Here is a 57671-nt window from a genome sequence, read left to right as displayed (position 1 = left end):
GCGGCCAGCACCAGGCCGATCAGCATCGAGCCGGAGTCGCCCATGAAGATGCGGGCCGGGTGCATGTTGTGCGGCAGGAAGCCCAGGCACATGCCCATCAGCACCGCCGCGAAGAGCGTCGCCGGGGCGGCGGCCTCGATGCCGTAGCCGAACCAGATCCGGTACGCGTAGAGGAAGAACGCCGCGGAGGCGATGCACACCATGCCGGCGGCGAGGCCGTCGAGGCCGTCGACGAAGTTCACGGCGTTGATGGTGAGCACGACCAGGGCGACCGTGAGGAGCGTGCCCTGCCACTGCGTGAGTCCGACCGTGCCGATGCCCGGGATGGGCAGCCACAGGATCGTCAGGCCCTGCATGACCATCACGCCGGCGGCGATCATCTGCCCGCCCAGCTTGATCAGCGCGTCGATCTCGAACTTGTCGTCGAGGACGCCGATCAGCCAGATCAGCGCCGCGCCGGAGAGCAGGGCGCGCGGCTCGTTGGAGAGCGCGAAGACGCTGTTCAGCCGGTCCAGGTGGTCCGCGACCAGCAGGCCGGCGCACAGCCCGAAGAACATGGCGATGCCGCCGAGTCTCGGCGTCGGCTCGCGGTGCACGTCACGGGCGCGGATCTCCGGCATCGCACCGGCCGCGATGGCGAACTTCCGCACCGGACCGGTGAGGAGGTAGGTCACCGCGGCCGTGATGCAGAGCGTCAGCAGGTAATCACGCACGGGCTGCCCCACAGGAATCGCTGGCCATCTCAGCCCCACACCCTAGTCGCGCCGCCCACGTGCTGGAGGACACGTGGGGGCCGCGCACGGTTCCCGGAGCCCGCGTCTACCCCCGATACGGTGGAAAACGCCCGGCGAGTTCACGCGTCCGGGGACGTACGGCACGGGCGGCGGCGTCCGAGCCGAGGGCCTCGGCGAAGAGCGCGGCGACCGTCTCCATCTCGGCGGCGCCCATCCCCTGCGTCGTCACCGCGGCCGTGCCCAGGCGCAGGCCGCGGCCCGCGCCGTACGGCAGCGCGCACGTGTCCAGGACGATCCCGGCCACCGCGAGCCGGGTGCGCGCGGTACGGCCGTCGACGCCGAGCGGCCCCGGGTCGGCGGTCACCAGGTGCGTGTCCGTCCCCCCGGTGGTGACCGGCAGCCCGCGCAGGGCCAACTCCCCCGCCAGCACACGGGCGTTGGCCACCACCTGGTGCGCGTACGCGGCGAAGGCCGGGGTGGCCGCCTCCCCGAAGGCGACCGCCTTGGCGGCGATGGTGTGCATCTGCGCGCCGCCCTGCGTGAACGGGAACACCGCCCGGTCGATCCGCTCGGCGAGCTCCGCCCCGCACAGCAGCATGCCGCCGCGCGGGCCCCGCAGCACCTTGTGCGTGGTGGCGCAGACGACGTCGGCGTACGGGACGGGGTTCGGCGCCGCTCCCCCCGCGACCAGCCCCATCGGGTGGGAGGCGTCCACGATGAGCGCCGCGCCGACCTCGTCGGCGATGGCACGGAACGCGGCGTGGTCGAGGTGGCGGGGGTAGGAGGTCGAGCCGCACACGACGGCCCGGGGCCGGTGGCGGCGGGCCAGGGCGCGCACCTCGTCGAGGTCGACGAGCCCGCTCTCCGCGTGGACGCCGTACGGGACGAAGTCGAACCAGCGGCCGGAGAAGTTCGTCGGCGACCCGTGCGTCAGGTGGCCGCCGTGGCCGAGCCCCATGGCGAGGACGGTGTCGCCGGGGCGCAGGAGGGCCGCGTACGCCGCGAGGACGGCGGAGGAGCCCGAGTGCGGCTGCACGTTGGCGTGGTCGGCGCCGAACAGCGCCCTGGCCCGCTCGACGGCGATCCGCTCGGCGGCGTCGGCGTACTCGCAGCCGCCGTGATAGCGCCTGCCCGGGTAGCCCTCGGCGTACTTGTTGGCGAGCCGCGAGCCCAGGGCGGCGAGCACGGCGGGCGAGGTGAAGTTCTCCGCGGCGATCAGCTGGAGGCAGTCGCCCTGCCGGCGGGCCTCCCCGTCCAGGACGTCGGCGATCTGCGGATCCTGCCGCCGCAGCGCCTCGGCGTCCGGCACCGGGGCGTCCCGCAGCGCGTCGTCGGCTCCGGCGGTGAGCGGCATCAGTGGCTCCAGGCGCTTACGGCGCTCCAGGCGCGGACGGGCCCCGTGTTCCCTCCACTGTAGGCCCGGCCGCCCCTCCCCGCCCGTGGACGGCGTGCGCCTCAGCGACGCGCCGGGACGCCCGTCAGCGCGGTGACCACCGGGTCCAGCGCCTGGTTGATCTCGTCGCCGACCGAGCGGAAGAACGTGATCGGCGCGCCGTACGGGTCGTTCACCTCGTCCGCCTCGGCGCTGGGGGCCAGCAGCCAGCCGCGCAGCGCGGCCGCCGCCTGGACCAGCGCGTGGGCGCGCGCGACCACCCCGTCGGACTCCGGGTCCGGCAGGGTCGTGGCGTCTATGGCCCGGACGAGGCGGGTGAACTCCTTCAGGGTGAAGGTGCGCAGCCCCGCGCTGTGGCCCATCGAGATGACCTGGGCGCGGTGGTCGCGCGTCGCCGTGAGGACCAGGTCGGCGCGGATGACGTGCTCGTCGATCAGCTCGCGGCCCACGAAGCCGCTCGCGTCGGCGCCGAAGTCGGCGAGGACCGTCTCGGCGTTCGCCTCCATCGGGGCGCCCTCGTGCCCCCACGTGCCCGCGCTCTCCACGAGGAGCCCGCCGCCCAGGGGGTCGCCCAGGCGGTCGCACAGGGCATGCCGGGTCAGCCGCTCGGTGATCGGCGAGCGGCACACGTTGCCGGTGCTGACGTGGAGGATGCGGAACGTGCTCGCCCTGCCTATGCCACGCCCCTCAGGGGCCGTCAATTGGCCACCTCGAGGTCGGGCACGACCTTGCGCAGCTCGTCCGCGGAGAGGGCTCCGGCGCGCAGCAGGACGGGCACGTCCCGCGTGACGTCGACGATGGAGGACGGGACGATGCCGGGGGTCGGGCCGCCGTCCAGGTAGACCGAGACGGAGTCGCCGAGCATGCCCTGCGCGGCGTCGCAGTCCTCGGGGGCCGGGTGGCCGGTGAGGTTGGCGGAGGACACGGCCATGGGGCCGACCTCGGTGAGCAGCTCGATGGCCACCGGGTGCAGCGGCATCCGGATGGCGACCGTGCCGCGCGTGTCACCGAGGTCCCACTGGAGGGACGGCTGGTGCCGGGCGACCAGCGTCAGGGCGCCCGGCCAGAACGCGTCGACGAGCTCCCACGCCTGCTCGGAGAAGTCGGTGACCAGGCCGTGCAGGGTGTTCGGCGAGCCGATGAGGACGGGCGTGGGCATGTTCCGGCCGCGGCCCTTGGCGTCCAGCAGGTCCGCGACCGCCTCCGGGCTGAAGGCGTCCGCGCCGATGCCGTAGACGGTGTCCGTCGGCAGCACGACGAGCTCGCCGCGGCGGACGGCGGACGCGGCCTCGCGCAGGCCCGTCGTGCGGTCGGTCGCGTCGTTGCAGTCGTATCGCCGTGCCATCAGCGGGCCTCCCTGTTCATGGTCACTTCGTAGCTCCCCGTCCCCGCGGTCCGCGCGGTCACGGCAGCGCCTTGCGGGCGGTCGCGAAACGGGGGCGGTTGTTGAGGTCGGGGTGGTCGGCGGCATCCGACCAGCCGGCCTCCTCGTTGAAGATCCACGGCACCTGGCCGCCCTGCGTGTCGGCGTGCTCGATGACGACGAGGCCGCCCGGCCGCAGCAGCCGGTGCGCGGTGCGCTCGATCCCGCGGATGACGTCGAGGCCGTCCTCGCCGGAGAACAGGGCCATGTCGGGGTCGTGGTCGCGGGCCTCGGGCGCCACGTACTCCCACTCGGTGAGCGGGATGTACGGCGGGTTGGAGATGACCAGGTCGACCTGGCCGTCCAGCTCCGGGAGGGCCGTCAGCGCGTCGCCGTGGTGCACGGTGACCCTGCTGCCCTCGGCGTTGCGCCGGGTCCACACCAGGGCGTCCTCCGACAGCTCCACGGCGTGCACGCGGGAGCGCGGCACCTCCTGGGCCATGGCGAGCGCGATGGCGCCGGAGCCGGAGCACAGGTCGACGATGAGCGGCTCGACGACGTCCATCGCCCGTACGGCGTCTATCGCCCAGCCGACGACGGACTCGGTCTCCGGGCGCGGCACGAAGACGCCGGGGCCGACCTGGAGCTCCAGGTACCGGAAGAACGCCCGCCCGGTGATGTGCTGGAGCGGCTCGCGGGCCTCGCGGCGGGCGACGGTCTCCCAGTAGCGGGCGTCGAAGTCGGCGTCCTTGACGTTGTGGAGCTCCCCCCGCTTGACGCCGTGGACGAACGCGGCGAGCTCCTCGGCGTCGAAGCGCGGCGAGGGCACGCCGGCGTCGGCCAGCCGCTGGGTGGCCTGGGCCACCTCGGCAAGCAGCACACTGCGGGGGCTTGGGGGTCGCCCCCCAAAATGTTGCTGCACGCTGGTCCTCCGGGCTGAGCGGGTGTGCGGGTGTGCGGGTGTGCGGGTGTGTGCGGGGTTACTGGGCGGCGGCGAGCTTCGCGGCGGAGTCGGCGTCGACGCACGCCTGGATCACCGCGTCGAGCTCCCCGTCGAGCACCTGGTCCAAGTTGTACGCCTTGAAGCCGACCCGGTGGTCCGAGATCCGGTTTTCCGGGAAGTTGTACGTCCGGATCTTCTCGGACCGGTCGACGGTGCGCACCTGGCTGCGGCGCGCGTCGGCGGCGTTCTTCTCGGCCTCCTCCTGCGCGGCGGCGAGCAGCCGGGACCGCAGGATGCGCATGGCCTGCTCCTTGTTCTGGAGCTGGCTCTTCTCGTTCTGGCAGGAGGCGACGATGCCGGTCGGCAGGTGCGTGATGCGGACGGCGGAGTCGGTGGTGTTGACGGACTGGCCGCCGGGCCCGGAGGACCGGTAGACGTCGATGCGCAGGTCGTTGGCGTGGATCTCGACGTCGATCTCCTCGGCCTCGGGGGTCACGAGGACGCCGGCGGCGGAGGTGTGGATGCGGCCCTGCGACTCGGTGGCGGGCACGCGCTGCACGCGGTGCACCCCGCCCTCGTACTTCAGCCGCGCCCAGACGCCCTGGCCGGGCTCGGTGGCGCCGTTGCCGCCCTTGGTCTTCACGGCGACCTGGACGTCCTTGTAGCCGCCCAGCTCGGACTCGGTCGCGTCGATGATCTCGGTCTTCCAGCCGACGCGCTCGGCGTACCGCAGGTACATGCGCAGCAGGTCGCCGGCGAAGAGGGCGGACTCGTCGCCGCCCGCGCCCGCCTTGATCTCCAGGATGACGTCCTTGTCGTCGCTGGGGTCGCGCGGGACGAGCAGCAGCCGCAGCCGCTCGGTCAGCTCCTCGCGCTGCTTCTCCAGCTCCTTGACCTCGGCGACGAAGTCGGGGTCGGCGGCGGCGTACTCGCGCGCGGTCTCGATGTCCTCGCCGGTCTGCTTCCAGGAGCGGTACGTGCCGACGATCGGGGTGAGCTCGGCGTAGCGCTTGTTGAGCTTGCGGGCGTTGGCCTGGTCGGCGTGGACCGAAGGGTCGGCAAGCTTCTTCTCCAGGTCGGCGTGCTCGCCGACCAGTTCCTCGACCGCCTCGAACATCGGGTGCTCCTGGTATCGCTGAAGGGCTGCTGTGGAAGACGGCAAAGCGCCGGTCCCGGCCGCCCCGGGACGCGGGGCGGACGGAGACCGGCGCTGTGGCTCGCTACTTGGTGGAGCCGGCAGCCTTCTTGCCGAAGCGGGCCTCGAAGCGGGCCACGCGGCCACCGGTGTCGAGGATCTTCTGCTTGCCCGTGTAGAACGGGTGGCACTCGGAGCAGACCTCGGCACGGATGGCGCCGCCGTCGATCGTGCTGCGGGTGGTGAACGACGCGCCACAGGTGCAGCTGACCTGGGTCTCGACGTACTCGGGGTGGATGTCGCGCTTCAAGGTGTCTCCTAGTTTCGGGAGGGCTCCGGGTCGCAGGCGCGGGATGCGGATGCGTGAACCGGGGCCGACGTACCAGTCTGCCAGGACCGGCCGTATCTCCCAAAACCGGGGTGGGGGGCCAGGTATTCCCCGGGGCCGGCGCACCGGCCCCGACGCCCCCGCGCCCCGGCCCGCCCGCGGCCACCGGCGCTCCGGCCGTGCCCGGGCGCCCCCCGGTCACGCCCTGCGGGACGGGCCCGGCGGAGCTGCGGCGCGGGTGCTGCCGGAGTTACGGGCGGGCCTGGCGGACGACGTCCGCCGCCTGACCGGTGGCGGTGTCCGCGGTGGCCGTGGCCGGGACGGGCTCGTCCTCGCGCAGGGCGTTCCACACCTGCTGGGCCTGTGTGTCGAGGGGGACGACGCGGTTGGGGTCGATCCGGTCGTACCGCACCGGGAGCGTGATCATGTGGACGTCCTCGGCTCCGAGACCGGCCAGGCCGCCCGCGAAGTCGGCGAGCTCCTTGACGGAGTCGAGCTCGGAGTCGGGGGTGATCGCGCGGGTGGCGGTGTCGGCGATGCTCCACAGCTTCTGCGGGCTGGTGAGCACGCCGACGCGCTTGACCTGCTCGATGAAGGCCTTGATGAAGGACTGCTGCAGCTGGATGCGGCCGAGGTCGCTCTGGTCGCCGACGCCCTTGCGGGTGCGGACCAGGCCGAGGGCCTGCTCGCCGTCGAGGGTGTGGGTGCCGGCGGCGAGGTCGAGGTGGCTGCTGCCGTCCTTGATGGGCCGCGTGGTGGTGACGCGGACGCCGCCGAGTTCGTCGATGAGCTCCTTGAAGCCGGTGAAGTCGACCTCGACGTAATGGTCCATGCGGATGCCGGACAGCCGCTCGACGGTCTTCACGGCGCAGGCGGGGCCGCCGACCTCGTAGGCGGTGTTGAACATCGCGCGGTACTGGGCGGGCAGCTCCCGGCCGTCGCGGGCGGTGCACTCGGGGCGGGTGACGAGCGTGTCGCGCGGGATGGAGACGACGCTCGCCTTCTCGTGGCCCTCGTAGAGGTGGACGATCATCGCCGTGTCGGAGCGGGCGGCGCCCTCGTCGCGGCCGTACGCGGCGTTCGCGCCGGAGCGGGAGTCGGAGCCGAGGACCAGGATGTCCATGGAGCCGTCGTCGACGTCCTTCGGCCGGTCGCCGCCGAGCTGGGTGTTGATGTCGACGCTCTCGATGTTGCCGTCGAGCTGGGCGTAGGCGAGTCCGAGGCCGCCCCCGCCGAGCACCACCAGTCCCGCGAGCGACCACGCGAGCACGGTCAGCCCGCGTCTCGCGCGGGGCCCCCCGCGCCCGCGTGCGCCCTCCGGTATTCGGCCGTCCGTGTCCTGCTCGCCCATGGTCTCCTCAGCCTCCCTCGGGCCCGTCCGGCCCCCGAGGGTCGTCCTGACGGGTGACGGGCACCCGGTCAGACGGCGGAGGGCCGGAAAGGGTTGCACAGGCTCGCCTCCCCCGTACGGGGACGCGTGTGCCCGCCGTGCGGGTGCACGGCGGGCACGGGGTGCTCCGGGCCGGTCACGGCCGCTCCGGCGGCCCGTGGGGGCCGGGGCGGCCGTGACCGGAACTGCGGTCAGCCGAAGAGGTTGAACGCGTTCCAGCCGGAGCCGACCTTCACGCGGGTGCCGAACGGCGCCGTCGCGGAGCCGCGGCCGGGGTAGAACCACAGCACGCCCGCCGAGTCGCGGACCAGCAGGTCGGCCCTGCCGTCGCCGCTCATGTCGCCGGTGCCGACGTACGCGGTGAAGTTCCAGCCGCTCGTGCCGGCGAGGACGCGGGCGGTGAACGGCGCCGACGCGGTGCCGCGGCCCGGGTACAGCCACAGGCGGCCGGAGGTGTCGCGGGCCAGCATGTCGGCCTTGCCGTCACCGGTGTAGTCGCCCTTGCCGGTGATCGTCATGACGCCCCAGCCGGAGCCCACGCTGACGCGGGCGCCGAACCGGCCGTTGCCCAGGCCCGGGTAGAGCCACAGGTAGCCGCTGTTGTCCTGCGCGACCAGGTCGGGCAGGCCGTCACCGGAGAGGTCCCCGGGAACGAGGACGTTCTTCATCGCGCCCCAGCCGGAGCCGATGGTGTACTCGGTGTAGCCGTCGTCGCCGTTGAAGTCGAAGCCCTTCAGGACGCCGCCCGTGGTGCGGTACAGGTAGCCCTGGTAGCCGTCCCGGTTGAGGTCGGCCTGGCGGACCAGGTTGTAGGCGCTGAAGTCGCCGAGGGAGACCCGGCCGCCCAGGGTGGTGCCGCGGGAGTAGTACTCCCACGCCTCGCCGCCGCTGGTGCGGGCGAAGAGGTCGGCGCGGCCGTCGAAGTCGAGGTCCGTGTCGTCGATCCGCGCGTTGACCTGGCCGACGTACGTGCTGGACTTCGTGTAGACGCTGTAGGCGCCCGACGCGACGCAGTCCTGGACGCCCCACGAGACGACGCCGGCCACGCGGCCGCCGACGACGAGCGGGCCGCCGGAGTCGCCGTTGCACGGGGAGACCGTGCCGGCGTCCTGGCCGGTGGCGGGGTTGCCGGCGCAGGCCATCTGGCCCGCGACGAACTCGCCGCCGTAGTACGACGTGCAGGAGGCGTCGGACCGCATCGGGACGACGGCCTTCTTCAGCGTCTGCGAGCCGTCCTGGCTGGTGGAGCTGGTGCGGCCCCAGCCGTAGACGGTGGCGGAGGTGCCTTCCTTGTACGACGCCGTGTCGCCGCTCTGCGTGAGCTGGAGCGTCTTGTACGGCATCGCCTCGAAGAGGGTGAGCACGGCGACGTCGCCGCCGGTCAGGGAGGCGTCGTCGTACGTGGGGCTCATCCACTGGCGCTCGACGCCCGTGATGCGGCCGCCGTGCAGGTCCAGGCCGTCGGCGGTGGACGTGGCCATCTCGCCGGTGCCGGCGATGACCGCGCCGTTCGTCGCCCAGTCCAGGCCGTACACGCAGTGCGCGGCGGTGAGGACCTTGTTGGGGGCGACCAGGGAGCCGCCGCAGAAGAAGCCCTCGTCGTCGTCCTCGGTCGCCGTGCCCTTGTCGTCGAAGTAGTGCAGCTGCACCATCCACGGGGCCTCGGTGATGGTGGCCTGGCTGCCACCGATGATGTACGACTCCTTGACGCCGGAGCCGCCGTCCTGCGCGGGCTCCTGCTTCCGCTCGGGGGCGGTGTCGGCCTCGCCGTCCTCGAGGTCGGCGATCGAGCCCTCGACGCGACCCAGCAGGTCGGCCTCGGACGGGCCCTCGGCGCTCCGGGCGGTCGACTTGGCCGACCGGGGGGTCACGTCGGACGCCTGGGCGGGCGCGGCGCCGAGCAGCGCGCCGCCGAGGGCGAGCGCGGCGGCGGCCGCGGGGAGGGCGGTACGCGCCCTCCGCTGGGCAGATGTCACTCAGAACTCCTCTCGAGTGTGCGGGGAGGAGCCGAGTCACCGAAAACGCGTCGGCAGGCGGATACCGGCCGGCCACACGACGGTGCGGAGCCGCCCGGCGCTTCAGGGCAAGGCTCCGCCTACTCAGTGGGCGTATTCGCCAATACGTTCCCCCCCACTACGACGCGCTGATCGTACAACGCGCAACCGCCCCCCGGTCACCGAGGTGACCGGGGGGCGGTTGCGGGGATCCGGGCGGTGCCGGCGTCAGTCGTTGTTGCCCGACGACGGCGTCGTCTTCTGGATCTGCAGCAGGAACTCGGCGTTCGACTTCGTCTGCTTCATCTTGTCCAGCAGCAGCTCGATCGCCTGCTGCTGGTCGAGCGCGTGCAGCACCCGGCGCAGCTTCCAGACGATGGCGAGCTCCTCGCTGCCGAGCAGGATCTCCTCCTTGCGCGTACCGGACGCGTCGACGTCGACGGCCGGGAAGATGCGCTTGTCGGCGAGCTTCCGGTCGAGCTTGAGCTCCATGTTGCCGGTGCCCTTGAACTCCTCGAAGATCACCTCGTCCATGCGCGAGCCGGTGTCGACCAGCGCGGTGGCCAGGATGGTCAGCGAGCCGCCGTCCTCGATGTTGCGCGCCGCGCCGAAGAAGCGCTTCGGCGGGTAGAGCGCGGTCGAGTCGACACCACCGGACAGGATGCGGCCGGAGGCCGGCGCCGCGAGGTTGTACGCGCGGCCCAGGCGGGTGATCGAGTCGAGCAGGACGACCACGTCGTGGCCCAGCTCCACCAGGCGCTTGGCGCGCTCGATGGCGAGCTCCGCGACGGTGGTGTGGTCCTCGGCGGGGCGGTCGAAGGTCGAGGAGATGACCTCGCCCTTCACCGACCGCTGCATGTCGGTGACCTCTTCCGGACGCTCGTCGACCAGGACGACCATCAGGTGGCACTCGGGGTTGTTCACGGTGATCGCGTTGGCGATCGCCTGCATGATCATGGTCTTGCCGGTCTTCGGCGGGGCCACGATCAGGCCGCGCTGGCCCTTGCCGATCGGCGACACGAGGTCGATGATCCGCGTGGTCAGCACGCCCGGGTCGGTCTCCAGGCGGAGGCGGTCCTGCGGGTACAGCGGCGTCAGCTTGTTGAACTCGGGACGGCCGCGGCCGGAGTCGGCGGCCATGCCGTTGGCCGAGTCGAGGCGGACCAGCGCGTTGAACTTCTCGCGGCGCTCGCCCTCCTTCGGCTGGCGCACGGCACCCGTGACGTGGTCGCCCTTGCGCAGGCCGTTCTTGCGGACCTGGGCGAGGGAGACGTACACGTCGTTCGGACCGGGCAGGTAGCCGGAGGTCCGGATGAACGCGTAGTTGTCGAGGATGTCGAGGATGCCCGCGACGGGGATCAGGACGTCGTCGTCGGAGACCTGCGGCTCGCCGGTCGCGAAGTCCTCGCGGCCGCGACGGCCACGGCGGTCGCGGTAGCGGCCCCGGCGGCCGCGGCGGCCGCCCTCGTCGTCGAAGTCGTCCTGCGGGCCGGTCTGGCCCTGCTGGCCGCCCTGGCGCTGCTGGCGCTGGCCGCCGCCCTGCTGGTCGTCGCCCTTGCCGCCGCGGTCGCGGCGGTCGCGCTGCCGGTCGCCCCGCTCGCCGCGCTCGCCGCGGTCACGGTCGCGGCGGTCGCGCCGGTCACGGCGGCCGCCCTCGGCGGTGTCGGCGGCGGACTCGGCCGTACGGGCCTCCTGGCCCTCGGGGCGGGCCTCGGTGCGGACGTCCGTCCGGACCTCGCCACGCGCTTCGCCGCGGGCCTCGGCCTCGGCGGTGGGGCTGCCGGCGGGGGCGGTCGCACGGCGCCGGCGGCGGTCGCCCCCGGCCTCGTCGACGGCCTGGCCCTGCTCCGCCGCGCCCGAGTGCTTGGGCGACGGCTGGCCGGGGATCTCGATCTGCTGCTGGGCGACGGCCTTCTCGGCCTTGTCGACCTTCGCCGCCTTGGCGGCGCCGTCGGTGGCCTGCGCGGCGTCGGCCTTGTCTGCGGCCTTGCCGGCGCCCTCCTCACCCGTGCGGGTGCGGGAGGTGGCGCGGCGCTTCGGCTTGGTCTCGGCGGTGCCGGACTCGGCGCCCTTGGGCGCGGCCGTGCCGCCCCCGGCCTGCGCTTCCTTGATGACCTCGATCAGCTGGCTCTTGCGCATGCGCGCGGTGCCCCTGATGCCGAGGCCGGACGCGACCTGCTGCAGCTCGGCCAGGACCATGCCCTCGAGGCCGGTGCCGGAGCGGCGGCGCCGTGAGGTGGTGCCAGTGGCAGCACCTGCGGCGGGCGCGGCGGCGTCGACAGTCTTGTCGGCAGTCACGCCCATCAGATCGGTGGTGTCGCTCACGAAGGGTCCTTCCCTGGAGCGGACGTCGGCCTTCTGGCTCGGCGACCGGTTGTGCTGTCCGGCCTCGGCCCTCATCTGGGGGCCGTGCCGGGGCGGTGGTGCCGCCGGGATACGGCGGCAGAAGAAATACACGTGCGTGGGTCCGGCCCGAGACCCCCTGCTCGGCCCTCTCCTGGGATGAGCGAGGGATGACGCGTACCGGTTCCGGAGCGTGCTCGAAACTGCTCAGGCAGGCTGCTCAGGCAGTTGGGGAGGCTCCCGGAAGAATGGTGGTCCCTGAAGGGGACACGCAGCACCGCGCCACAAAGACGTCGGGTGCAGACTTGAGGTTAACACTACCGGCTCCAACAAACATTCCCCCTCTCCCACACCGGCAATCCGTGTGTACGGCGTTCCCCGCCGCGACGGGTCGCGCCTCGCCTTCCTACGGTGCGAGCGGCAGCACGCTCGCCCCGGCGGCGTCGAGGGCGAGCCGGTTGGCCGCCCAGCCCTCGCCCGCCAGCAGCGCGACCTTGTCCGCCGCGCCGTCCTCGGCCAGCGCGAGGACCGTCGGGCCCGCGCCGGAGATGACCGCGGGGATGCCGTCCGCCCGCAGCCGGTTCACAAGTGCGATGCTCTCCGGCATGGCCGGGGCGCGGTACTCCTGGTGCAGCCGGTCCTCGGTGGCGGCGAGCAGCAGCTCGGGGCGGCGCGTGAGGGCCTCGACGAGCAGTGCGGCACGGCCGGCGTTGGCGGCGGCGTCCACGTGGGGGACGGTGCGGGGCAGCAGTCCGCGGGCGGTCTCGGTGAGGACGGGGTTCGCGGGCACGAACACCACCGGGACGACGCCGTGCGCGGGGTCCATGCGGACGGCGCGGGCGGCCCCGGCCTCGGTCCAGGCCAGGGTGAAGCCGCCCAGCAGGCAGGCGGCGACGTTGTCGGGGTGGCCCTCGATCTCGGTGGCGAGCTCCAGGAGCGCGGCGTCGTCGAGCCGGCTGTCACCGCCTATGGTCACGGCGCGGGCGGCGACGATGCCCGCGCAGATGGCGGCCGACGAGGAGCCGAGGCCGCGACCGTGCGGGATGCGGTTGGCGCAGACGACCTCCAGGCCGCGGGGCTGGCCGCCGAGCAGGTCGAAGGCGGTGCGCAGGGAGCGGACGAGGAGGTGGCTCTCGTCGCGCGGGAGGGTGTCGGCGCCCTCACCGGCGATGTCGACGTGCAGCCCGGAGTCGGCGACCCGGACGACGACGTCGTCGTAGAGCCCCAGCGCGAGGCCGAAGGCGTCGAAGCCCGGGCCGAGGTTGGCGCTGGTGGCGGGGACGCGCACCCGTACGGCGGCGGCGCGGAACGCGGGACCGGCCATCGCTCGTTGACTCTCCTTGCTCTGGACCTGCGGGGGTGACCTGCGGGGATGGGACGGGCTGGGGATCGGGGTCTTCCGTCAGACGTACGCGCACCTGAGGGCCGTTCGGCAATCCCCGACGACGTCGTCACCCGCGGCGAAACGGCGGGGTGGGTTCGGTACAGCCTATCGAAGGAAGGTTCTGCGGCGACATAGGGCGCACGGGAGGCGCACGGTGCGTGTCGCGCCGACCGGCGTGCTCCGCCGGAGCGGCGGTACGGCCGGGGTACGGCGGCACGGCGAAGCGGCGGACGTACGGCGGAGGCGGCCGTACCGCCCCGCGGGCCCCGGGTGCCGGGGCCCGCGGGGCAGGGGGTCAGGCGAGGCCGAGGCGCTCCGCCGCCGCGGCGGCGTCGACCGGGACCGTGACGGGCTGCGGCGCGCCGGCGACCGCCCAGTCCGGGTCCTTGAGGCCGTTGCCGGTGACGGTGCAGACGATGGTCTGGCCCGGGTCGACCTTGCCCTGCTCGGCGGCCTTCAGCAGGCCGGCCACGGACGCGGCGGACGCCGGCTCGACGAAGACGCCCTCCTGCGCGGCCAACAGCCGGTAGGCGCGGAGGATCTCACGGTCCGTCACCTCGTCGATGAAGCCGCCCGACTCGTCGCGCGCGGCGAGCGCGAAGTCCCAGGAGGCCGGGTTGCCGATGCGGATCGCGGTGGCGATGGTCGACGGGTCCTTGACGACCTCGCCGCGGACCAGCGGGGCGGAGCCGGACGCCTGGAAGCCCCACATGCGGGGGGTGCGCCCGGCGACGCCGTCCCGGGCGTACTCGGTGTACCCCTTCCAGTACGCGGTGATGTTGCCGGCGTTGCCGACGGGCAGGACGTGGATGTCGGGTGCTTCGCCGAGCATGTCCACGATCTCGAACGCGGCGGTCTTCTGACCCTCGATCCGCACGGGGTTGACCGAGTTGACGAGCGCGACCGGGTAGTTGTCGGAGAGCCCGCGGGCCAGCGTCAGGCAGTCGTCGAAGTTGCCCTCGACCTGGAGGATCCGCGCGCCGTGGACGAGGGCCTGGCCCATCTTGCCGAGGGCGATCTTGCCCTGCGGGACGAGGACCGCGCACACCATGCCGGCGCGCACCGCGTAGGCGGCGGCGGAGGCGGAGGTGTTGCCGGTGGAGGCGCAGATGACCGCCTTGGCGCCCTCCTCCTTGGCGCGGGTGATCGCCATGGTCATGCCGCGGTCCTTGAAGGAGCCCGTGGGGTTCGCCCCCTCGACCTTCAGGTGCACCTCGCAGCCCGTGCGCTCGGAGAGGACCTGGGCCGGGACGAGCGGCGTGCCACCCTCACGGAGCGAGACGACGGGCGTCGTGTCCGTGACCGGGAGGCGGTCCCGGTACTCCTCGATGATGCCGCGCCACTGGTGGGTGCCCTTGGTGGTCATGGGTCCTACTCCCCTTCAACCCGCATGATGCTGGCGACACCGCGCACGGTGTCGAGCTTGCGCAGCGCCTCGACGGTCCCGTTGAGGGCGGCGTCGGGCGCGCGGTGGGTGACGACGACGAGGGACGCCTCGCCGTCCGTGTCTGGTCGACCTTGCTGGCGCACCGTGTCGATGGATACGCCGTGCTCGGCGAAGACCGTCGCGACCTGGGCGAGGACACCCGGCTTGTCGGCCACGTCGAGACTGATGTGGTACCGCGTCACGACCTCGCCCATGGGGCTCACGGGCAGTTGCGTGTACGCGGAGTCGCCGGGGCCCGTCGCGTCGTTGAGGCGGTTGCGGCAGACGGCGACGAGGTCGCCGAGCACGGCGGACGCGGTCGGCGAACCGCCGGCGCCCGGACCGTAGAACATGAGCTGCCCGGCCGCCTCGGACTCGACGAAGACGGCGTTGTACGCGCCGCGGACGGAGGCGAGCGGGTGGCTGAGGGGGATCATCGCCGGGTGGACGCGCGCGGTGACGGACCCGCCGTCGGCGGCGCGCTCGCAGATGGCGAGGAGCTTGATGGTGCACCCCATGCGCTTCGCGGACGCGAAGTCCGCGGCGGTGACCTCGGTCATCCCCTCGCGGTACACGTCGTCGAGGCGCACCCGGGTGTGGAAGGCGATGCCGGCGAGGATCGCGGCCTTGGCGGCGGCGTCGAAGCCCTCGACGTCGGCGGTCGGGTCGGCCTCGGCGTACCCGAGGGCGGTGGCCTCGTCGAGTGCCTCGGAGTAGCCGGCCCCGGAGCTGCCCATCTTGTCGAGGATGAAGTTCGTGGTGCCGTTGACGATGCCGAGGACGCGGTTGACCTTGTCGCCGGCGAGGGACTCGCGCAGCGGGCGGATCAGCGGGATGGCACCGGCGACGGCGGCCTCGTAGTAGAGGTCGCGGCCGTGCTCCTCGGCGACGGCGTGCAGCGCGGCGCCGTCCTGGGCGAGGAGCGCCTTGTTCGCCGAGACGACGGAGGCACCGTGCTCGAAGGCCGTGGTGATGAGGGTGCGGGCCGGCTCGACCCCGCCGATGACCTCGACGACGACGTCGATGTCGCCCCGTTTCACCAGGGCCGTCGCATCGGTGGTGATCAGCTCGGGGTCGATGCCCTCGCGGACCTTGGACGGCCGGCGGACGGCCACGCCGGCGAGCTCGACCGGCGCGCCGATGCGCGCGGCGAGGTCGTCGGCGTGCGTCGTCATGATGCGCGCCACCTCTGAGCCGACCACTCCACAGCCCAGCAGCGCCACCTTCAGCGGACGCGTACGCATCATCCGACCTCGTTTCCTGTCCTTCTACGTATTTCTACGGTGTTCCAGTCTCACTCACCGGACGGGAGTTTCTCCCCACCCGTCCGGATCCTGAGACATCTATTTCATCAACCGACATCGAGACGCAGGAGATCTTCCTCCGTCTCGCGCCGGACGACCACCCGCGCGGCACCGTCGGAGACGGCGACGACGGGCGGGCGCAGAGCGTGGTTGTAGTTGCTGGCCATGGAGCGGCAGTACGCGCCGGTGGCCGGTACGGCGATGAGGTCCCCGGGCGCGAGGTCGGCCGGGAGGAAGGCGTCCTTCACGACGATGTCGCCACTCTCACAGTGCTTGCCGACGACCCGGCAGAGCACCGGCGCGGCGTCGGAGGCGCGGGAGACGAGCGAGACGCTGTACTCGGCGTCGTACAGGGCGGTCCTGATGTTGTCGGACATGCCGCCGTCGACGGAGACGTACGTGCGCAGCCCCTCCAGCTCCTTGACCGTGCCGACCTCGTACAGCGTGAACGCGGTGGGGCCGACGATGGCGCGCCCCGGCTCGACGGAGATGCGCGGCGTCGCCAGCCCGGCGGCCTCGCACTCGCGGGTGACGATCTCACCGAGCGCCTTGGCGATCTCGTGCGGTTCGCGCGGGTCGTCGTCGGGGGTGTACGCGATGCCGAGCCCGCCGCCGAGGTCGATCTCCGGCAGCTCGACGCCGTGCTCGTCGCGCACCGCGGCGAGCAGCGACACGACGCGCCGCGCCGCGACCTCGAACCCGGCCATGTCGAAGATCTGGGACCCGATGTGCGAGTGGATGCCGACCAGTTCGAGCGAGTCGAGGCCGAGGACGCGGCGCACGGCCTCCGCGGCCTGCCCGCCGGCGAGCGCGATGCCGAACTTCTGATCCTCGTGGGCGGTGGCGATGAACTCGTGCGTGTGGGCCTCGACGCCGACGGTCACCCGGATCTGCACGCGCTGGCGCCGGTCGAGGGACCGGGCCACGTGCGCGACGCGGGCGATCTCCTGGAAGGAGTCGAGGACGATCCGCCCGACGCCCGCCTCGACGGCCCGCCGGATCTCGTCGGGGGTCTTGTTGTTGCCGTGGAAGGCGATGCGTTCGGCGGGCATGCCGGCGGAGAGCGCCGTGGCGAGCTCGCCGCCGGAGCAGACGTCGAGGTTCAAGCCCTCCTCGGTCAGCCACCGCACGACGGCCCGGGAGAGGAACGCCTTGCCGGCGTAGAACACGTCGGCGTCCGCGCCGAAGGCGTCCGACCAGGCGCGGCAGCGCGCCCGGAAGTCGACCTCGTCCAGGACGTAGGCGGGGGTGCCGAACTCCTCGGCCAGGTCGGTGACCCGCAGCCCGCCCACGGTGACGACGCCGTCGTCGCCGCGCCGCACGGTACGCGACCACACCTTGGCATCGAGGTGGTTCAGGTCCGCGGGGGGCGCGGTGTAGTGCCCTTCGGGCAGGACGTCGGCGTGGCGGGGCCCGGCGGGGTGTGCGGAACGGCTCATGTCACTCTCACAGCTCTCACAGGTGTTCAGGGGCGCTGATGCCGAGCAGGGACAGGCCGCCGGCGAGCACCGCGCCGGCGGCCTCGGCGAGGGCGAGCCGGGAGCGGTGGGCGGCCGAGGGTTTCTCGTCCCCGCGGGGCAGCACCGTGTGCTGGAACCCCAGGAGTGCGTCGGCGATGGCCTCCAGGTGTCGGGCGAGCCGGTCCGGCGCGTGCTGCCGGGCGGCGGCGAGGAGCACGGCCGGGTGATCGGCGAGCGCGGCGAGGAGGGCGGCGGCGGGGGCGGCGTCACCCGGGCCGACCTGCGCCTCCGCTCCGTCCACGCCTCCGTCCGCCTCTCCGTCCGTCCTCCCGCCGAAGCCGAGGTCGGCGGCGTTGCGCACGAGCGCGCGGGCGCGGGCGTGCGCGTACTGGACGGTGAAGAGCGCGCCGGGCGCCTCGACCTGGCGCAGCAGCGGCCCGGGGTCGAGGACCCGGTCGTGGGCGGCGGGCCGCAGCAGGGCCCAGCGGCGGGCGTCGGGGCCGAGGAGGGCGTCGACGTCGTAGTGGGCGGGCACGGCGTGCAGCCGCCGGCCGCCGGGGTTGACGCGGGCGGGGGCGCCCTGCGAGCGGAGCAGCGCGACGACGGCCTCGGCGAGGACGGCGACGCGGGCGGTGGCGGGAGCGGCGGGGGCGTCGGTGTCGGGGGCGGTCGCCTCGCCGAGGGCGGTGGTGTGGGCGGTGCCGTCGGGTGCGGTGGTGTGGGCGGTGTCGTCGAGGACGGTGCCGTCGAGGACGGTGCCGTCGGGGGCGGTGCCGTCGGAACCCGCACCGCCGTGAACCGAGCCCTCGTGAACCGTGCCGTTGCGGGCGGCGACGTCGACGGGGTCGGGGGCGGGGGTGGGGGTGGACCGGAAGGCGACCTCGTCCGCGGGCAGCCCGGCGAGGGCGTCCCCGTACCCGTACCGCGGACCCTCGTCGAGGACGCGGCGCACCAGCAGCCGGTCGGCGTCGGCGCGGGCGCCGGCCCGCAGCGTGAGATTGAGGAACCCGGGGCCCGTGATGTCGACGGCCGCGATGCCCGGCACGTCGAGGAGCCGCTCGCGCAGGACCTCGGCGACCTGCCGGGGCGGCAGCGCGGCGGCGCCGGCGAGCTGGAGGGCGGCGTTCGTCGCCCAGTCCCCGCGGCCCCCGGGTCGGGGCCGCTCGACGACGACCCGCGCGGGGACGTCGGCCACGCGCAGCGCGCCGTCACCGATCGCGCGACGCACGGCGCGCAGCACGGTGAGGGAGAGGTCCGCGGGGGTCACGGGACAAGCGTAGGCGAGGAGGGGGGTGGGTACGCGAACCGGTTTCGCGATCTGGTCACCGGACGCCGAACGATCCAGGCCACACCCCGCCCACGAACGTCCACGAAAAGTCTCTGACCAGCAAAAACACACCCTGGAACGTCGAGAACCGCACCACGGTCACGGCACATGAAACCGGGTCGACGCGCAGGCGAACCCCCGACGAACACGAAGGCGCCCCCACCTCCCGTCAGCCCGCTCCCCCACCCGGACACCGCCCCTCAGCCGACCCCAGCGCCAACCCCCGCCCCCGGCGGTGGCCCGGCCCCGGGCGGTGATCAACCGCAGGAACTGCCCGCGTGGCCGGCCCCGCGGTGACCGTCCATCGGAGGCGGCATCAACCGCCGCACCAGCCGTACGAGATCGGCGGGCTCGAAGGGCTTGGCGAGAAAGGCGTCGACGCCCGCGTCGAGACCGCTCTCGACCTCGGCCTGGCTGCACGCACTGATGATCGCGAGGGGCACGTGCCGCGTCCGCGCGTCCCCGCGCAACGAGGCGGCCGTCCGCAGCCCGTCCAGGCGGGGCATGACCACGTCGAGCGTCACGACGTCGGGCTGGAAGCGATGGACGACTTCCAGACACTCGGCACCGTCGGCCGCGGTCACCACCTCGAAGCCCTCCAGCTCGAGGTTGACCCTGATCAGCTGCCGGATGACCCGGTTGTCGTCCACAACCAGCACCCGACCGGACACGCCTGACACAACTCGAGAGTAGGTGTCGTCCGGCCCCCGCGTCCGGGTTTTCGCCACTTCCGCCCACCGCGGGCGACCACAGGCCACCCGACCCCCCGAAATACCTGTTCACAGGCACCCGTCGGGAGCTGGTAGGGTTCTACCCGTCGCCGCGAAACACGGCGGACGCCCCCGTAGCTCAGGGGATAGAGCAACGGCCTCCGGAGCCGTGTGCGCAGGTTCGAATCCTGCCGGGGGCACCCTGTATGAGGTGCCCAAAGACCCCGTCACCAGCGGAAACGCTGAGGCCGGGGTCTTCGCGTTTGGTCGCACCCGCCCGACAGGGATCGTCCCGCCGCGGGGCCACCGACACAGGCCCGAGCCCAAGCCTGACGATGACGAGCAACGCTGTACACCCGCTCCAACAGCCGCCCGTCGTCCGCCGTGCCGAAGGTGTCCAGGTGCTCGCGGAGCACGGCGCGAGGTGGGGCGGGATGGGAACCCGCCTGACGTCCTCGGCCGGCCGGTTCTTCGGCCCGCGGTCGTCATGGGTCTCCCCCGAGTCGGTCCACTGCTTGCCGACGGACGGACGGGTCCGGTGGAGCAGCGCCGAACCCCAGCCGTGGCCGGGGAGGTTCAAGTCCGTCTCGACCAGGCCGACCGCCTCCGCCGGCCGGAGCCCGCCGACGTACATGGCGGCGAACAGAGTCACGAGGCGACGGCCGCGGGCACGTCGGCATCCACCCACACGGGAAACCGCCGTCGGGAGATTCCGCGCCTGCTCCGGGTTGGCGACGACCCGCGGGCCGACCTGGTTGGACACCTGGCCCGAGCCGGTCGGCCGGCGCCCTGACGTCCGCCTCGTCCCTCGTCACGTGCCCTCGGCGGGGCTATGGGGACAGCACGCCCGTCGGCCCACGCCCCCTCCGGGAGTACCTCGTACCTGACCAGCCGATTCCGCCTGACCGCCACCGCCTCTCTGCAGGAGGAACGCGTCGCCTGCGGCAGCCATGCCAGAAGGAAAGGCAGTGGGGGGAGGATCACAGGTAGGATAGATCGCATGAGTGAGCCCACCGGCAAGTACTCGATCACCATGCCACGCGACATCGCCGAGGCGGCCAAGGCCCGCAGCGGCCCCTCCGGTCTGTCCGCCTACGTGGCTGCGGCCGTCGCCCGCCAGATCGAACGCGACAACCTCAACGAGCTCCTCACCGTCGCCCAGGCCGAGCACGGACCCGTCACGGACGAAGAGATCCAGTCCCTGCGGGACCAGCTCGCCCAGGCACGGCGCGAGCAGGCGCAGCGCGGAACGGACGCAGCGTGACCCGTTCCCCCGCGGTCCCCGGCGGCACGCTCGTCCTCGACAGCGAAGGACTCGCCAAGGCCGTCCTGCGCGACCGTACGGTCACTGCCTGGCTGGCCCTGGCCCGCGCCGACGACCTGCGTGTGATCACCTCAGCGGCCACCCTCGTGGAAGTGGTCCATCCCCGCGTCAACCGCCCGGCTCTGGAATGGACGCTCTCCCGCCTGGTCATCGAACCGATCACCGAGCCGATCGCCCGTCACGCCGCCACGCTCCTCGCCGACGCCGGCCTCCACGGCCACAAGTACGCCATCGACGCCATGCTCACCGCCACCGCCCTGGCCGCACCAGGCCCGGCCACCATCCTCACCTCTGACCCAGACGATCTCACTGCCCTCTGCGGCGGACGCGCGACCGTGATCAAGATCTGACCGCTCCGCTCCGTTGAGGCCTCGGTCGGAGCCTCCGCGCTCCGTTCCTTCTTGCGAGCGCAGCCGGCCGGAACGGCACGTCACGTGGTCGAGCCCATATCGGTCGCCCGGTAGCCAGGGTCGTACAGGCGCAGCATCGAGAAGGAGCTGTCGAGCGGATCGTGTTGTTCGACCCTGAAGGACGGCGCGTTGTCGTGCATAACGGTGTTGCGGACGTCCTTCACGGCCGAGCAGCCCGATGAAGTGGGCTCTGTCGACGAGGGGCCAGTCGAGCTTGTCCCGGCGTTCCTCGTTGTCCAGGAGGCGAACATCTTCTTTGCGAGCGACGTCGTCTTCTTGCGCCTTCTGCGCGTCGGCCTCGCCGTAGACGCGCCCCAGGCAGCGCCGGAGTCGGCGCTCGATCCCGCCCAGGGTGAAAAAGGGACGGGCCACGGCGCCGAACTCGTATCGGCAGCTTCGCGCCCTCGGTGCCGTTGGGCGTCGTGGTCCTGAGTGGCGGTGGCAAGGAGGTGGGCACCCGGGGCTCGTGGTGTTCGCTCTGCACGGGCTCGGTGTGGTGACCGTCGGCGCGTACCCGTTCGGTCGGTCCGGGGAGCGGTGACCGGTCGCTGCCCCGGGGTGCGGGCCGTCGTGCTCCGTTCGGGGAGGGGAGGCGACTCGACCGGGTTCAGGTCCGCGGTTCGGGACATGCGGAGGGTGGTTGTTCGTCTCGGACGAAAGGGGCCTGTCGTGGCCGAGGACGTCGTCACCATGATCAAGACCGATCACCGTGAGCTGGAGCGGCTCTTCACGATGATGGAGCAGGAGCGGAGTGTGCGGCCGCTGGCGCTGCCGTTGGCGGTCGCCATGCTGGAGGCGCACAGCCGGGCCGAGGAGAAGCACGTGTACCCGGCGCTCGTGAAGGAGGCCGGGGAGAAGGACGAGGTGGAGCACGCCACCGAGGAGCACCACGAGGCGGAGGAGCTCGGCCGGCGGCTGCTGGGGCTGGACTGGGAGAGCGAGGAGTTCGACCGGGAGCTGGGGAAGTGGGTGGAGGCCGTGCGCCACCACGTCGAGGAGGAGGAGCAGGACCTGCTGCCCGCGTTGGGCGAGACCTTCGACGAGGAGCGGCTGCGGACGATGGGCGAGGAGTTCGCCGAGCAGCGCGCGGAGGAGCTGGCCGGGGGGTCCGGGGACGCCGGCGGGGGCGAGGGGGCGGGGCGGAGTGACCTCACCGGGCTCACTCGGGACGAGTTGTACGAGCGCGCCCGGCAGTTGGGCGTCGAGGGACGGTCCTCGATGAAGAAGGACGAGCTGCTGGAGCAGGTGCAGGGCGCCGAGGGGGCTGCCGCCGGCTGAACCCGCGCAGGGTGCGGTCGGTGCTCGTCGGCGGGCTCTGAGGGGGTGTCGGGGGCGGTGGTAGGTTCGAACGCGTGAGTGCAGTGGGGGTGTCGACGCGGGCTGTGCGCGGCCGGGCGTTCCCGCTCGCCCCGGTGTCCCCGGCACCTTCGCTTAGGAGTACGGCATGACCCACGGCGACCATCTGACGCGCAGGCCGTACGTGGCGCTGCCGGCCCCGGAGTCGGTGCCGACCGTCGACGCGCGGCTCGCGTCCGCGCTCGGGCGGCCGCAGCACGGGGACTCCGCGGTGCGGCGCGTCGGGCAGTCGTTGCGCGGGTTGGCGTCGCCCGCCGCGAAGGAGGCCGTCGCCCAGGTCCGCGGCGGGCGTGAGGTGCGGTTGCCCGTGCCGGCGGGGCGGGTCATCGCCGTGACGTCCATCCGCGGCGGGGTCGGCAAGTCGACCGTGGCGGCGCTGCTGGGGCGTACCTTCACGCAGTTGCGGCCCGACCCGGTGCTGACGCTGGAGGCGGACGCCGCGCTCGGCACGCTGGCCGTGCGGATGGGCGCCCCGTCGGTGCGCTGGTCGTGTCCGGAGCTGGCGCGGATCCTCACCCCCGCGATGGACCTGAACGACATCACCGGCTACCTCGTCCCCGTGCCCGACGGCGGGTGGCTGCTCCCCGCGAGCCAGGGGCGTGTGGGCCCGCCGCTGGACGTACCGACGTACCGGACCGTCTCGTTGGCGCTGCGCCGGCACTTCGCGGTGACGGTCGTCGACTGCGAGACGCTGCCGGGGGCGGTCGCCCGTACGGCGATGGACACCGCGCACGCCCGCGTGATCGTGGCGCCGCGGACCGCCGAGGGCGTCAACGGCACGCGGGTGGTGCTGGACTGGCTGTCGCGGTTGCCGCACCGGGCGATCGACAGCACGGTCGTCGCGCTGACCTCGAACGCCCCGGACATGACGCTGGACCTGAAGACGGCCGTCGCGCACCTGCGGGAGCCCGGCGTGACGGTGCTGCCGCTGCCGTACGACCGGCACCTCGCCCAGGGCGGGCCCATCCGTACGGACATGCTGGCGCGGGCCACGCACGACGCGGCCGTCACCCTCGCCGGGGAGGCACTGCGGCGGTCCGTCGGCATGCGCTGAGGGGTCGGGCGGGTGCGGAGGCGTCGGGCATGCGGTAGGAAGTCGGGCCCGCGCTGACGTCGGGCGTGGGGCCCGCGCTGGCGTCGGGCGTGGGGCGGCAGGGGGCACCCAGCCCCGGGGCGTCAGCCGCTGCCGCAGACCGGGGGGAGCCACGGGATGGTCTGGCGGTTGCGGACCCGGTCGAGGACGGCGAGCTGCTCCCCCAGCTGCCGGGGCTCGGCGAGGTAGCGCAGGACGGCCCGGTGGAAGGCGTCGCGCATCGCCGGAGGCATGGCGTCCGAGGCGTCCCAGCAGCGCATGGTGCCCCGGCCCCGCAGGGTCGCGTCGATGCGGGTCGTCGTGCGGTCGTCGTCGTACGCACCCCCCGGTACGGACCGGTTGGCGGTGAAGCCGAGCTGCGCCGTCGCCGGGTCGGCGAGGTGGCGGATCAGCGCCCGTGCCTCCGGGGTGTCGCGCAGCATGGCAGCGAGGTCCGCGGAGACCTCCCAGGCGGGCGCGGCGGCGCGGGCGCCGGGGACGACGGTGCGGGAGTGGACGTACTGTCCGCGCACCGCGGTCCAGTGCTCGCCGCCGCGGACGAACGTCGCCTGGTGCTCCAGCCGTTCGTCGTCACAGGCGGCCTCGGGGCCGCCCCACGGGTCCTGGAAGCCGGCGCGCAGCGCGGGCCCGACGCGCCGGACGTCACCGGCGCCGACCAGCTCCCCCCACGTGGCCCACGCCTTGCGCACCCGGGGGTCGGTCCAGGACAGGTCTCCCGTGGCCCACTTCTGGTACACCTCCCAGCCGGCCTGCTGGAGCAGGACGTCCTCCACCCAGTCCGTGCCGGGCCAGCCGGAGGTGGCACCCGACTCCATGGCCAGGCACCACTCGCGCGGGTTCCGCGCGATCCGGGCGACGTCGTCCTCGGCCAGGGCGCCGGGGTGCCACACCATGCTCTTCAGGTCGGCCTTCACCGGCACCCAGTGGACGCCGCCCGCCACCCGCGGCGCCCACATGTCGGCGTAGTCGTCCGGGTCGAACAGGCCGTCCAGGGGCTTGAGCCGGTCGGCGGCCGCGTACGCGGCGAGCTCCCCGGGTCCCGGCATGATGACCACGTCGGGCGGGGTGCCGGCCTCCACGTCGGCGGCGAGCACCTGGCTCTCGGCGGAGCTGCCCTGGTAGATGACCCGGATGCGGTGCTCGCGCTCGAACGGGTCGAGGACCTGGGTGCGGAACCGGTCCCGGTCGCCGCCGGTCCAGTTGCCGAGGACGGTCACCGCGCCCTTCCAGCGGTGCGTCCACCACACGCCGGCGACGACGCCGCCGGCGACCAGGGCCAGGCAGAGGGCGAGGACGGTGTACGTGCGGCGGCGGGTCATCGGCGCTCCCGGTGGCGGTACTCGGTGAGGCGCGGCAGCAGGCCGGCCGCGGACAGCGCCACCAGCGCCACCCCGGCGACGAGGATGCCGTCGGACAGCGACGCCCACAGCCCGGCGTCGGCGAGGTGCCCTTCGACGGTGGTCGCGGCGTGCCCGATGCCGGCGCCGGTGTGCCGGTCCCGCAGCTCGCCCACCGACGCGGTCGTGTCGCCGTGGGTGCCGAGCACGACCGTGGCCAGTGCCGCCGCGCCGGCCGTCCACAGCACGGTCGCGGCGAGCAGCGGCGGGTTCACCGGGCGGCGGAAGCGGCGGCGGGTGAAGCGCTGTGCCTCCAGGAGGCCGCCGAGCAGCGCGGCGGTCAGGGCGGCGGCCGCGGCCCAGGTCAGGGTCATGGGCCAGCCGAACCCGGCCTGCCGTTCGGCGACGGCCAGTTGCTCGTCGCGCAGGTCGCCCAGGTGGCCCATGATGTCCTCGTCCGTGCCCGGGGCGTCCAGGACGCGGTCGGCGTACAGGAGGTAGGCGCCGCGCAGCGCGGAGTCGTCGGGCTCGCGGTTGGCCTGCTCGATCCAGCCGGAGTAGACGGAGATGAGCCCGGTCGCGGTCTGCAGGGTGCGGCGGCCGGGGAGCCCGGTGACGTTCTCGGACGCGGCGAGCGCGAGGGCCTGGTGGGCGACGGAGATCTGGGTGTGGAACCCGCCCGTCCCGGCTTCCTGGAGGCCGTCCTCCGGGACGGAGGCGCGGGCCTGGCCGAGGGCGTGCTCGGCGGTGTCGACGGCGAGGACGCCGGGGGCGCTGGCCGTGGCGAGGCCGACGGCGTCGTGGTGCACGGCCCGGAAGGCGCCGAAGAGGACCAGGGTCGTGGCGGTGCCGAGCAGCAGCAGCCACCGGAGTCTGCGGGTGAGGTCCCGGGGGGTGGTGCTCACGGCCGCTCCTGGAAGCGGTGGCCGCAGCGCGGGCAGAAGCGGCCGGTCACCGGTGCCCGCGCGCCGCACGCCGGGCAGGGGACGGTGGCGGTACCGCCGCCCCCGGCGGGGGCACCCGTACCGGTACCGGCGGGGCCCGGCGGGCCGCCGGGGCGGTCGGCGACGCCGGGACGGGCGGCCGGGGTGCCGGGACGTGCCGGGGCGGCGGGGCCGGGCCGGTCGGCCGGGGCGGCGGGGCCGGGCCGGTCGGCCGGGGCGGCGGGGTCGGTGTCGTCGTCCGCTCCGGGGCCGTACGTGCTGTGGCTGCTGGCGGTGATGAGGTGCTCGAAGTCGATGGGCGCGAGGTCGGGCCGGAGCCTGACCTGCCCGGTGGCCGCGTCGACGATCTCCACGAGCCGTGCGAAGTCGGCCAGGGGGCGGGTCGCGCCGACGGTGTGGGCGAGGCGGACGCCGTGCCCGAGGTGCTGTTCGGCCCGGTCGCGGTCGCCCCGCCGGTAGGCGTCGGCGGCGGCCGCGACGGCCTGGCCGAGCTGCCCGAACAGCTGGAAGTGGGCGACCTGCGTGTCGGTGTGCCGGGACAGGGCCGGGTCCTCCGTCCAGTGGACGACGCACGGCTGCGGCGGCGGCAGGGTCACGCCCCGGGCGGCGCCGGGCAGGGCGAGCGAGACGACGGCCAGTTGGAGGTCCTCGCGGCGCGGCCGCCCGGCGGGGTCGGCGGCGAGGCACAGGTGGTAGCGGCGGGTCTCGTCGCCCCAGGCGCGGGTGGTGTAGCGGTACGGCCCGCCCGGTGCCGTCGGCTCGGCGGGCTCCAGGTCGGTCTCCGTGGGGAAGACCTGCTTGAGGTAGCGGACCGCCGTGCCGGGGACGGGCGTGACGTCGATGGCCAGCTCGGGGAGGCTCTTGGTGAGGAGCCGGGCGGTCAGCTTCTCGTACTCGGCGGGCAGGGCCGACTCCTCGCGCACGGCGCCTACCCCGCCGTGGAGCCGGCGGGTGATCTTCAGCAGTTCCCGGGCGTCCCAGCCGTCGCCGATGCCCCAGGCGTCACAGACGAAGCGGCCTTCGCAGGCGTCCAGGACGTCGTCGAGCGGCAGCAGTTCGTCGTGCTGGTTGCGGCCGTCGGTGAGCAGCAGGACGTGGCCGATCGGGGCGTCCCGGGCGGCGAGCAGCCGGCGGGCGAGGTCCAGCCAGGCGCCGATGCAGGTGCCCCCGGCGGCGACCAGGCCGTGGAGGGCCAGGTCGGCGCGTCGGCGGTGGCCTTCGGACGCCGCCGGCATCCCCTCCGTCGGCGGGTACGCCATGGCGGCCGTCTCGGTGCCCTGCACGACGGCGAACGGCGTGCCGTTCGGCAGCATCCCGATCGCCGCGGCGGCGGCCTGGCGGGCGGCCCGGAACTTCTCCGGCGGCCACGTCATCGAGCTGGAGCAGTCGACGACCAGGACCTCGGCGAGCAACGGGGCCGCGCGCGGAGCGCCGTCCGCCCCGTCGCGGCCGCCGGCCGCGGTGCCCGTGGCGCCGGCCGCGGCGCCCGTGCCGTCGACACGGACGGTCAGCACCACGTGCATCTCGTGCTCGCGCGCCTCGGCGGTCAGGTACTTCCACTGGCTGATCTCCAGGCCGGCCGTCGCCGTCGCCGTGCCGTCGTCCGCCGTGCTCCCCGGTGTCATCCGTCGCGTCCCCCCTCGTCGCGTCCCCGTGGTGGCGTTCCCGTGTGGCGTCACCGCCGTCGTGTCACCGCCGTCGTGTCACCGCCGTCGTGTCACCGCCGTTGCGCCTGTGTCGTCGCGCCTGTGTCGGTGTGTCCACGCCGACGTGGCGCTGTCGCGGTGTCGTGCTCCCGTCGTGCTCCTCGTCCTCCCCTGCGGCCCTCACCCCGGGGCCGTCGTCGCCTTCCGCCTCCGCCACCCCGTCGGTACGAGCCGCAGACGGGGCTCGGGGAGGGCGGCGTAGGCGCGGTCCAGCAGGTCGGCGCGGGTGGCCCCGTCCTGTGCCTGGTCGGCGAGGTTCCGCAGGGAACGCGAGAGCAGCTCGCGCGGGGCCCGCCCGTCGTCCCGCGGTCCGAGCAGCTCCCCCGCCGGGAAACCGGGACCCCAGCCGCCCGGCGGGCGGCAGGCCAGGGCGTTCTCCCGCACCTCCGTGACGAGGCGGTCCCAGGCGGCGTCCCGCTCCCCCGCGCGGCCCATCTCGTCGAGCCGGGCGACCGCCTCGCACAGGGTGCCCACCGTGGGGCCGCCGTCGGGCAGGCGGCCGGCGAGCACCCGTACGGCGGCGATGCGGGCGGCGTCATGGTGACGGGACGTCGTGGGCACCCCGTCGAGGACGGCGACGGCGGCCTGCCGGTCGCCGCGCCGGAGGTGGGCGCGGACGAGCCCGAACGCCGCGCTGCCCTGGGTGCGGTCGCGTTGCCAGACGGCGTCGTAGTAGTCCTCGTACCCGTCGGTCCGCCGCTCGTCGGCGGTGAGGTACTCGGCGCAGTGGCCGAGCGCCAGCTTGGGGGCCCACTCGCCGGGCAGCGCGGCGTACACGGCCGCGAACTCCTCCTCCGCCGCCCGTACGTGGCCCTCGGTCAGCCGCAGGAGCCCGCGGTGCCAGGAGACCCGCCAGTCGTACTCCCCCGCGCCCAGCCCCTGCGCGGCGTGCAGCCACCGTCCGGCCTCGGTGGGGTCGCCGGCGCGCGCGTAGGCGCGGCAGAGCCAGAGGGCGGCCTCGGCGGTGGCGAGGGCCGGGTCGCGGCGTGCCTGCTCGGCGATGCGCGCGGGGCTGTCGGCGGCGAGCCCGGCGAGGAGTACGGCGGCCGGGTCGCCCGGGTCCGGGATGGGGACGGGCAGGCCCCGGGCGGCCTCCCGCGGGTCGGGCGGCGCCAGGGGCAGCGGCGGCGGCCCCCCGGCGGCACCTCCGGCGCCGGTGGTCGTGGCGCCGCCCGCGCCGGTGGTCGTACCGCCCGTGTGCCGGGCCGGGTCGCCGGTCGGGTCCCCGGTCGGGGCGGTCGTGGCGCGGGGGCCTGCGGTCCTCGCGCGGCGGTCGGCGGCCGGGTCGAAGCCGTCGGCGGCCGGCGCGGTGCGGTCGGCGATCCAGTGCTCCAGGGCCGGGACGGTGCCGAGCGCCGAGCCGAAGAGCACGGCCGTGGGGGCGAACCGGGTCGAGCGCTCGGGGTACGGCTCGTGCCAGGTGAGCGCCTGGTGTTCGCGCAGGACCTCCCACAGCTGGCGGGACATCTCGGCCGCGGAGGTGAAGCGGGCCGCCGGGTCGGGGTGGGTCGCGCGCCGGACCAGCGCCTCGAAGGAGCGGGCGGCGAGCCCGGAGGCGGGCGCGGCGCGGGTGGCGAGGGCCTGGAGCGTCCGGCCGACGGTGTACAGGTCGGTGTCGATCCGGAAACCGCGCTGGTCGCGCTCCCGCTTGGGCGGGGCGTAGTCACGGGTGTAGACGAGCCCGGAGGTGCGGTCGTCGACGCGGCGGACGGCGCCCAGGTCGATGACCTTGATGTCGCGGCCGTAGTGGATGACGTTGTCCGGCTTCATGTCGCAGTACAGCAGGCCCTGTTCGTGGAGGTACTCCAGGGCGCCGAGGATCTTGCAGCCGTAGGTGACCACGTGGTCGATGCCGAAGGGCCGCCCGAAGACGGCGGTCAGCTCCTCGTCGGGGGCGTAGCGGATCCAGGCGAGGGAGCGGCCGGCGATGTACTCCATGACGATGTAGCCGGTGGGCTCGTCCTCGCCGGGCGCCTGGTGCTGGACGAAGGTGATGATGCGGACGATGTCGCGGTGGTGGAGCGTGGTGAGCGAGCGGCGCTCCTCGACGGCCGCGCGGCGGGCGACGGCGTCGCTGGTGTTGATGAGGCCCTTGAGGACGACGAGGTGGTCGGGGACCTTGGTGTCCTCGGCGAGGTAGACCCAGCCGAGGCCGCCCACCGCGAGGTAGCCGAGGACGCGGTAGTGGCCGCCGACCTCGTCACCGGGGCGCAGCCGGGGCTCGAAGGAGTAGGGCCTGCCGCACTCCGGGCAGAAGCCGTGGTCCGGGGCGGGTTCGCCGTCGTAGCCGATGCCGATGGTGCCGGTGCAGTTCTGGAAGCCGCAGCGGCGACCGCCGGTGGGCGGTCGGGCGGTGGTGCCGGCGGCGGTCCCCGGGTCGGGGGCGGGGATGTGCGGGAGCAGGACGAGGCCGTCCCGGTCGAGTGCGGCGGCGCTGCCCCCGGGCCCGTACGGAGCCGGCCCGGGTCCGGTTCCGGGCCGGGGCCCGGAGGCGTCGGGGCCCCGGCCGGCGGAGTCCGGGCGGGTGCCGGACCGGCCGGGCGCGGACCGGTCGGGCAGCGTCGGGTCCGGGGCGGTGGGTGCCGGTGCGGCCGGCGGGCGGCGGTGGCAGGTGTCGCAGAAGCCGGTGACCATCACCGCGCCGGAGCAGCCGGCGCGCGGGCAGGGCGCGGGTCGGGGGCTGGTCATGCGGGCGCCGCACCTCCCCGCTCGCGTCTCTCCGGACCGCGGCCGTCGCGGAGGAGTCGCTGCCGCTCGCGGTCGTCCCGCGCCCGCGCCTCCCGCGCGCGGTCGTGGCGAACGGGTCCCTCCCGCTCCCGTCCCTCCCGTTCCCGTCCTTCCCGTTCCCGTCCTTCCCGCTCCCGTCCCTCCCGCTCCCGTCCCTCCCGCTCGCGTCGCTCCCGGTCGCGGCCCTCGACGAGCCGCGTGTACGCCTCGACCGCCTCCTCCGCCGCCCGGACGTCGCACGGCCTGGCGTGCAGGAGCCGGTGGGCCCGGCGGTGGTGCTCGTCCACCTCCAGGTCCTCCCCTCCCTCGGTGACGCCCTGGTGCAGGGCGCGGTAGCCGTCGAGGCGGCCGACGAGCTCCCCGCGGCGGCGGCACAAGGCGTCGAGCCGGTCGGCCGCCTCGGTCAGGCGGGCGGACAGCCGGTCGGTGAGCCGCTCGAACGCGGCGAGGTCCGGCCCGTCGGCCACGCCGGCGAGCTCCTGGGCGCGGCTGAGGATGTGGAGGGCGCCGCCCGCCCGGTACAGGGCGTCGTGGACGGCCTGCGGGTCGTCGGTCCGTACGGTGGCCATGGCGTCGCCGAGGCTCTCGGCGAGCGGCCCGGTGAGTCGGCGCAGCCGGGCGACGAGACGGGCGCAGCGCTCCTGCTCCGGGCGGACGACGAGGTCGGTCCAGGCGCGTTCGTAGCAGGGGCCGGGTTCGCGGAAGACCAGCAGGAGGCGGCTGCCGCGGGCCCTGAGGACGGTGAGGAGGTCGAGCAGGGCGGGAGGGTCCACGGCCCGGTCGACGCCGACGAGGACGAGGGTGAGGGGGACGCCGCCCGACCTGATCCGGTCGGTGGCGGGGTCGGCCGGGTGCTGCCACAGGCCCATGCGTTCGGCGATCCGCTCGGCGATGCGCTCGGCGGTGGAGTCGGCGGCGTCCAGGGCGAGGTCGTGGCCGCCGGCGGAGGGGACGGTTCCGGGCGGGTCGAGCGAGGCCCGGTCGACGGAGGCGGTGGTGCGTAACTCCCGGTCGGCGAGGGTGATGGCGCGGCGCAGGGTGACGGCGCGGGCGTGGTCGCCGGGCCGCACCAGGCTGATCTTCACCTGGTCGCCGTCGCCGCGCAGCCAGTCGGCGAGGCGCTGGGCGAACGGCTCGTCGAGGGCGGGCCCGGGGGGCTCTCCGGTACGGGAGCGGAGCCGGTCGTCGACGGCGGTGCGGCCCAGGGTCCAGGCGGCGACACGCGGCAGGTGCCGGACGATGGTCTCGGCGGGGCTCATGAAGGAGAAGGAGTTGCCGTGCCGGTCGCGCAGGCCGGTGAGGACGATGCCGATGACCTTGCCGGTCGCGTCGTCCACCACCCCGGCGCCGCTGCACCCGGGGCTCGCCAGTTCGCCGGGGGTCTGCGGGCCCAGCTGGACCTGGCCGTCCCGCCCGCAGCCGCCGATGATGGTGGCGCGGAACCAGATGCCGCCGTTGTGCTCGTAGGGGAAGCCGTACATCCGCACGGTGCGGTGGGGTGCGGAGAGCCGGTGGAGGGAGACCGGTTCGTGGGCGGGCCTGGGGTGTTCGAGCCGGAGCAGGGCCACGTCGCCGCTGGGGTCACCGTCGGCGTCACGGGTCTCCGGTACGTACGCGTCCGGATCGGCCCAGGCCGTGACGGCGGGGACGGCGCCGCCGGGGGCGCCGACGAACTCGGCGGTCACCCGGGCCCCGGGGTCGACGACATGGGCGCAGGTGAGGACCCGGTCGGGGCTCAACAGGACGCCCGCGCCCGCGATCTCGCCGTTCTCCCAGCGGATGCGGACGGCCCAGGGCGGGGTCTTCGAGGACGGGTTCGAGGAAGGATCGGCGCTGACACCCCCGGCGGCCACCATGGTGCGAAACTATACGCGCGGGGCCCTCTTCTGCCCCATACTTGACGGACGGCGATGACGAGGCTGACGGCGCTGACGGTCGCGCCGGCGGCGGGGGACGGCGACGTACGGGGGTGCGGGGTGTCGGACGGTCAGGACTTCGTGGAGCTCGCCGAGGTGGTCCGGCACATCCGCGGGGAGTTGGAGAAGGCCCGCGACGACGCCGAGGGCCGCCCCCTGGGGTTCACCGTGGAGAGGGTGAACCTGGAGTTCTCGGTGCAGGTGCACCGGTCGGCCTCGGGTCGCGGCGGGCTGCGCATCGGTGTGGTCACGGCCGAACTGGGCGGCCAGGTGGACCGGCAGACCACCCATCAGGTGCAGGTCGAGTTGGTCCCCGAGTACGAGGGCGGGCGCCTCCGCGTCGCCCGGGGCACGCCGCCCCGCCCGTCCGGCTCCTGAGCGGAAGCCTCCGCTAGGCCGAGCGCTTGCGGGTGGCGGTCTTCTTCGCGGTCGTCCTGGCCGTGGACTTGCCGCCCGTCCCGGTCGCGGACTTGCGGGCCGAGCCCGCCGCGGCCTTCCCGCCGGTCGCCTTGGCCGCCGTACCGCCCGCCTTGTCGTTGCCGGCCGCCGTGCCCGTCGCCCTGTCGCCCGCCTTGCCGGTGGTCTTCCTCGGCGTGCCGCCCGTCGTCTTGCGTTCGGTGGTCTTCTTCGCCGCCGTCCGGCCCGTCCTCGCCGTGGACTTGCGGGCCGGCGGCTCCTCCGCCTCCTTGGCCGTCCGCGCCGTCGACTTGCGGGCACCGCCCTGCTTGGGGGCGCTCCGGGCGCGGGGCGGGGTCCTGCGGGAGGGCAGTTCGGTGACGGACGCCGACTCCCCGCCGCCCCCCTCCCCGCCGGGCCGCGCGTCCGCGTCCGGGCCGGGCTCCGCCGCCGACCCGCTGCCCGACTCCTCGCCGCGCGCCTCGCGGGCCGCCCGCACACTGCTCTCCAGGGCCGCCATCAGGTCGATGACCTGGGCACCCTTCTCCGGGGCCGTCTCGCGCGGGACCTCCCAGCCGCCCTCCGCCTTGGCGGCGATGAGCTCCTCCACCGCCGAGCGGTAGTCGTCGTGGAGGGTTTCGATGTCCACCTCGCCGAGGGTGTCCATCAGGGCGTCGGCGAGGTCCAGTTCGGCCTCGCGGACGGTGACGGACGTCTCCGGCGCGACGCCCTCCGGGTGGCGGATCTCGTCCGGCCACAGCAGGCCGTGCATGGCGATCACGTCGTCGACCACCCGGAGCATGCCGAGCCGTTCGCGGCCGCGCAGCGCGAACTTCGCGATGGCGACCCGCTCGCTGCGCTTGAGCGCCTCGCGCAGCAGCGTGTACGGCTTGGCGGCGGGGACCCCGTTCGCGGCGAGGTAGTAGGCGGCGTCCATCTGGAGCGGGTCGATCTGGGAGGCCGGTACGAACGCGACGATCTCGATGGTCTTCGCCGTGGGCAGCGGCAGGGAGGCCAGGTCCTCGTCGGTGATCGGGATCATGGTCCCGTCGGCCTCCTCGTACGCCTTGCCGATCTCCGCCGAGGGGACCTCCTCGCCGTCCAGCTCGCACACCTTGCGGTAGCGGATGCGGCCGCCGTCCTCGGTGTGGACCTGCCGGAAGGAGACCGACCGGTTCTCCGTCGCGTTCACCAGTTTGATGGGGATGCTGACCAGCCCGAAGGAGATCGCCCCGTTCCAGATGGACCGCACGGTTCGTCCCTTTCGTGCAGGAATCGTGGGATTCTCATCTTATGACGCCGATCACGGAGGTGGAGGGGCGGCGCCTCCCGCTCAGCAACCTGGACAAGGTCATCCACCCCGCCACGGGGACCACCAAGGGCGAGATCCTGCACTACTACGCGACCGTCGCCGAGGCGCTGCTGCCGCACCTGCGGGACCGGCCGCTGTCCTTCCTGCGCTACCCGGACGGCCCCGACGGGCAGCTGTTCTTCACCAAGAACCCGCCGCCCGGCACGCCCGACTGGGTGAGGACCGCGCCCGTCCCCCGGACGGAGGACCCGGGCGCCCGCCAGGTGGTGGTCGAGGACCTCCCGTCGCTGATGTGGGCGGCGAACCTGGTGGTCGAGTTCCACACCCCGCAGTGGCGGGCGCGGGAGCCGGCCGTCGCCGACCGGATGGTCTTCGACCTCGACCCGGGCGCCCCCGCCACCGTCGTCGAGTGCTGCCGCGTCGCGCTGTGGCTGCGCGAGCGCCTCGCCCGGGACGGACTGACCGCGTACGCGAAGACCTCCGGCGCCAAGGGGCTGCACCTGTACGTGCCGGTCGAGCCGACGCCCTCGGAGACGGTGTCCGCCTACGCCCGCCGGCTCGCGGTCGAGGCCGAGGCCGAGCACCCGCGGCACGTCGTGCACCGGATGGCGAAGGCGCTGCGCCCCGGCAAGGTCTTCGTCGACCACAGCCAGAACGCCGCCGCGAAGACCACCGCCGCCCCCTACACCCTGCGCGCCCGCCCCGCCCCGACCGTCTCCACGCCCGTGACCTGGGAGGAGGTCGAGGCGTGCGGCGAGCCGGGCGCCCTCGTCTTCCTCCCGGACGACCTTCCCCCGCGCGTCCGGCGGTACGGCGACCTCCTGCGCCCGCTGGTCGACCACGTGGGCGCGGGGTCGGTGCCGGAACCGTGAGGGCGCCCGTCGTCCCACCCGTCCGGGTGGCACTCGCCCGTGCGGTGGGCACCCTGCCGCGTGACCCCGGCCGCCTGGCGTACGAACCGAAGTTCGACGGCCACCGGATGGTGCTCTTCCGGGGGGCGGGCGACGAGGTGGCACTCCAGGCGCGGTCGAGCCGCCTGGTCACGGCCGCCTTCCCCGACCTCGCGGCGGCGGCGCTGGCCCTGCCCGAGGGGACCGTCCTCGACGGGGAGGTCGTCGTGTGGACCGGCGGCCGGACCGACTTCGCCGCCGTACAGGGCCGGGCCGCGGCCACGCCGGGCCGGGCACCCGCGCTGGCGAGGCGGCTGCCCGCCTCGTACGCCGCCTTCGACGTGCTCGCCGCGGACGGCGCCGACCTGCGCCCGCGCCCGTACGCGCGGCGGCGCGAACGGCTGGTCGGACTGCTGCACGGGCTCGGCCCGCCGCTCCAGGCGGTACCGATGACGACCGACCCGGACACCGCGCGGGACTGGTTCGACAGCCTGCCCGGCATCGGGGTCGAGGGGCTGGTCGTCAAGCGGCTCGACGAGGCGTACAAGGGCGGTGCGCGCGCGTGGCGCAAGCTGCGGCACACCGACACGCGTGACGCGGTGGTGGTCGGCTTCACCGGTCCGGCGCAGCGCCCGGCGGCCCTCGTACTGGTCCTGCCCGACGACGACACCCCGGTCGTCTCCAGCCCCCTCACCCCGCCGCTGCGCGCCCGCGCGGGTGCGGTGCTGCGGACCCTGCCCGCCGGCGACGGCGGCACGGCGACGGCGGTGGGGCTGGGCGAGGTGGCCTACCGGTCGGTACCGCCCGCACTGGAGGTGGAAGTCGCCCAGGGCACCACCCGCCACACGGTCACCACGGTGCTGCGCCTCAAGGAGGGGGGCGGCGGCGGCGGTTGAGCGCGCGGCGACGGCCGTCCCGAGGCCACCGGCGGGGGGTGTCGGTGCGCGCGTCGGCGGACGCGCGGCGGGCGCGTCGGCGGGGACGGGGGGACCCGGCAGACGCCGGTACGGGAGCCGACCGCGTCCCGGGTACGGGTGTCGGCGGGGGCCGTCCGAAGGCCACCGGCAGGCACGACGGCGGGGCGGGCAGGGCGGGGCCCGGCAGGCGCCCGCACGGGTGTCGGCGGGGGTGCCGCCGGGGCGCTACCCGGCGCCCGGCTCGGCTGTCGGCGAGGCCCCGACCCGGCGCGGCCACGAGTGCGGGCGGGGGTGTCCGCGGGGTCGTCCGGGGCGTTCCGGGGCGGAGGGCTGGCCGGACGATAACCGGGCAGAGAACAGAGGAAAAGGGGCGTGGACACGTGTCCGGAGCGTGTCCGGGGCGTGTCCGATTGCCGGGGCATCGCCGTACGCGGTGTGGTGCACTATTGCCCCCAAGTGCAGGGTTCACGGGGAGGGAAGGCATGTTCACGGGGATCGACGAAGTCGACTGGGCCTCGCTGGGTCATGCCTACGGCCCGGCCGACGACGTGCCCGCGCTGCTGCGCGGACTGGCGTCCGACGACCCGGCGGAGCGCGAGACGGCGCTGGACGGGATGTACGGCACGGTGCACCACCAGGGCGACGTGTACGACTCGACGCTGGCGTGCATCCCGTTCCTGCTGGAGCTCGTGGCCTGCCCCGAGGTGCAGGACCGCGGCTGCGTGGTCGAGCTGCTCGCCAGCATCGGCGGCATCGACCTGTCGGGCGACGACGAGCTGCAGGAACTCGATCCCGAAGACGAGGAGTTCGAGGACGCCGCCAACTACGCGATGGCCGCCGCCGCGGTCGCCGCGGGCGCGGACGTCTTCCTGGCACTGGTCGGGGACGGGGACCGGGAGGTCCGCCTGGCCGTCCCGGGCGCGCTGGCCTCCCTGCACGGCGACCCCGTCCGGGTCCTCGACCTGCTGCGGGAGCGGCTGACGGTCGAGACGGACACCGAGGTGCGCCTGGCACTGGTCGAGGCCGTCGGCCGGATCGCCCTGCGGTACGAGTCGCTGCGCGACGAGACGGCCGGCTGGCTGAGCTGGCTGTCCGGAGCGGCGCAGGACCCCGCCCTGCGGCTGGCCGCCCTGGCCCAACTGGCCCGCTGTGCGCCCGGCCGGCTCCCCGAGGACGTCGTACGGACCGTCACCGCGCTCCTCGCGGAGCTGCGGCAGACCGGACCCGCCCGGCGCGCCGGTGCGGACGGCCCCGGTCCCGGCTGTCCGTGCGGACCCGGCGGCGGCCCGGCCGCGGCGGCCGGAGGCCCTGGGCGCACCCCGCTCAACTTGCCTGCCAACGCGTTTAATTCGGCCAACTCCTGGGCCGCGTCGGGTGTACGCGACGCGTTGGGCGCGTCGCACCCCGTGCACCCCGCCCAGCCGGCGGAGACCGCCGATCTGCGCCCCGCCGCGCCGACCCTCGTGGGGCAGCCTCGCGAGCCCCGCGAGGAGCAGCGGGCGGGCCGCGGCGCGGCGTGGGCGGACGACCTGCTCCGCACGCTGCACGGCGCCCTCGACGACCGGGTCGACGACCGCATCGCCCTGATCACCGCGCAGCTGCGCAGCCCGGACGGCGCCCAGCGGACCGACGCCGTGTGGATGTGCGGCGGTCTCGTGCGCACCTGGCGCGGTGGCTACGACGAGGTGGTGCGGCTCGTCGGGGAGCAGCTGCACGCCCCGGAACCCCGGCTGCGGGCGGCGGCGGCGAGCTGGCTGGAGGGGCTGTTCGCGCTGGCCGGGCCCGCGACGGACGACCTGGCCGCGCGGGTCGCCGAGGACCCGGCGCCCTGGGCGACGGAGTGGATGGGCGGCCGGCCCGGTTCGGCGGGCGCGCTGCTCGCGCTGACCCGGGCCGGGGACGCGCGCGCCGTGCCGGCGCTGGCGCGGGCGCTGGAGCGGCCGGAGACGGACGGCCGCCTGCTGTACGCGATCCCCCACCTGGGCGAGGCGGGCGCCGCACTGGTACCGGCACTGCGCCGCCGGCTCGGCGCGCTGCCGCTCGACGACGACCTCGGCGAGCGGTCGGCGCCGCTGCTGCTGGCGCTGGCGGGATGGAGAGCGGTCGAGGCGCTGCCCGAGGTGCTACGGGTGCTGCGCGGGGCGCCGGCCGTCCGCCGCGAGTGGGTGCTGGAGTCGGCGCTGCGGGCGATCGCCGCCTTCGGTCCGGCGGCCCGGGAGGCGGTCGCGGACGTGCGGCCGCTGCTCGACGACCCCCGCGCCGGGACGGCGACGGCCGCCGCGCGGGCGCTGTGGGCGGTCGAGGGTGACGCCGGTGCCGTCCTGCCGCGGCTGCGGTCGCTGCTGCTGGCGCCGGACGCGCACGACCGGCGGGCCGCGGCGTGGGTGCTCGGGGCGTTCGGCGGGTCGGCCCGCGCGGCCGCGCCGGAGCTGCGCGCCTGCCTGACGGCGCGGGACGTCTGGCTGCGCGTCGACGCGGCGGCGGCGCTGTGCCGGGTGACCGGGGACCTCGGAGAGGCGCTGCCGGTGCTCCTGGCCGCCTGGCGGGAGAACCGCCACACCCGGATCGACGTCGCCGAGTGCCTCGCCGAGCTGGGGCCCGCGGGTCGTGCGGCGGCGGAGGCCGAGCCGCTGCTGCGCGCCGAGCTGGCCCGTACGCGGCGGCACAACGTCTCGGCGGGCGTCTCCGGCGACCACGACATCCACCAGGACGAACGGCTGCTGGAGCTGTGCCGGCGGGTGCTGGACGAACCGGCGACGGAGGCACCCGAATGATCGTCTTCGGTACCAAGGGGTACCTGTACCACCTGGCGACGGTGACCCTGGTGTGCGGCGGCTGCGGCAACCCCACGGCGCACGCGGTGCGCCGCCGGGTCACGAAGTTCACGCTGTTCTTCGTGCCGCTGTTCCCCGTCTCCACGTCGTACCGGACGCAGTGCGCGTTCTGCGGCGTCGAACGCAAGGTCACCGCCGCGGAGGCGGAGCGGCTCGCCGGGCCGGGCGGCGTCCCGGGAGGCGGCTCCCGCCAGCGGTGACGCGACCGCGTCGCTCGGGGCAGGGGGAGGCACGGGCACGGGGCAGGTACCGGCTCGGGGATCAGCTCCCGGCTCGCACGTGCCGGCTCGGGGATCAGCTCCCGGCTCGGGGCAGGCACGTAGGGGCACGGCGTCGGCATCGGGCTCCGGCTCGCGTTCCGGTCCCGGCACCACCTTCTGGGAGCGGTCGGCAGGGCGCCGGCTCGGTCGACGGGGTGCCGGCTCCAGGTGTGGGGCGGCTGTTACACGGTCGAGGGTCCACCGCAACGCCCACCGCCTACCGTGGGCGCAGCCCCCCGACGGCCCCCTCCGCCCCCGACGGACGGCGGCCGTGTCGCGGACGAAATAGGGTCGGGGCAGGACCGTCGACTGGAGCACCGGAACCACCGTGACCCCGCACCGCAGCCGCCGCACCGCCGTGCGCGCCGCCACCCGCCTGGTACCGCTCGCCGCGGCCGCCGCGCTGCTCGTGCCGCTGACGGGGTGCGGGAACGCCGGCGAGCTGAGGAGCGCGGGCGCCACCCCCACGGCCGTGGGTCCGGTCCGGCTGTGGCCCGACCTGCCGCCGGTGACGGCCCCGCCGATCGACTACGGCGAGAGCGACACCCAGCGGGTCCCCGGGGTGCGGGTGCCGGACGGCGACGTCCGCGCGGTCGACCCGGTCGCGGTGGTGCGCGCCGAGGTGGACGCCCACCCCGACCAGTACAGCGGCTCCGACGGCATCGACGACGGGACGGCGCGCGCGATCCGCGGGTGCGCCGGCGCGCCGAAGACCTGCCCGGTCCTCAAGCCGTACTACCGGGACCTGACCGGCGACGGGAGGGACGAGCTGATCGTCGGCATCACGATGCCCGACCAGCTGGTCGCGGTGCGCTGCTACCTGCCGGAGGACGGCGGCCTCACCCGCATCATGGCCACCGTCGAGCAGTTGGTGAGCGTCGAGCTGGCGGGCCGGGACCTGATCCTGCGGGCGGTGTCGGCGGGCATCCCCGGCTACGAGTACCGCACCGCCTGGTCGTGGGACGCGCAGCAGCGGACGATGCTGCCGGCGCGCGACGAGATCGTCCGGGTGAAGCCGAACCCGCCCCGGCCCGCCGCCCCGCCGGAGGCCGATCCGGAAGGCGAGCAGGAGACCGCGCCCGGTACGGGCACCGCCCCCGGGCCGACGCCCGGGGCCCAGGACGCCGGGGCCGGGGACGCGGGGGCCGGCCGGTGAGCGCCACGCGCCGGCCGCGGGCCGGACGGGTGCGGGGCGTGCCGCGGCGTCCGGCGTGGACGGCGACCCTGACGTGGAAGGCCGCGGTCTTCATCACGCTCATGTGCTGCGCGCTGGCGGCGCTGCTCGGTGCGCTGGTGCACGTGTCGGTGACGCGGCAGACGGTGGACACGTCCCGCGAGAAGGCGCTGTCCCGGCTGGAGGACGTGACGCGGGCGTACGAGGCGGGGGAGCCGCTGCCGCCGTTCGCGGCCGTCGACCCGGTCGGGCTGCCGCCGTCGCTGCGGGGTCTGGCGGCGCGGGGCGAGCGCGGCACGATGGTCGCCGACCACGAGGGCCGGCCCACGATGTGGGCGGCGGGCCCGGCGGACGGGCGTGCGCTGGCCGTACGGGTGGACTACTCGCTCGGCGCGCGCACCATCAGCGGGCTCGACCAGGCGATCCTCGGGTCGTCGGTGCTGGCGATCGGGGCGACGCTGCTGGTCGGCTGGTTCGCGGTCACCCGGGTGACGCGGCGGCTGCACCTCACCGCGCAGGTGGCCCGGCGGATCAGCGCGGGCGACCTGGACGCGCGCGTCAACGACCCGCGCACCAAGGACCCGAAGCGGCCGCAGGACGAGGTGGCGACGGTGTCGGGGGCGCTGGACACGATGGCGTCGTCGCTCCAGGGGAAGCTGCTGAGCGAGCAGCGGTTCACGGCGGACGTGGCGCACGAGCTGCGCACCCCGCTGACGGGCCTGTCGGCGGCGGCCGAGCTGCTGCCGCCGGGCCGGCCGTCGGAGTTGGTGCGGGACAGGGTGCGGGCGATGCGGGCGCTGACGGAGGACCTGCTGGAGATCTCGCGGCTCGACACGCGCAGCGAGACGGTGGACCTCGACGTGTACGCGCTGGGGCCGCTCGCCGAGCGCGCGGTGCGGGCGTCGGGCACGGAGACGACCGTGCGGGTGGTGCGGGACGCGCGGGTGGAGACGGACCGGCGGCGGCTGGAGCGGGTCCTCGGCAACCTGTTGGCCAACGCCCACAAGCACGGCCGCGCCCCGGTGGAGGTCACCGTCGACGGACCGGTGGTGACGGTCCGGGACCACGGCGAGGGGTATCCGGCGTACCTGCTGGAGCACGGGCCGCAGCGGTTCCGCACGGAGAGCGGCAGCAAGGGGCACGGGCTGGGACTGACGATCGCCCGGGGGCAGGCGGCCGTCATCGGCGCGGAGCTGGCCTTCGGCAACGCGCCGGACGGCGGCGCGCAGGCCCGGCTGACGCTGCCGGAGTACACGGACCTCGACGCGGACGGCGAGGACGCGCCCCCCGGCGACTGACCCACCGCCGCGGACGGGGCACCACCGGACGGGGCACCACGGAGCGGGGCGCCACCGGCCGGGCGCCGTCACCGGACCGGGCACCACCGGCCGGGCGCCGTCACCGGACCGGGCACCACCGGCCGGACGCCGTCACCGGACCGGGCGCGGGGTGGCCCGACATGACCATGAGGCAACCCGACATAAGGGACATAGCACTTTTATCTTGCTACGTTGCCCTCCATGACCGCAGCGACCTCGGACCCCGCGCCGCCCCGGGTGCGCCTGCCGAAGCGCCGCGGTGTCGAGCTCTCCCTGCTGGTCTGCGCCGTGCTGTGCTCCGTCCTCGGCTACGCCGACGTCGGCCTCGCCCACAGCGGCGCCGTACCGCCCGACGTCGCGGGGTACGGCGCCGGGCTCGGGCTGCTGGCGCTGGTCGCGCACCTGGCGGTGCGGTTCGCCGCCCCGTACGCCGACCCGCTCCTGCTGCCCATCGCCACCCTGCTGAACGGGCTCGGACTCGTCCTCATCTACCGGCTCGACCTGGAGACCCCGGCCGACCGGGCGGCGCCGACGCAGCTGGTCTGGTCGGCGCTCGGCTTCGCGCTGTTCGCGGCCGTGGTGGTGTTCCTGCGCGACCACCGCCTCCTCCAGCGGTACGCGTACGTGTCGGTCGCCGCCGCGCTCGCCCTGCTGGCCGTGCCGATCCTCTTCCCCGCGGTGAACGGCGCCCGCATCTGGATCCGGGTCGGGGGACTGTCCTTCCAGCCGGGCGAGTTCGCGAAGATCCTGCTCGCCGTCTTCTTCGCCGCGTACCTGGCCGCCAACCGCACCGCGCTCGCGCACACCGGCCGCACCCTCGGCGGCGTGCGGCTGCCGGCCGGGCGGGTGCTCGGACCGGTCGTGGCGATCTGGCTGACCAGCGTCGGCGTGCTCGTCCTGGAACGGGACCTCGGCACGTCGTTGCTCTTCTTCGGCCTGTTCGTCATCCTGCTGTACGTGGCGACCGGCCGCACCGGGTGGATCGCCGTCGGCCTGCTCCTCGCGTGCGTCGGGGCGTTCGTGGTGGGGACGCTCGAACCGCACGTGCGCGGGCGGGTGGAGGACTGGCTGCACCCCTTCGCCTCCATCGAGGCGGGCCGCGGCCCCGGGCAGCTCGCGCAGTCGCTCTTCGCCTTCGCGGCGGGCGGGATGTTCGGCGCGGGCCTCGGCCTCGGACACTCGGCGCTCATCGGCTTCGCCGCCAAGTCCGACTTCATCCTCGCCACCGCGGGCGAGGAGCTGGGGTACGTCGGCCTGACCGCGCTCTTCCTGCTGTACACGCTGCTCGTCGCCCGCGGCTACCGCTGGGGGCTGGCCCTGCGCGACCCCTTCGGGCGGCTGCTGGCGATCGGGCTGGCGTCCATCCTCGCCCTCCAGGTGTTCGTCATCGCGGGGGGCGTGACGGGGCTGATCCCGCTGACGGGGATGGCGATGCCCTTCCTCGCGCAGGGCGGCTCGTCCGTCGTCACCAACTGGATCATGGTGGCGCTGCTGATCCGCGTCAGCGACTCCGCCCGCGCCCCCGGCACGCCGGTCGACGGCACCGCCGACGGGCGCGCCGACGGCACCCCCGCGGCGGGCGGGGCGGGCGGCGGGGCCGGCAGCGCGGGCACCGTGCCGCCCGCACAACCGGAGGACGCCCGGTGACCCTCCCCCGCGACCTCGACCTGACCCGTCCCGGCAGCACCCGCACCGTGCGGCGGGCCGCCGCCCTGTGCCTGCTGCTCCTCGTGGCGCTGCTGGCGAACGCGGCGCGCGTACAGGTCCTCCAGGCCGACCGCCTCGACGACAACCCGGCGAACCGCCGCACCGTGCTGTCCCGGTACGCCGCACCGCGCGGCGACATCCTCGTCGACGGGCGGCCGGTCACCGGCTCCAAGGACACCGGCCAGCTGCTGCGCCACGAACGCACCTACACCGACGGGCCGCTGTACGCCCCCGTCACCGGCCACGCCTCGCAGACGTACGGCACCACGCTCGTCGAGGACGCCGAGGACGCCCTCCTCTCCGGCACCAGCCCGAGCCTCTCCCCGCTCCCCCTGTGGAGCGACATCAGCCGCGGGCGCCCGCCCGGCGGCCACGTGGCCACCACCATCGTCGGCGCGCTCCAGCAGGCCGCGTTCCGCGGCCTGTCGGGGCGGCGCGGGGCGGTCGTCGCCCTGGAGCCGTCGAGCGGACGCATCCTCGCCCTGGTGTCGAGCCCGTCGTACGACCCCGGGGTGCTCTCCGGCACGGGCAGCGAGGTCGCCACGGCGTGGGCGCGGCTCAACACCGCGCCGGGCCGGCCGATGCTCAACCGGGCGCTGCGGCAGACCTACCCGCCCGGCTCCACCTTCAAGATCGTCACGGCGGCGGCGGCGCTGGACGCCGGGGTCGTCACGGACCCCGACGCCCCGACCGGCACCCCCGACCCGTACCTGCTCCCCGGCACCCGCACGGTGCTGCCGAACGACGCCACGGGCTGCGGCGACGCCTCGCTGGCGTACGCGATCCGCTGGTCGTGCAACACGGTGATGGCCCGGCTGGGGGTGCGGGTCGGGCTGCCCGGCATGCTGGAAGCGGTCCGCAGGTTCGGTTTCAACGACCCCGGCCTGCGCGTGCCGTCGCGCGTGGCCCGCTCCAACTTCGACACCGGCATGACCCCGGACCGGCTGGCCCTGTCCGCCATCGGCCAGTACGACACGACGGCGACACCGCTGCAGATGGCAATGGTCGCGGCGGCGGTCGCCAACGGCGGCGAGCTGGCCCACCCGCACCTGGTGGACTCGACGACCACGGCGGACGGCGGGCTCGTCGGGCGGACCCCGCGCCGCACCTACGCGCGCGCCATGGAGCCCACCACGGCGCGGGTGCTGCGGGGGCTGATGGTGGACGTGGTCGAAGGCGGCTCGGGCAGCAACGCGGCCATCGAGGGCGCCGAGGTCGGCGGCAAGACGGGCACCGCCCAGCACGGCGTGGGCAACCTGGGCACGCCGTACGCGTGGTTCATCGGCTGGGCGCGGGCGGCCGGGGCGGCCCGGCCGGCGGTGGCGGTGGCGGTCGTCGTGGAGGACGCGTCGGCGCGGCGGGAGGACATCAGCGGAGGCGGCAGCGCGGCGCCCATCGCCCGGACGGTGATGGAGGCGGCGCTGGCGTCCGCCGCCCGCGACTGACCGCACGGGCAGCCGTGGTGCCCGTCGGGCGGCTGGCGCCGGGCCGGCGGGCGGAGCCCCGGACGGGCGGGGCGGCTGGCGCCGGGCGGCCGTCTGGCGGCGGGCGGAGGCGGCCGTCTGACGGCGGGCGGAGGCGGCCGTCTGGCGGCGGGCGCCGGACTCCGGGCAGCCGTGGTGCCCGTCGGGCGGCTGGCGCCGGGCCGGCGGGCGCCCGGCGGGCCGCCGCCCGCGGACCGCTACTTCTCCAGGGCCGCGCCCAGCGCCGTGGCGCCCTCCGCGAGGACGTCGTCCGCCCGGACGCCCTCCGCCTCCGCGCCGTCCGCGACGGCCCGCGCGACCTCGGCGACGCGCTCGGCCTCCTCGGCGGCGAACCGCTCGGCGTCGAGCCGCTCCGCGATCTCCTCGTCCTCCGCCATCAGCAGGTCGAGGTTGGAGTCGCCGAGGTCGAAGACCCCCATGTCCAGGTACGCCTTCTGCAGCCGCTCGCCCCACAGGCCGATGTCCTTGACGCACGGCACGATCCGGCTGAACAGCAGCTTCCGGAAGAGCTGCAGGAACTCCGACCGCTCCGACATCTCCTCGGCCTCGCGCTTCGGGATGCCGAAGTTCTCCAGCACCTCGACGCCGCGCAGCCGGTCGCGCATCAGGTAGCAGCCCTCGATGACGAAGTCCTCGCGCTCGCGCCGCTCGGCGTCGGTGAGCTGCCGGTAGTAGTCGCGCAGCGCCATCCGGCCGAACGCCACGTGCCGGGCCTCGTCCTGCATGACGTAGGCGAGGATCTGCTTGGGCAGCGGCTTCTTCGTCGTGTCGCGGATCATGCCGAACGCGGCGAGGGCGAGCCCCTCGATGAGCACCTGCATGCCGAGGTAGGGCATGTCCCACCGGGAGTCGCGCAGGGTGTCGCCGAGCAGTGACTTGAGGTTGTCGTTGATCGGGTACAGCATCCCGATCTTCTCGTGCAGGAAGCGGCTGTACACCTCCGCGTGGCGGGCCTCGTCCATGGCCTGCGTGGCGGAGTACAGCTTGGCGTCCAGGTCGGGGACGGCCTCGATGATCCGGGCGGCGCACACCATGGCGCCCTGCTCGCCGTGGAGGAACTGGCTGAACTGCCAGGCCGCGTAGTGGCGGCGCAGGTCGCCGCGGTCCTTCTCCGTCATCCGCGACCAGTGGCGGGTGCCGTGCACCGTTATGGCCTCGTCGGGGGTGCCGAGCGGGTCGTACGGGTCGACCTCCAGGTCCCAGTCGATGCGGCGGGTGCTGTCCCACTGCTTGTCCTTGCCCTTCTGGTAGAGGGCGAGGAGGCGGGCGCGCCCCTCGTCGTACTCCCAGGAGAAGCGGGCGGCGCCGGAGGCGGGGACCTGCCAGACGGGGGACCCCGGGTCGTTGGCGTACAGGTCGTGCGTCGACACAGGCGGCTCCTTCGCGTCGGCCCCAGGGTGCGGGCTGCGGGCGGGGTGCGGATGCGGGTACGGGTTCGGGTGTGGTGGTGCTGCGGGTGCGCGGTGCGGGTGGTGACGGGGGCAGCGTCCATCTTGCTAGACGTCGGGTCAACAAGTCGCGCCGGGGGGATTGACGGGCTTACTGACAGGCAGTCTCATAAGGGAGCGACCGCAGAACCCGAAGAGCCGACTGCGAGGTGGCCGAGACCATGACGACCGTGTCCGAACCCGATCTGCGCCTGCTGCGCGACGCGCTGGGCCCGCTGCGGGACCGCGAGCAGGTCGCCGCGCGGCTGCTGGAGTCCTCCGCCAAGCACTCCTTCGACCCCGACACCGAACTCGACTGGGACGCGCCCTTCGAGGACGGCAAGTGGTTCTGGCCGCCGGAGCTGGTCTCCCTCTACGACACCCCCCTGTGGCGGCGGATGTCCGAGGAGCAGCGGATGGACCTCGCCCGCCACGAGGCGGCGTCCCTCGCGTCCCTGGGGATCTGGTTCGAGATCATCCTCATGCAGCTGCTGGTGCGGCACGTCTACGACAAGTCCGTGACCAGCAACCACGTCCGCTACGCGCTCACCGAGATAGCGGACGAGTGCCGCCACTCGATGATGTTCGCCCGGCTCATCCAGAAGGGTGAGGCCCCGGCGTACCCGGTGCCGCGCGTCTACCACAACATGGCGCGCGTGCTGAAGACGGTGTCGACGACGCCGGGGTCGTTCGCGGCGACGCTGCTGGGCGAGGAGATACTCGACTGGATGCAGCGCCTGACCTTCCCCGACGAGCGCGTCCAGCCGCTGGTGCGCGGCGTGACCCGCATCCACGTCGTGGAGGAGGCGCGCCACGTCCGCTACGCCCGCGAGGAGCTGCGCCGCCAGATGGTCACGGCGCCCCGCTGGGAGCAGGAGTTCACCCGCATCAGCTGCGGCGAGGCCGCCCGCGTCTTCTCCGTCTGCTTCGTCAACCCGCAGGTCTACGAGAACGTGGGCCTCGACCGCCGCGAGGCCGTCGCCCAGGTCAGGGCGAGCGGACACCGCCGCGAGGTCATGCAGTCCGGCGCCCGGCGCCTGACCGACTTCCTCGACGACATCGGCGTGCTGCGCGGGGTCGGGCGGAGGCTCTGGCAGAGCTCCGGACTGCTCGCGTGAGCGCGGCGGGCGGCCGGCCCCGGCGCCCTGACACCCGCCGCGCCGACGGGGTTACGCTGCGGGCATGACCCGTGCCGCCACGCCCGCCACGCCCGCGTACCGACGGCTGAGCGTCGAGGAGCGGCGTACGCAGCTCCTCACCGCCGCGCTGTCGCTCTTCGCGCACCACGCGCCCGAGGAGGTGTCGTTGGACGACGTCGCGGAGGCGGCCGGGGTCTCCCGGCCGCTGGTCTACCGGTACTTCCCGGGCGGCAAGCAGCAGCTGTACGAGGCGGCGCTCCGCTCGGCGGCGGACCGGCTGGAGCTGTGCTTCGCGGAGCCGGCAGACGGCCCGCCCACCGAGCGGCTCGCCCGGGTCCTCGACCGGTACCTGCGCTTCGTCGACGAGCACGACGCCGGGTTCAGCGCCCTCCTCCAGGGCGGCAGCGTCGCCGAGACGTCCCGGACGACGGCGATCGTGGACGAGGTGCGGCGGGCCGCCGCCGAGCAGATCCTCGTCCACCTCGACGTGCCCGACCCGGGGCCGCGGCTGCGGATGATGGTGCGCACCTGGATAGCGGCCGTCGAGGCGGCCTCCCTGATCTGGCTGGACGAGGAGAAGTGCCCGCCCGCGGCGGAGCTGCGCGGCTGGCTCGTCGACCACCTCGTGGCCCTGCTGACCGCCACCGCCGCGACCGACGCGCAGACCGCGCGGGTGGTGGCGGCGCTGCTCTCCCTGGAGACCGCCGAGGGGCCGGTCGGCACCCTCGCCCGCCGGGTGGTGCCCGTGGTGGGCGGGGCCGCCCACCTGCTGTGACACTGGTGCGGTGCGAACCGAGAACACGCCCTTCCACGGCGGCCCCCTGGACGGCCGGGTCCTGCCGGTGCTGACCGGCCCCACCGGCCATCCGCCGAAGTGGTACGAGGTCCCCGTCCCCGACGAGGGCGGCGGCCCGCCCACCGTCCACGCCTACCGTCGCGAGCCCGCCGGCCACTCCCCCCGGCTCGGCCTCCAGCGCGGCTGGAAGTACGTCTACGAGCCGGCCGGGCGCGAGCGGCGCGGCCTGATGTGGCCCTGGTCGAAGCCGGAGCGGCGGGACGGACCGGAGCGGCCCTCCTGAGCGCGGGCCCCGGCGGCGGAGGACGGCCGGCGCGCTCCCCCGCAGGGGCGGACGGGTTGGCCCGTTCGGCCCCATAGTCGTTTCATCCCCACATCTGACGAACCATCATCACTGCGTCCATGACCGGAGGTGGTGGCATGTCGATCGGCAGGGTTGCGCCGTACCGCGCGAGGGCGGCGGACCGGTGGGCGGTGGCGGTCCGGCGGGCGGTGGCCGTGCTCGCGCTCGCCTCGTCGCTCGCCCTCACCGCCCCCGCGCCCCCCGCGACGGCCGTCCCGGAACCCGGTTCCGGGTCTGAGGCCGGGGCCGAGCCCGAGCCCGAGCCCGGGGCCGAGCCCGGGTCCGAGTCCGGGGCCGGGCCCGAGTCCGGGGCCGGGCCCGAGCCCGAGTCCGGGGCCGGGTCCGAGTCCGAGTCCGGGCCCGAGTCCGGGGCCGGGGCTGGGTTTGGGGCCGGGGCCGGGGCCGGGGCTGAGTCCGTCTCCGTGTTGCTCACCCGCCTCCAGGCGCTCTACCGGGACGCGGAGGCGGCGGGCGAGACGTACCACGCCGCCCAGGAGCGACTGGCCGCGCAGACCGCCGAGACGCGGCGGCTCGGCGGCGACCTCACCCGCACCCGCGACGCCCTCGCCCGGGCCCGCGCCGCGGCCGGGCGGCTGGCCCGCGCGCAGTACCAGGGCCGCACCGACCTGCCCCTGTCGTTGCGGCTGCTCTTCACGCGCGACCCGCGCCACGCCCTCGACCAGGGTCAGGTGTTCCGGCGCGCGGCTCGGGAGCAGGCGGCGGCCGTCGCGCGGCTGGAGGGCGGCGAGAAGCGGGCCGACGCGGTCGCGACCGCGGCCCGCCGGGCCCTCGACGCGCACCAGGCGCTGATCGCCGCGCGGCAGCGGGCCCACGACGAGGCGCAGGCCCGGCTGCGGGAGGTCGAGGATGCCCTCGCGGGACTGTCGGCCGGGCAACTCGCGGAGCTGGCCGCGCTGGAACGGGACCGCGCGGACGGGGCCCGGCAGGAGCTGACGGCCACCGGGACGCTGGACGAGGAGGGCGTACCGGCCGGGGAGGGCACGCCGTCCCGGGAGGGCGCCGACGCCGTGGCGTACGCGGCGGAGCAGCTCGGCAAGCCGTACGCCCCGGGCGCCAGGGGCCCGGAGTCCTTCGACGACTCCGGGCTCGCGTCGCGGGCGTGGGAGGTGGCGGGCCGGTCGGTGCCGCGCGGCAGCGCGGAGCAGTGGCGGACCCTGCCCCGCGTCCCGCTGCGGTCGCTGCGCCCCGGCGACCTGGTGGTGTACTCCCCGGACGCCACCCACGTCGCGCTGTACGTGGGCGGCGGGCGCGTCCTGCACGCGCCGCGTCCCGGCGCCCCGGTGTCGGTCTCACCGCTGGCGGCGCACCCGGTGCTGGGCGCCGTACGGCCCGACGCGGACGCCCGGCCGCTGTCCTCCTACGCTCCGCCGCCGCTGCCCGGGGACGGCGCCGGCGGGGACTGATCCGCCACCGGTTCCGGCCGGTGGGTGGGGTCGGGGCCGCGGCGGGTCACCTCCTCGGGAGCGGCGGCCTCGGGCACCGCGCAAGTGCACCTGTCGTCGCCGCCGCCCCCTGCGGGGGTGACCCGCCACAGCGCCTCGCGGCCGGTGGCGGCGTGCGGGGTGGCGTCAGGCCGCGCCGACGGACGCCAGGTAGGCGGCGGTCGCCGCCGGGTCGTACAGGTACCCCTCGAAGTCCGACGGGTCGTCGAAGCCGTTGGCGAAGCGGTCGGCGACGGCCTGGTGCCGCTCGCCCGCGCCGATCAGGCCGAGCACGTGCTCCGGCGGGACGCCGAGCATGGCGTTCGTCCACTTCGTGACGTGCTGGGCGGTCTCCCAGTAACGGTCGAACGTGCCCTGCATCCAGGCTTCGTCGAACGGGCGGTCACCGTGCTCGACGATGGACGCCAGGTAGCTCGCGGCGCACTTCGCCGCGGAGTTCGCGCCCTGGCCGGTGATGGGGTCGTTCGCGACGACGACGTCCGCGACGCCGAGGACGAGGCCGCCGCCGGGGAGGCGCCCGACGGGCTTGCGGACGGTCGGCGCGTAACGACCGGCGAGGGTGCCTCCGGCGTCGGTCAGCTCCACCCGGGTGGCGCGGGCGTACTCCCAGGGCGTGTACCGCTCCATCAGCTCCAGGGTGAGCGCCAGGTGCTCGCCCGGGTCCTTGACGCCCTGGAAGACGTCGAGCGGCCCGCCCGGGATCCCCTCCCAGAACAGGATGTCCGCGCGGCCGCCGGTGGTGAACGTCGGCATCACGAACAGCTCGCCGACACCGGGCACCAGGTTGCAGCGGACCGCGTCGAACTCCGGGTGCTCGGGGCGGGGGCCGAGGCCGTGCACGTACGACACGGCCAGCGCGCGCTGCGGCTCGTCGAAGGCGGAGCGGGCGGCGTCGCGCTCGAACATCGACACCAGCTCGCCCTTGCCCGCGGCGACGAGGACGAGGTCGTAGGTGCGGGAGAAGTAGTCCAGGTCGGAGACGGCCGCGCCGTGGATGACGAGCCGGCCGCCGCGCTCGGCGAAGGTCTCCATCCAGCCCGCCATCTTCACGCGCTGGTCCACGGACTGGGCGAAGCCGTCGAGCCGGCCGACCCAGTCGACGGCGCGGGACCCGTCCGGGCCGGCGACCGAGACGCCGAGGCCCTCGATGCGGGGCGCCTGCGACTCCCAGAAGGCCAGGTCGAGGTCCCGTTCGTGCCGGAGCGCCGTGGCGAACATGACCTGCGTCGACATGACGCGCCCGTGGCGGATCTCGTCGGCCGTGCGGTTGGACATCAGGGTGACGTCGTACCCCCGGGCCTGCAGTCCGAGGGCGAGCTGGAGCCCGGACTGGCCGGCTCCGACGATGAGTATCTGGCGCATCGAGAGGGGGCCTCTTCTTTCCTTGTGTAGCCGTGGTGCGCGGGACACCCCTAGGCGGGGGTCGTCTCCAGGGCGCGGGCGACGAGCGCGAGCAGCGACTCGACGACGGTGGACCGTTCCCGCGCGTCCATGATCACGATCGGTACGTCGGGCGGGACGGTGAGCGCGTCGCGCACGTCCGCCACCTCGAACCGCGGGGTGCCCTCGAAGTGGTTGACGGCGACCACGTACGGCAGGCGGCAGCTCTCGAAGTAGTCGAGCGCGGCGAAGCAGTCGGTGAGGCGCCGGGTGTCGGCCATGACGACGGCGCCGATCGCGCCGCGCACCAGGTCGTCCCACATGAACCAGAAGCGCTGCTGGCCGGGCGTGCCGAAGACGTAGAGGACCAGGTCCTCGTCGAGCGTGACGCGGCCGAAGTCCATCGCGACGGTGGTGGTGGCCTTGTCGGGCGTGGCCGACAGGTCGTCGGTGTCCGCGGCGGCCTGGGTCATCAGGGCCTCGGTGCGCAGCGGGGTGATCTCGGAGACGGAACCGACGAAGGTGGTCTTGCCGACCCCGAAGCCGCCCGCGACGACGACCTTCGTCGCGATGGGGGCCCGGTCGCGGTCGAGCTGCCAGGGCGCCGGCGCCTCCTCCTCCGGCAGGTCACAGACGGCGGAGTCCATTGAGCACCCTTTCCAGCAGCGCGCGGTCGGGCTGCCCCGTGCCGTGCCCGGTTCCGTACACGCGCAGCCGCCCCTGGTCGGCGAGGTCGCTGACCAGCACCCGGACCACGCCGAGCGGTATCCGCAGCAGCGCGGATATCTCGGCGACCGTCCGCATCCGGCGGCACACCTGCACGATGGCCCGCATCTCGGGCATGAGCCGCCCGCCGGGCCTGGCCTGCCGGGCCTCCCTGACGGGGGCCGAGCCGTCCGCGTCGGGGGCCTCCAGGGCGGCGACGAACGTCTCGACGAGCAGGACGTGCCCGAAACGGGTGCGGCCGCCCGTGAGCGAGTAGGGGCGTACGCGGGCGGGCCTGCGCCCCTCGCCGCGTACCGGCAGCCCCGCCGACAGGGCGGTCACCGGTCGCCCTCCAGCGACCGGCGCAGCTCGCTGCGGAGTTCGGGCGTGAGCACGTGCCCGGCCCGGCCCACGAAGAGTGCCATGTGGTACGCGACGACGCTCATGTCGCAGTCGGGCGCGGCGTGCACGCCGAGGAGGGAGCCGTCGCTGATCGCCATGACGAAGACGCTGCCCTGTTCCATGGCGACCATCGTCTGCTTGACGCCGCCGCCGTCCATGAGGCCGGCCGCCCCGGCGGTGAGGCTGCCGATGCCGGAGACGATCGTGGCGAGGTCGGCGCTGGACCCGCGCGGGCCGCGCGGCCGCTCACCGCCGGCGTCCCCGCGCGCCGCGTCGGGGTCGGACGACAGCAGCAGCAGCCCGTCCGACGACACGACGGCGACGGACCGCACGCCGGGCACCTCCTCCACGAGGTTGCCCAGGAGCCAGTGCAGGTTCTGCGCCCCGCTGCTCGGTCCTCGGGTCCCGGTGCCGGTGCCGGAGCCGGTCGTCGCACTCACTTGTGTGCCTCCTCGACTGTGTCCCCCGTTCCTGATCCCGCTTCTTCCGTACCCGCGATCTCGGCCTCCACGTCACGCCGGCCGTCGCGGGCGCCCTGCTGGAACCCTCCCAGCCTGCGGCGCAGTTCCTCGGCGTTCACCCCGCCGGTGCGCTCCACCGGGGGCGCCGTCGTCTCGACGATCCGCGGCGTCCGCTTCGGCAGGCCCTTGTCGGTGACCCGCCCGACCCGCTCCCACTTGGGCGCGGCGTCCTCGCCGCGCTCGTGCCCGTCCCCACCGGGCTCGGGCAGCCGCACCTGGAGGGTGGTCTCGGCGGTCGGGGCGGACTCGGTGGTGTCGGTGGTGTCGGTGGCCTCGGTGGCCTCCGCGTCGTCGGTGGCCACCGTGGTGTCGGTGCCGTCGCCGGGTTCGCCGGTGGCCCCGGCGGTCGGGGCGGGTCCCGCGGCCTCGGCGGCCTCCGCGTCGTCGGCGGGTTCGGCGGTCGCCTCCGCGGGGACGTCGGCCGGAGTGTCGTCGGCCGGTGCCTCCGCGGCGTCGTGGCCCGTCCGCGCCTGCGGCGCGTCCTGCGGCGCGTCCTGCGTCACCGGGGCGTCGTCGGGGGTCCTGCGGTGCTGGGATCCGGGGGAGCCGGCCTCCGCCGCCGGGCCGGGCAGGCTCACGGTCGGCAGGCCCTCGGCGAGCGCCACCGCCGGCGGCACCGCCGGGGCGGGGGCGTCCGGCAGGAGGGTCTGCGGCAGGACGACCAGGGCCGTCACGCCGCCGTCCTCCTCGGTCCGCAGCTCGACGCGCGCCCCGTGGCGGGCCGCCAGGAGCGAGGCGACCCGCAGGCCGAGCCCCTCTCCCTCGGGCTCGACCCCGGCCCGAGCCCCGTCGGCGGCCGCGGCGGACGCGTCCGCCGCGGCCTGGGCCAGGGCGGGGTCGGCGAGTCGGGCGTTGAAGTCGGCGAGCCGCGCCGGGGTGATCCCGATGCCCTTGTCGCGTACGGACAGCATCACGTCGCCGCTCTCCAGCAGCCAGCCGGAGAGCTGGACCCGGGCCTCCGGCGGCGAGAACGACGTGGCGTTCTCCAGCAGTTCCGCGAGGAGGTGGCTGACGTCGTCGGCGGCGAACCCGGCGACGTACGCGTGCGGGGGCAGGGACTGGATGGCGACCCGCTCGTACCGCTCGATCTCGCTGACGGCCGCCCGCAGCACGTCCACCAGCGGGACCGGCCCCTGGTGGGCGTGGCTGTGCTCGTGCCCGGCGAGGATCAGCAGGTTCTCGCTGTGCCGGCGCATGACCGTGGCCATGTGGTCCAGCTTGAAGAGGGTGGCGAGCCGCTCCGGCTCCTGCTCGCGCTCCTCCAGCTTCTCGATGACCGTGAGCTGACGCTCGACCAGGCCGAGGGTGCGCAGGGACAGGTTGACGAACGTGTGGTGGACGGTGTGCCGCAGCGTCCGCAGCTCGGCCGTGAGCCGGTCGGTCTCCGCGCGCAGCTCGGCGTGGTGGGCGGTCAGCTCGGCGGCCGCCGCCTCCCGCCCGCCGTCGCGTCCGGCGCGGGCCGCGAGGTCGAGGAGGTGGCCGTGCAGGGTGTTGAGGGAGCGGACGACCTGGGCGAACTCGTCGTTCCGCCCGGTGAAGCGGATCGGCTCCTCCGCCTCCGGCGCGGCGGCGACCCGGGCGGCCCCGATGCGCAGTACGGCGAGCGGCCGGGTGAGCGTGCGGGCGACGGCCGTCGAGACGCCGATCGCGACGAGCAGACAGCCGCCGAGCACGGCGATGCGCAGCTCCAGAGCGGTGACGTCGGCGTCCCTCAGCCCCTCCATGCGCTCGACCTGGCGGGTGGCGAGGGCCGACTCGACGCCGCGCATCTGCTCGATGCGGGCGGTGAGCGCGGCGGACAGCTGCTCGGGGTCGGTCCTGCGCTCGCTGCGGGTCAGCTCGCGGCCGTCGGCGAGCTTCGCGAGGTAGCCCTCGGCCGCCTTGACCTCGGGGCCGGTGACGGTCGCGGCGAGCGACCGGCGGGCGGGTGCGTCGGCGTCGGCGTCGAAGTCCGCGAGGGCGACCTGCTCGCGGACGCGCGCGCGGTGGGCGGCGGAGGCCAGTTCGTCCCGGGCGCGGGCGGCGGCCGCGGCCTCGGGGTCCTCCTCGGTGACGTACCGGCCGCTGACCGGGTCGAAGACGGTGCGGTCGGCGCCGGCCGCATCGGGCAGGGCGAGCGCGGCGAGGAGGAGGCCGCGGGTGGCGGACGCCTGCTCGACGGCGCGGCCCAGTTCGGCGGGGGCGCGGCCGGGGCCGTCGGTGGCGCGGGCGGGGGTGCGGTCGGCGACCTGGCCGGCGAGGGCCCGCAGCCGATCGATCACCTCGGTGTACGCGCGGTGGGCGGCGAGCGCGGTGCCGTCGCCGGTCACGGCCGTGCGGCGCAGGGCCGGCACCTCGGCGAGGGCGCGGCGCAGGTCCTCGGGGGCGGCGGCGCGGATCTCCTCGATCTGGCGGTCCACGCGCGCGGTGGACGTGTTCGACAGGGCCGGCTTCGCGCGGCCGGCGCCCTCGCGCGGCCCGCCGGCACCCGTACCGCCGGCCTCGCCGTCACCGTCACCGCCGTCTCCCGTGCCGGCGGCGCGGCCCGCGGCGACGTACGCCGTGACCTCGTCGCGCTCGTCGGCGAGGGAGTGCGCGAGGGTGACCGCCTGGCGGTTCAGCTCGGCGAGGGTGACCAGGCCCTGGGATTCCGTCAGATCGGCGGAGGTGGTGAGCAGGCCCGGGGTCCCGGCGCCGATGACGGTGACGCCGACGAGGGCGACACCGGCCACGAGCCGGCTGCGGACCCGTACGCGGCGGCCGCCCGGAACGTGGGGATCGCCGGGAGTGTCACTGCGCTTCTGCACCGGTGCTCACATTCTTGAACTCGTTCGCCCTTGAAGCAGAGGTGACGGCCGGTCACACATGGAGAGCGCTCCCACCCCTGGTACGGCTTCCGACCATTCCAGCCCTTTTGGGCAGCGAGCACCCCTCGGCCACTCCGCCACCCGAACGAGTGAACAACACTCCGGAGTTGGCGAACAACTCGCGCACCGGCGGCCGGCGGGGTGGGGGCGGGGGCCGGGTTGGACCTTCCGCGCGGGCTTTGGCAGTATGCGCGCCCGCACCTCGGCCGGTGAGCCCGGCCCGGACCCTGCCTGGGCGGTCGGCGCCGCCCTGACCTGCTGGTACCGCTCCCTGCCGGGCCATGTGCGCGGCGTGGAGGAGTCATGCAGACTGAGGCGCATGCACAGTGAGACCGCTTCGCTGCCCGGCCGGCCCGAACGCCCCAACGAGGACTGGGCGGCCACGGCGGTCCCCGCGTCCGGCCGGGGCGGTGTGGTGGTGCTTCTCGACGGGGTGACCCCGCCTTCCGGGGACGACGGTTGTGTGCACTCGGTGCACTGGTTCACCGCGCGCCTGGGCGGCGCGCTGACCGAACTGTCCGCTTCGCGGACCGACCTGACGCTGACGGAGGTCCTCGCCGAGGCAATCCGGCGCACCGCGGACGCCCACGAAGGTGGGTGTGACCTTTCTCACGTCCGTACGCCCCAGGCGACGGTGGTCCTGGCGCGCTGGGACGACCGGACGGTGGAGCACCTCGTCCTCTCCGACTCGGTCCTGCTGCTGGAGTCGCCGGAGGGCGGGGTCCGGGCCGTCCTGGACGACCGGCTGGACGCGGTCCCGCCGGAGGTGCTGCGCTCCCACGCGGCCACGGACCTGCTCCGCAACGCCGACGGCGGCTTCTTCACGGCCGCCGCCGACCCGGCGGTGGCCGCGCGGGCGGTGACGGGCGTGACGCCGCGGTCCGAAGTGCGCGCGCTGGCGGCGCTGACGGACGGCGCGGCGCGGTGGGTGGAGCTGTTCCGGGAGGGCGACTGGCCGCAGTGCCTCGGCGTGCTCCGCAAGGAGGGCGCGCGGGGCCTGCTCGACCGGGTGCGGGCGCTGGAGGCGCGGGACGCGGAGGCCGGCGGAGTGCGGCGCTGGAAGCTCCACGACGACGCGACGGCGGTCTACGCGGAGCTCTGAGGGCCGCGCCGGGTCCCCGGCTCGCCGCCCTCGGCCCGGGTGTTGAGCTGGTGGAGGAGGCGGGCGAGCTCGGCGACCTCGGCGCGGTCCCAGCCGGCGAGCTTGCGCACGTACCGGGCCCTGCGGGCGTCGCGGACCCGGCGGAAGCGGTCCCGTCCCTCGTCGGTGAGGTGGACGAGCCAGGCGCGGCCGTCGGCCGGGTCCGGCTCCCGGGCGACGAGCCCCAGCTCCTCCAGCGCGCGCAGCTGGCGGCTCATCGTGGCCTTGCCGACGCCGAAGTACGCGGCCAGCTCGGTCGCGCGCCGGCCGCCCGCGTCGTCGAGCCGGGCGAGCAGGCCGTACGCGGCCGGCTCCAGTTCGGGGTGGACCTCCCGGGCCATCTCGCCGGAGGAGGCCCGGGCGCGGCGCAGGAAGACCGCCAGTTCGCGTTCGAGGGCGAGGAACTCCGGGTCGGCGGCGTCGTCCCCGGTGCGTTCCGGTCCGTTCCCCGTCGGGCCTGTGTGCATGTCCGCATCCCTCGCGCGCTGTCGTGCCGTGCCGTGCCGTGCCGTCCGCGGGTCCGGTGCCCACGGACGGCCAGTATTTCGCAGCGGCCGACCCGTCGGCGCAGGTCGGCGCGGCGACGGGGACGGGGGCAGCCCTCGGAGCGGGGTGGGGGCGGCGGAGGGCGCGGGCCGCGGGGACCCTGACCGGCGGCGGCTGCCGCGGGGCCTGGGCAGGTGGAGGCGGAGGCCGCGTCGCGGGGACGGCGGCGGGGGCGGGGTACGGCTGCGGAGCCGGCCGCGGGCGGCGGAGGGCGCGGGCCGCGCGGGGACGGCGGCGGCTGCCACGGGGTCGGCGGCAATTGCGGGGCCCGGGCGGGGGACCGCGGGCGGTGAGGCGCGCGACGGTGTGGCGGCTGGCGGGGTCCGGGCGCGTGGGGCGGCGGAGGGTGAGGCGCGCGGCGGTGTGGTTCGCCGTGGGCCGGGGGCGGGCGCGGCGGAGGGTGGCGTCCGGAAGCGTCACGGGCCGGGCGGGAGCGCCACCGGCCAGCCCGGGGGCGTCACGGGCGAGGGGGTGGGGGTCGGGTGCGGCGGCGCGGGTGCGGCGCGGCGCCCCCCCCCCCCCCCCCGGGCCCCGCCCCCCCGCCCCCCCCCCCCCCGGGGCCGGGCCCCGCCCGAAGGCCCCCGCAGCGACCCCCCCCCTCCCCCCGGGGGGGGGGCCCCCC

Annotated in this window: 48 protein-coding genes and 1 tRNA gene (1 of these 49 running past the window's edge); 19 read left to right on the top strand and 30 right to left on the bottom strand. The window is 75.0% G+C overall.

The window, feature by feature from the left end; all coding sequences use genetic code 11:
• The 16 genes from ACF053_RS13285 to ACF053_RS13210 form a co-directional block, all read right to left on the bottom strand.
• A protein-coding gene (locus ACF053_RS13285) for an MraY family glycosyltransferase (RefSeq protein ID WP_391953967.1) crosses the window boundary here: on the bottom strand, window positions 1-713 show its 5' portion. It extends 649 nt beyond the left edge of the window; 713 of the gene's 1362 nt are visible here — the first part of the coding sequence; its start codon is at window positions 711-713; its stop codon lies off the left edge, out of view.
• A 106-nt stretch (window positions 714-819) separates the two neighbouring features.
• A complete protein-coding gene (locus tag ACF053_RS13280; RefSeq protein ID WP_391953966.1) occupies window positions 820-2088 on the bottom strand; it encodes a serine hydroxymethyltransferase in 1269 nt (422 codons plus the stop codon).
• Window positions 2089-2189: 101 nt separating this feature from the next.
• On the bottom strand, window positions 2190-2828 hold the full coding sequence (locus ACF053_RS13275; protein ID WP_391953965.1) for an arsenate reductase/protein-tyrosine-phosphatase family protein: 639 nt from the start codon (window positions 2826-2828) through the stop codon (window positions 2190-2192).
• Window positions 2825-3472 carry an L-threonylcarbamoyladenylate synthase gene (locus ACF053_RS13270; RefSeq protein WP_058943717.1) on the bottom strand — a complete coding sequence of 216 codons (648 nt, stop codon included), beginning with the start codon at window positions 3470-3472 and terminating at the stop codon, window positions 2825-2827. Before ACF053_RS13270 ends, ACF053_RS13275 begins: the two co-directional genes overlap by 4 nt.
• 58 nt (window positions 3473-3530) lie before the next feature.
• Window positions 3531-4412, bottom strand: coding sequence for a peptide chain release factor N(5)-glutamine methyltransferase (gene prmC, locus ACF053_RS13265; RefSeq protein ID WP_198549412.1), 882 nt, complete (start codon window positions 4410-4412; stop codon window positions 3531-3533).
• A gap of 58 nt (window positions 4413-4470) precedes the next feature.
• A complete protein-coding gene (prfA, locus tag ACF053_RS13260; protein ID WP_391953964.1) occupies window positions 4471-5550 on the bottom strand; it encodes a peptide chain release factor 1 in 1080 nt (359 codons plus the stop codon).
• Window positions 5551-5653: 103 nt separating this feature from the next.
• Window positions 5654-5878, bottom strand: coding sequence for a 50S ribosomal protein L31 (rpmE, locus tag ACF053_RS13255; protein ID WP_058943714.1), 225 nt, complete (start codon window positions 5876-5878; stop codon window positions 5654-5656).
• A gap of 268 nt (window positions 5879-6146) precedes the next feature.
• Window positions 6147-7247, bottom strand: coding sequence for an LCP family protein (locus tag ACF053_RS13250; protein ID WP_391953963.1), 1101 nt, complete (start codon window positions 7245-7247; stop codon window positions 6147-6149).
• A gap of 230 nt (window positions 7248-7477) precedes the next feature.
• The gene (locus ACF053_RS13245; protein ID WP_391953962.1) at window positions 7478-9262 is read right to left on the bottom strand and encodes a trypsin-like serine protease; all 1785 of its coding nucleotides are present in this window, start codon (window positions 9260-9262) and stop codon (window positions 7478-7480) included.
• 246 nt (window positions 9263-9508) lie between these two features.
• Entirely contained in the window at window positions 9509-11605 is a 2097-nt protein-coding gene (gene rho / locus ACF053_RS13240) for a transcription termination factor Rho (protein ID WP_391953961.1), read from the bottom strand.
• Between the two features lie 424 nt (window positions 11606-12029).
• Window positions 12030-12947, bottom strand: a complete 918-nt coding sequence (thrB, locus tag ACF053_RS13235; RefSeq protein ID WP_058943712.1) for a homoserine kinase — start codon at window positions 12945-12947, stop codon at window positions 12030-12032.
• Between the two features lie 355 nt (window positions 12948-13302).
• Window positions 13303-14373: a threonine synthase gene (gene thrC, locus ACF053_RS13230; protein WP_058943711.1), complete on the bottom strand. Its 1071-nt coding sequence runs from the start codon at window positions 14371-14373 to the stop codon at window positions 13303-13305.
• 5 nt (window positions 14374-14378) lie between these two features.
• Window positions 14379-15677 (bottom strand): homoserine dehydrogenase, encoded by a 1299-nt coding sequence (locus ACF053_RS13225; RefSeq protein WP_391954103.1) that lies wholly within the window; start codon window positions 15675-15677, stop codon window positions 14379-14381.
• A gap of 107 nt (window positions 15678-15784) precedes the next feature.
• Window positions 15785-17176 (bottom strand): diaminopimelate decarboxylase, encoded by a 1392-nt coding sequence (gene lysA / locus ACF053_RS13220; protein WP_391953960.1) that lies wholly within the window; start codon window positions 17174-17176, stop codon window positions 15785-15787.
• 16 nt (window positions 17177-17192) lie between these two features.
• A complete protein-coding gene (gene nrtL, locus ACF053_RS13215; RefSeq protein WP_391953959.1) occupies window positions 17193-18464 on the bottom strand; it encodes an ArgS-related anticodon-binding protein NrtL in 1272 nt (423 codons plus the stop codon).
• A gap of 317 nt (window positions 18465-18781) precedes the next feature.
• On the bottom strand, window positions 18782-19252 hold the full coding sequence (locus ACF053_RS13210) for a response regulator (RefSeq protein ID WP_391953958.1): 471 nt from the start codon (window positions 19250-19252) through the stop codon (window positions 18782-18784).
• Between the two features lie 110 nt (window positions 19253-19362).
• On the opposite strand from ACF053_RS13210, the gene ACF053_RS13205 reads away from it, so the two are divergent.
• The 3 genes from ACF053_RS13205 to ACF053_RS13195 all read left to right on the top strand — a co-directional run bounded on the left by ACF053_RS13205 (window position 19363) and on the right by ACF053_RS13195 (window position 20908).
• Window positions 19363-19434 (top strand) — tRNA-Arg (locus ACF053_RS13205).
• A gap of 800 nt (window positions 19435-20234) precedes the next feature.
• Window positions 20235-20498, top strand: a complete 264-nt coding sequence (locus ACF053_RS13200; protein WP_391953957.1) for a CopG family transcriptional regulator — start codon at window positions 20235-20237, stop codon at window positions 20496-20498.
• Entirely contained in the window at window positions 20495-20908 is a 414-nt protein-coding gene (locus ACF053_RS13195) for a PIN domain-containing protein (RefSeq protein WP_391953956.1), read from the top strand. The genes ACF053_RS13200 and ACF053_RS13195 overlap by 4 nt, the downstream gene beginning before the upstream one ends.
• 80 nt (window positions 20909-20988) lie before the next feature.
• On the opposite strand, the gene ACF053_RS13190 is transcribed toward ACF053_RS13195, so the two are convergent.
• Window positions 20989-21132: a hypothetical protein gene (locus ACF053_RS13190; protein WP_391953955.1), complete on the bottom strand. Its 144-nt coding sequence runs from the start codon at window positions 21130-21132 to the stop codon at window positions 20989-20991.
• Between the two features lie 505 nt (window positions 21133-21637).
• Between ACF053_RS13190 and ACF053_RS13185 the strand changes: the two genes are divergently transcribed.
• On the top strand, window positions 21638-22246 hold the full coding sequence (locus tag ACF053_RS13185; RefSeq protein WP_391953954.1) for a hemerythrin domain-containing protein: 609 nt from the start codon (window positions 21638-21640) through the stop codon (window positions 22244-22246).
• Between the two features lie 166 nt (window positions 22247-22412).
• Window positions 22413-23378 carry a type VII secretion protein gene (locus tag ACF053_RS13180; protein ID WP_391953953.1) on the top strand — a complete coding sequence of 322 codons (966 nt, stop codon included), beginning with the start codon at window positions 22413-22415 and terminating at the stop codon, window positions 23376-23378.
• Window positions 23379-23500: 122 nt separating this feature from the next.
• On the opposite strand, the gene ACF053_RS13175 is transcribed toward ACF053_RS13180, so the two are convergent.
• From ACF053_RS13175 to ACF053_RS13155, 5 genes are all read right to left on the bottom strand, one after another.
• Entirely contained in the window at window positions 23501-24736 is a 1236-nt protein-coding gene (locus tag ACF053_RS13175) for an ABC transporter substrate-binding protein (RefSeq protein ID WP_391953952.1), read from the bottom strand.
• Window positions 24733-25659, bottom strand: a complete 927-nt coding sequence (locus ACF053_RS13170) for a hypothetical protein (protein ID WP_391953951.1) — start codon at window positions 25657-25659, stop codon at window positions 24733-24735. Before ACF053_RS13170 ends, ACF053_RS13175 begins: the two co-directional genes overlap by 4 nt.
• A complete protein-coding gene (locus ACF053_RS13165) occupies window positions 25656-27323 on the bottom strand; it encodes a VWA domain-containing protein (RefSeq protein ID WP_391953950.1) in 1668 nt (555 codons plus the stop codon). The genes ACF053_RS13170 and ACF053_RS13165 overlap by 4 nt, the downstream gene beginning before the upstream one ends.
• 201 nt (window positions 27324-27524) lie before the next feature.
• Window positions 27525-30092: a serine/threonine-protein kinase gene (locus tag ACF053_RS13160; protein ID WP_391953949.1), complete on the bottom strand. Its 2568-nt coding sequence runs from the start codon at window positions 30090-30092 to the stop codon at window positions 27525-27527.
• Complete coding sequence (locus ACF053_RS13155) at window positions 30089-31987, bottom strand: trypsin-like peptidase domain-containing protein (protein WP_391953948.1); 1899 nt, start codon at window positions 31985-31987, stop codon at window positions 30089-30091. The genes ACF053_RS13160 and ACF053_RS13155 overlap by 4 nt, the downstream gene beginning before the upstream one ends.
• 54 nt (window positions 31988-32041) lie before the next feature.
• Here ACF053_RS13155 and ACF053_RS13150 point away from each other — a divergent pair, with 54 nt between their 5' ends.
• Window positions 32042-32425, top strand: coding sequence for a trypco2 family protein (locus ACF053_RS13150; RefSeq protein ID WP_391953947.1), 384 nt, complete (start codon window positions 32042-32044; stop codon window positions 32423-32425).
• 13 nt (window positions 32426-32438) lie between these two features.
• On the opposite strand, the gene ku is transcribed toward ACF053_RS13150, so the two are convergent.
• Complete coding sequence (gene ku, locus ACF053_RS13145; protein WP_391953946.1) at window positions 32439-33695, bottom strand: non-homologous end joining protein Ku; 1257 nt, start codon at window positions 33693-33695, stop codon at window positions 32439-32441.
• A gap of 41 nt (window positions 33696-33736) precedes the next feature.
• On the opposite strand from ku, the gene ligD reads away from it, so the two are divergent.
• The 8 genes from ligD (at window position 33737) to ACF053_RS13105 (ending at window position 44301) form a co-directional block, all read left to right on the top strand.
• A complete protein-coding gene (ligD, locus tag ACF053_RS13140; protein WP_391953945.1) occupies window positions 33737-34627 on the top strand; it encodes a non-homologous end-joining DNA ligase in 891 nt (296 codons plus the stop codon).
• Window positions 34628-34653: 26 nt separating this feature from the next.
• A complete protein-coding gene (locus ACF053_RS13135; protein WP_391953944.1) occupies window positions 34654-35541 on the top strand; it encodes an ATP-dependent DNA ligase in 888 nt (295 codons plus the stop codon).
• Between the two features lie 503 nt (window positions 35542-36044).
• The gene (locus ACF053_RS13130) at window positions 36045-38336 is read left to right on the top strand and encodes a PBS lyase (RefSeq protein WP_391953943.1); all 2292 of its coding nucleotides are present in this window, start codon (window positions 36045-36047) and stop codon (window positions 38334-38336) included.
• Window positions 38333-38596, top strand: coding sequence for a zinc-ribbon domain-containing protein (locus ACF053_RS13125; protein ID WP_391953942.1), 264 nt, complete (start codon window positions 38333-38335; stop codon window positions 38594-38596). Before ACF053_RS13130 ends, ACF053_RS13125 begins: the two co-directional genes overlap by 4 nt.
• 388 nt (window positions 38597-38984) lie before the next feature.
• Window positions 38985-39812 (top strand): hypothetical protein, encoded by an 828-nt coding sequence (locus tag ACF053_RS13120; protein WP_391953941.1) that lies wholly within the window; start codon window positions 38985-38987, stop codon window positions 39810-39812.
• 38 nt (window positions 39813-39850) lie between these two features.
• The gene (locus tag ACF053_RS13115) at window positions 39851-41128 is read left to right on the top strand and encodes an ATP-binding protein (protein ID WP_391953940.1); all 1278 of its coding nucleotides are present in this window, start codon (window positions 39851-39853) and stop codon (window positions 41126-41128) included.
• A 222-nt stretch (window positions 41129-41350) separates the two neighbouring features.
• Window positions 41351-42796 (top strand): FtsW/RodA/SpoVE family cell cycle protein, encoded by a 1446-nt coding sequence (locus tag ACF053_RS13110; protein ID WP_391953939.1) that lies wholly within the window; start codon window positions 41351-41353, stop codon window positions 42794-42796.
• Entirely contained in the window at window positions 42793-44301 is a 1509-nt protein-coding gene (locus ACF053_RS13105) for a penicillin-binding transpeptidase domain-containing protein (RefSeq protein WP_391953938.1), read from the top strand. Before ACF053_RS13110 ends, ACF053_RS13105 begins: the two co-directional genes overlap by 4 nt.
• Window positions 44302-44537: 236 nt before the next feature.
• Here ACF053_RS13105 and ACF053_RS13100 read toward each other — a convergent pair whose 3' ends face one another.
• Window positions 44538-45710, bottom strand: coding sequence for a ferritin-like domain-containing protein (locus tag ACF053_RS13100; RefSeq protein ID WP_391953937.1), 1173 nt, complete (start codon window positions 45708-45710; stop codon window positions 44538-44540).
• 239 nt (window positions 45711-45949) lie between these two features.
• Here ACF053_RS13100 and ACF053_RS13095 point away from each other — a divergent pair, with 239 nt between their 5' ends.
• From ACF053_RS13095 to ACF053_RS13080, 4 genes are all read left to right on the top strand, one after another.
• A complete protein-coding gene (locus tag ACF053_RS13095; RefSeq protein ID WP_391953936.1) occupies window positions 45950-46885 on the top strand; it encodes an AurF N-oxygenase family protein in 936 nt (311 codons plus the stop codon).
• A 64-nt stretch (window positions 46886-46949) separates the two neighbouring features.
• Window positions 46950-47681, top strand: a complete 732-nt coding sequence (locus tag ACF053_RS13090; RefSeq protein WP_391953935.1) for a TetR/AcrR family transcriptional regulator — start codon at window positions 46950-46952, stop codon at window positions 47679-47681.
• A 10-nt stretch (window positions 47682-47691) separates the two neighbouring features.
• Window positions 47692-47985 carry a hypothetical protein gene (locus ACF053_RS13085; protein WP_391953934.1) on the top strand — a complete coding sequence of 98 codons (294 nt, stop codon included), beginning with the start codon at window positions 47692-47694 and terminating at the stop codon, window positions 47983-47985.
• Window positions 47986-48467: 482 nt separating this feature from the next.
• Complete coding sequence (locus ACF053_RS13080; protein WP_391953933.1) at window positions 48468-49469, top strand: C40 family peptidase; 1002 nt, start codon at window positions 48468-48470, stop codon at window positions 49467-49469.
• Between the two features lie 165 nt (window positions 49470-49634).
• Here the strand turns inward: ACF053_RS13080 and ACF053_RS13075 are convergent, their stop codons facing one another.
• Genes ACF053_RS13075 through ACF053_RS13055 form a run of 5 tightly spaced genes read right to left on the bottom strand, consistent with a single transcriptional unit; the run spans window position 49635 to window position 55302 of the window.
• Window positions 49635-50870, bottom strand: a complete 1236-nt coding sequence (locus ACF053_RS13075; protein WP_391953932.1) for a styrene monooxygenase/indole monooxygenase family protein — start codon at window positions 50868-50870, stop codon at window positions 49635-49637.
• A gap of 50 nt (window positions 50871-50920) precedes the next feature.
• Window positions 50921-51535 (bottom strand): GTP-binding protein, encoded by a 615-nt coding sequence (locus ACF053_RS13070; protein ID WP_391953931.1) that lies wholly within the window; start codon window positions 51533-51535, stop codon window positions 50921-50923.
• Entirely contained in the window at window positions 51516-51935 is a 420-nt protein-coding gene (locus ACF053_RS13065; RefSeq protein ID WP_391953930.1) for a DUF742 domain-containing protein, read from the bottom strand. Before ACF053_RS13065 ends, ACF053_RS13070 begins: the two co-directional genes overlap by 20 nt.
• Window positions 51932-52435, bottom strand: a complete 504-nt coding sequence (locus tag ACF053_RS13060) for a roadblock/LC7 domain-containing protein (protein ID WP_391953929.1) — start codon at window positions 52433-52435, stop codon at window positions 51932-51934. Before ACF053_RS13060 ends, ACF053_RS13065 begins: the two co-directional genes overlap by 4 nt.
• Entirely contained in the window at window positions 52432-55302 is a 2871-nt protein-coding gene (locus tag ACF053_RS13055) for a sensor histidine kinase (RefSeq protein ID WP_391953928.1), read from the bottom strand. Before ACF053_RS13055 ends, ACF053_RS13060 begins: the two co-directional genes overlap by 4 nt.
• A gap of 379 nt (window positions 55303-55681) precedes the next feature.
• Between ACF053_RS13055 and ACF053_RS13050 the strand changes: the two genes are divergently transcribed.
• A complete protein-coding gene (locus ACF053_RS13050) occupies window positions 55682-56464 on the top strand; it encodes a hypothetical protein (protein ID WP_391953927.1) in 783 nt (260 codons plus the stop codon).
• Here the strand turns inward: ACF053_RS13050 and ACF053_RS13045 are convergent.
• A complete protein-coding gene (locus tag ACF053_RS13045; protein WP_391953926.1) occupies window positions 56449-56970 on the bottom strand; it encodes a MarR family winged helix-turn-helix transcriptional regulator in 522 nt (173 codons plus the stop codon). The genes ACF053_RS13050 and ACF053_RS13045 overlap by 16 nt on opposite strands.
• Window positions 56971-57671 lie beyond the last annotated feature (701 nt).

The organism is Streptomyces kanasensis (assembly GCF_043077165.1).
Lineage (GTDB): Bacteria > Actinomycetota > Actinomycetes > Streptomycetales > Streptomycetaceae > Streptomyces > Streptomyces changanensis.
The sequence above is the reverse complement of the archived record's forward strand: the minus strand, read 5'-3'. Positions and strand labels throughout refer to the sequence as shown.

Excerpts from the sequence above, each read along its gene's own strand:
- ACF053_RS13280 (WP_391953966.1), bottom strand. The coding sequence starts at position 2,088 with ATGCCGCTCACCGCCGGAGCCGACGACGCGCTGCGGGACGCCCCGGTG.
- ACF053_RS13270 (WP_058943717.1), bottom strand. The coding sequence starts at position 3,472 with ATGGCACGGCGATACGACTGCAACGACGCGACCGACCGCACGACGGGC.
- prfA (WP_391953964.1), bottom strand. The coding sequence starts at position 5,550 with ATGTTCGAGGCGGTCGAGGAACTGGTCGGCGAGCACGCCGACCTGGAG.
- ACF053_RS13250 (WP_391953963.1), bottom strand. The coding sequence starts at position 7,247 with ATGGGCGAGCAGGACACGGACGGCCGAATACCGGAGGGCGCACGCGGG.
- thrB (WP_058943712.1), bottom strand. The coding sequence starts at position 12,947 with ATGGCCGGTCCCGCGTTCCGCGCCGCCGCCGTACGGGTGCGCGTCCCC.
- thrC (WP_058943711.1), bottom strand. The coding sequence starts at position 14,373 with ATGACCACCAAGGGCACCCACCAGTGGCGCGGCATCATCGAGGAGTAC.
- ACF053_RS13225 (WP_391954103.1), bottom strand. The coding sequence starts at position 15,677 with ATGCGTACGCGTCCGCTGAAGGTGGCGCTGCTGGGCTGTGGAGTGGTC.
- lysA (WP_391953960.1), bottom strand. The coding sequence starts at position 17,176 with ATGAGCCGTTCCGCACACCCCGCCGGGCCCCGCCACGCCGACGTCCTG.
- ACF053_RS13200 (WP_391953957.1), top strand. The coding sequence starts at position 20,235 with ATGAGTGAGCCCACCGGCAAGTACTCGATCACCATGCCACGCGACATC.
- ACF053_RS13180 (WP_391953953.1), top strand. The coding sequence starts at position 22,413 with ATGACCCACGGCGACCATCTGACGCGCAGGCCGTACGTGGCGCTGCCG.
- ACF053_RS13175 (WP_391953952.1), bottom strand. The coding sequence starts at position 24,736 with ATGACCCGCCGCCGCACGTACACCGTCCTCGCCCTCTGCCTGGCCCTG.
- ACF053_RS13165 (WP_391953950.1), bottom strand. The coding sequence starts at position 27,323 with ATGACACCGGGGAGCACGGCGGACGACGGCACGGCGACGGCGACGGCC.
- ACF053_RS13160 (WP_391953949.1), bottom strand. The coding sequence starts at position 30,092 with ATGACCAGCCCCCGACCCGCGCCCTGCCCGCGCGCCGGCTGCTCCGGC.
- ACF053_RS13155 (WP_391953948.1), bottom strand. The coding sequence starts at position 31,987 with ATGGTGGCCGCCGGGGGTGTCAGCGCCGATCCTTCCTCGAACCCGTCC.
- ACF053_RS13150 (WP_391953947.1), top strand. The coding sequence starts at position 32,042 with ATGACGAGGCTGACGGCGCTGACGGTCGCGCCGGCGGCGGGGGACGGC.
- ligD (WP_391953945.1), top strand. The coding sequence starts at position 33,737 with ATGACGCCGATCACGGAGGTGGAGGGGCGGCGCCTCCCGCTCAGCAAC.
- ACF053_RS13130 (WP_391953943.1), top strand. The coding sequence starts at position 36,045 with ATGTTCACGGGGATCGACGAAGTCGACTGGGCCTCGCTGGGTCATGCC.
- ACF053_RS13125 (WP_391953942.1), top strand. The coding sequence starts at position 38,333 with ATGATCGTCTTCGGTACCAAGGGGTACCTGTACCACCTGGCGACGGTG.
- ACF053_RS13110 (WP_391953939.1), top strand. The coding sequence starts at position 41,351 with ATGACCGCAGCGACCTCGGACCCCGCGCCGCCCCGGGTGCGCCTGCCG.
- ACF053_RS13095 (WP_391953936.1), top strand. The coding sequence starts at position 45,950 with ATGACGACCGTGTCCGAACCCGATCTGCGCCTGCTGCGCGACGCGCTG.
- ACF053_RS13090 (WP_391953935.1), top strand. The coding sequence starts at position 46,950 with ATGACCCGTGCCGCCACGCCCGCCACGCCCGCGTACCGACGGCTGAGC.
- ACF053_RS13075 (WP_391953932.1), bottom strand. The coding sequence starts at position 50,870 with ATGCGCCAGATACTCATCGTCGGAGCCGGCCAGTCCGGGCTCCAGCTC.
- ACF053_RS13070 (WP_391953931.1), bottom strand. The coding sequence starts at position 51,535 with ATGGACTCCGCCGTCTGTGACCTGCCGGAGGAGGAGGCGCCGGCGCCC.
- ACF053_RS13050 (WP_391953927.1), top strand. The coding sequence starts at position 55,682 with ATGCACAGTGAGACCGCTTCGCTGCCCGGCCGGCCCGAACGCCCCAAC.
- ACF053_RS13045 (WP_391953926.1), bottom strand. The coding sequence starts at position 56,970 with ATGCACACAGGCCCGACGGGGAACGGACCGGAACGCACCGGGGACGAC.